This window comes from Nitrospira sp. KM1 (assembly GCF_011405515.1).
GTDB lineage: Bacteria > Nitrospirota > Nitrospiria > Nitrospirales > Nitrospiraceae > Nitrospira_C.
On record NZ_AP022671.1, the window covers coordinates 3,744,229 to 3,800,411 of the forward strand.

Genomic DNA, 56,183 nt, shown 5'->3' on the forward strand with positions numbered 1-56,183 from the left:
CCACGCGTTGTTCCGTGCGGGTGATCGGGGTTCCGAAGACGACCGCGTCGGCGCCCAGTTGCGCGGCCTTGTCGAGCAAATGTTCTTGCAGCTTGTCGAGGTCATCCGATGAAGAGGTCTCGCTGAGTTCTGCGATTTTCTGATACGGCACGTTCGGACGCTCGCTCAGGATTGCAACGTCTTCCACTTCGCGAGGTGGAAATGTCTCCGAGGTCAGCCGCAGGACTTGCACATGGGAGCAGCCGGCAACGCTGAAAGCGAAGAGCAGGGCTATCGCGGCGAGTAATGTTCCCTGTCTCATAGTTAGATCGTACCACCGGCGGAAAGCCTATGTTGGAGGGGCAAGAATAGGTGGGGGAACGAGGCTACAGATTGGATGATTCATCGGTTAAAATGCAGAACAGTCAATTTACGAAGGAAGGTCTCCCATGCCTGCTTCACGATGGTTCTCGATGGTGTTGCTGGTCCTTGCCGTGGCGGCATCCGGAAGCACGAGTCGCGCTGGGGAACACGCGAAGGCGGTATTTGCCGGGGGCTGCTTCTGGTCCATGGAGCTGGCCTTCGAAAAAGTCGAAGGCGTCGTGTCGGCCACGTCGGGTTTCTCGGGCGGGTCTCTACCGAATCCGACCTATGAGGAGGTGTCGGCCGGCAGGACCGGTCACGCTGAATCCGTGGAAGTCGTTTACGATCCGGTCAAGGTCAGTTATCAAACGCTCTTGGACCATTACTGGAAGAACGTGGATCCGTTCACGGCCAACGCGCAGTTCTGCGACCACGGGCCGCAGTACCGCACGGTGATTTTCTACGGCACCGAGGAGGAGAAGCGGCAGGCGGAGGCGTCGAAGCGGTCGATCGAGCAGTCCAAACGGTTCAATAAGCCGATCGTGACTCAGATCGAACGGGCGGCACAGTTTTATCTGGCTGGAGACGAACACCAGGATTTCGCCGCGAGGAATCCCGGGCAGTACAAACGGTACAAAGTCCTCTGCGGCCGCTCCGATCGGCTGGAAGAGTTGTGGGGAAAATCGTAAGAGGGACGCTGCGCTAGTTCTTCAGCAGCCTCCGGCATTCTCCCAAGATATAGACCGGTCGCGTGTGCTTGTCCTTTTTGTCAGGCACATGGCCGATGGCCGCTCCGGTCATGATCATGCCGGGAGGGCATTGCCAGTGGGTGACGCCGATCAGCCCGCCCAGCCCGAACGCATTCGGGACCTTGTCGCTGAAGTTGAAATCCTCCAGCTTGCGGCCTTTCTCTCCGGCCTCGAGAATCGCCGTCGCGCTCGCATGCTCGATGGCGATTTGCAGTAGGTTCTCACGGGGAAGTAGTTGGAGCTGGTTGTACATTTCGAGCATCCCGAACGAGAGATGCTTTGCGAGAACGGTAGTGGTGTAGGGCTTCCCTTCCTTTTCGAAATCAAAGAGAAACGCCATCTTCTCCAATTGCCCGCCGACTGTGCCATCCGGTCTAAGTTCACCACAGGAAAAGCGGAACGACTGCCACGTGCGGTTGTTCACTTCCTTGAGGAAGAACTCCTGAACGACCCCGTTGTCGAACGTGTCGAGGCAGGAAATGAACTTGCTTTCGACCACTCTGTCCGTCGCTTCGTCCAGATCGTTGCAGGCAATCCAGTGAGATCCGATGAAGTAGACCTTCACTTTGTGCGGGACGCAGCCTGCCACGATAAAGGTGCGACCGTCGTTGGAGGTGTACTGCTTGTCCTTTGCGTCGAGCGGTGTCTTGTCGATGGAGAAGCCAGGTGTTTGGGTAATCGTCGCGGTGACATCCGATCCGGTCTTGGCCCAAAACCCGTTGGATAAGACGATGCCGCTGGCATGGTCGTATTTCTTGGACTCACCTGATTGGATGGTGTGGTCGAGCACCATGTCGGATTGACCCTGGGCCTTGGCTTCGGCTTGAACCTGTGCCGAAAGGGCGGTGAAGGCCAGCCAAGCTGCGAAGACCGCGTATATGATGGTTGCATGCATGGTTCCTCTCCCGTCAAATCGGGATCAATTGGTCACGGCTGAGTTGCACGGTTGGCCATGCCGTTCGTGCGCTCCACCTCCGCAAGCTTGTGCTGCAGCGTCTCGATGGCTTTGTGCTGTTCGATCACATACAAGGTCAGCTCCTCGATCTTGAGCAACAGCTTGGACTGCATTTGGCCGAGGCTGATGCCGTCCGTTTCCGCTTCGGCGGCGCTTGGGATGTGCGGTAGATGATGATGGGTGTGAATGAACTGTTCGACCTCCGGGAGGGGTTTGAGAGAGTATTCGCTGTGGAAGACATAGTCCGACCAATCTTTCACCAGCTTGATTCTGACCTCCTCGGCCAGGATCTTACCGCCCACGACCAGCATGTAGTCGCTCGGGATGCGCTCGTTGATATTCACCACGCCGATGGCGGCCTTGCGATGCACGGCAAAATCCAGATCGGCGGGTAGGATGTGGAGCTTGCTTCTGGCCCCGCCGGCGTAGGCGTGCCGCGTGTCGACCTCAAACTTCGGGCTGGCGTCTCCCTTGTAGAGATTGTTGGCGCTAAACAAGCGGTCGTTGCGGTCGTCCGACGCCGCGAGCGGTCTGGTCACTTCCAAGAGCGCTTTGGGACCGCTGCCTGCCGGCACCTGGTCTCCGACCGTCACGTGGCCGGGTCGTGAAATGGTCCCGTTTTGATTGGCGGGGCCATCCCACTGTTGAGCCTGGCCGATGGCCGTCATGGCGAAACAGGAGACCGTGACAACAAACAGAAACGGGATTCGCTCGGTGATAGGCATGTGTCCTCCATTTTCCACCCGTAGGGTGCTGTGGCGGGCAGACGTTGCGGCAAACAATCAAATTGGTTCGCGCGAGCACGATGGACGATGGCACAGAATACGTTTCTCACAATGAGTGGGCAAGTCCAACCTGATGGTCGAGACACCAAGATTGCAAATGCGTTTGGGGTCGAACGTCCCTATAGCGAGTTGATGGTCACGCGATGTCGTTGACAGTGATCGTGAGGATGAGTAGCCTGTGCTCGGTTCGTGATGTCGTCGCACCGAAATACGTGCTTTTTGCGGCCGTGGGGAGTTTCCATGTCTAGAATCGTGCCGGTCCGCTTTCTTTCTCTGATGGTCGTTTTGCTGATGTCTTGTCTCCTTGTGTCCTGCGTGGCCCTCGAGTTCGACCGTATGTCCGGTACATCGTTCCCGCCGTCACACATGGTCAACGGCCAGTCGGTGACGTTAAGAACGATCTATGACGAAGCGGGGATCAAGCTGGATGTGCAGGAAGACGAGACGAACATCCAGCCGCTGAACATTGCGCAGAACGACTGTATCAGCGATGCCGAGCTGGATACCTTGGAATCCAGCCATCGTCAGCTGTCAATCTTTCCGACGTCCATCTGCCCGTTCGACTTTTGCAACACGTACCATCTTTATGGCGTCGTGGTGAATCACTACGGCGAGGTATTGGATGCCTGCTTGCCGGAATTCGTCTTGGGCAAGATGTGGGACGGCCATACGCGTTCCGCCTTCGCCATCTTCTATCGCATGGCCACGATTCAATCCAATGGACCTGAATATCTACGGACAACAGCGCATGAGATGGGCCATGCGTTCAATCTGCATCATAGCGATGGCGACGGCACGTCCATCATGACTCAAACCGACGACCTCGAAGGGACGGCTGTGTTTCGATTCTCGGATCAGAGTCGAGACCACCTGATGAACCATCCGGCCCGATGCAAGTTTCCAGGGGCTCTGGGCGGCGCGCCGTTCACGTGGGTGATCGATGCCCATGCCGTCTGGCCGCATCCTTTGGAAGAGTTAACCGTCACGGACTGCGATTGATGGCTGCCTCGATGAATCAATGTATCAGGGTGCGTCGTTGGTTCTGTGCCATGGCGCTGCTGCCGGCAATGCTGTTTGCCGGTCACGGACAGGCGCAGGAATCCACCGGCAGTGCCTCGCTGGAGCTTCGCTTGGAACTGCAGAAAACCGCGCTGGTATTGGGCGAGCCGGCGTATGCCACGATTCACATCAAGAATGTCGGTGCGAATCCGGCGGAGGTCAACAAAATCCTCGATCCGCAGACGGGCGCCGTGCACATCGAGTTGTCAAGTGCCGGCACGCCGCGATTGTCATTCCTGCCCTTGTTTTATGCCGATACCGTGGACCCCAGGATGGCTCTTGAACCTGGCGAGGAAGTGGCGGCGGCCTTTCCTATCTTCTATGGCGCATTGGGATGGTCGCTCACCCGCCCGGACACCTATCATGTATCGGCCTGGTATGGGGGTAGCCGCAAATCATCCAATCAAATTTTACGATCGAACATGGTGGCTGTAACCGTGTCTGAGGAGGGCGGCATCGGCGCATCCTTGATGGATGATGGACAGTCAAGCCAGGAAGCGGGAAAGTTTCTTCTCTGGCAACGGGGAGATCATCTGCAAGCTGGGCAAAGACTCTTGACCGACCTGATCGCCAAGCATCCCGACTCGCCAGTGTCCGATTATGCGTTGTTGGCGTTCGGCCGCAATCTCAGCCGCGATTTTCGGAATTATGCCGCCGGCCAGGTTCGCCAGGCCGATTGCCGGTCTGCGCTGGAATATTTTCATCGAGTCAAAGCTGATCGCTTGCCGGTGTTCCTACAGATTCAGCTCCAGCTCGACGAAGCGCGCTGCCGCATCAAAATGGATGAACCATCGGAGGCCGGAAAGGCATTCGAGCAGGCTGAACGCCTGAGCGGGAATCGCCGTGAATATAGCCTATTGTTCGATCAAGCCGTGCGGCTGGAGCCGGGATTGAAACAATTTTCCACGGCCTATCCATGAAACAAAGAGACACACATGTCGCAAGTCCTGTTGTGAACAGCCGGTTGGACAGATGCATATCCGGCGAGAAGGGACAGTCGAAAGACTGTCCCTTCTCGCCGGCCCAGGGTTGATCACATCGGGGTTGATCTAGACCCTCCCCAAATCCTTTGCATTGCTCCTCCGAGTTTCCGCCAAGCGCCGAGATATGGCTCCGAGCTGGTCTTCATCGCTCAGTAACCGTGAGAACGATTCATTGTCATCGGAGAGGTCACGATGTCCTTCTTCATCGGGCCAAGCGCGCCGAGGAGTTCGTTCTTCTCCCGTTCGCCGACTTTGAACTTGTTGAGGGTCGCGACCAAGTCGCCGACGAGGGCGTCGAACTCGTCGCCGGTGATCTGCATGCCGGCGTGGGTGCTCTTCATGTCGCGTCCTGCATAGGTGCAGGGTCCTCCGGAGGCCTGGCAGACCTGATCGACCAACATGGTCTTCAGCCGAGGAATGTTGGCATTGGCGAATTTCCCATTGATGCGATTATCCGCCGCCACGCGTCCGACGAAGTCGTCCACGACGGCGGTGATCGCCGGTTTGCCGCCCAGCCGCTCGTAGAGCGATTTGTCGGTCGTCATCTTTGTGTCGGCCGTCATCTTGCGGTCTGATGACTCCATGGTGCTGCACCCGCCGAGGGACAACAACAAGCCTCCGACGACGAAACAGTATGTAAGCTGACTGCTCATAACCGTCCTCCATTATGTGGTGTGAGTTGAACCGATAAATATTTGCCCAGCATTTGCCAAAGTCTACGAGGGGAACTCGCGGGCTGGATCTATGGGGATATCGCAAATCCGAAGAGCGGATTTATTTATATGTTCATGAATCCGCAGCGTGGATTCTCTCGTATACGTATCCCCGGCAAAGAAGTTCTCAAATGACAGGCCAAGTAATGGGACAGGCTTCTTTTCCATGCAGGATGAAGATCGGAATCTCATTGGCCTGTGATCATTGAGCAGTATGGGTTGAGGCGTGCAGGGATGACGGCCGCTATGAATAATATGCGGGCCGATGTATTCTTCACCGCCAGTGACAATCCAGCGCAACCAAAGCAGGCAGCGCTCGCTGTTGAACATTTAATGACTCGAATGAGCGGGGGGAGGATCATGAAGAACGTTGAGATGACGGTCGATGGAACGATGCTGACGATCCGTGTGGATCTCTCGAAGGAGTTTGGGCCTTCTGCCTCGGGAAAGACTATCATCATCGCTTCGACGGAGGGCAATGTGACGATTCCGAATCGCGAGGAAAAGGTTGGCCTCAACGTGTACCGAAAGAAGAGCTGATCGCCGATCGCGTGACACGGATAAGGGAAGGTCTTGAGAAGAATGGCGCAACGGCTTGAAGGCAAAGTCGCGGTGATATCAGGTGGAGGCCGAGGACTGGGATTGGCGACGGCCAGACTCTTTGCGCGCGAGGGCGCATCGGTCGTGATCGGCCAGCGTGATCGCGAGGAAGGGGAACGGGCAGTCGCACTCATTCAACAGGACGGCGGCCGGGCTTGTTTTGTCCATCTCGACGTCACGCAGGAAGACATGTGGCGACACATCGTGAGCACGGCCTCGCAGCGTTTTGGGCGACTCGACATTCTGGTGAACAACGCGGGGGCGATTCAGATGGAAGGCGTGGAGGACTTGACCCAGGAGGTTTGGGACCGCACCATCGCGGTCAATCAGACAGGCACGTGGTTAGGGATGAAGACGGCCATACCCGCCATGCGGAAAGGGGGCGGAGGCTCCATTGTCAACGTGGCGTCAATTGCCGGGCTGATCGGCCATGGTCAAGTGTTTGCGTATCAAGCGAGCAAAGGGGCCGTGGTGATCATGACGAAGAGCGCGGCGATTCAATATGCTCGTGAAAAGATTCGGGTGAACACCGTCATCCCAGGCCCGGCTGATACCGTGATGTTCGGCAGCGTCGAGCCGGTGCTCGCGCAGCAGGTCAAGGAGCAAATCCCCTTAGGGCGTATCGGGAAGCCGGAAGAAGTCGCCTATGGCGTGCTGTATCTGGCGTCTGACGAAGCCGCCTACGTGACCGGGGCTGAGCTGGTCATCGACGGCGGCTTCACGGCGCAATAAATCGCGGGTAAAGAGTGCAGGCTGACCTCCAACAGACCCGTAGCATCCGTAGAGTCTTTCGACCACTGGTCGGAATCCTCATCGCGCTGTCATGGTCTGTTCTTGCCTCCGCCGCCTCGATTGAGGTAGCGGGCGGAAAGGATGTGACGTTCTGTGAAACGGTTGCGAAGCTGTTCGGCGAGCCGCCGGCGCCGCCGGCCGATCTGCTCAAGACCGTGGAATGGAAACCGGTTGAGTTGCACGGGCAGGGGCCGAAGACACGTCATTGCTCGAGTCTCGACCGCGCGGTCTTCGACTTCGACAATGACGGAAAGCTCGATCTGGTCGTCAAGACGACGTTCTGTATGAAGGGTGCGCCGAGTGACAGCTTCTACGTATTTCCTGCCGACAGCGAGGTCCTTGAGCAGACTTCATGGCAGGATATGACGCCGTTGATGGCAACGCCGGATAAGTTCGAACGCACCGGAGGCCGCTATCCGCTGAGTTCGCTTCCGATTGCCGCCGGGTTGGCTGAAAAGGAGCCGGCTCTCCGCGACGCGTTTATGGTTCACCCGTTCATACTGGACCAGAAGGCGTATATCGCATTGACCGACAGCCGCGGAACCTGGACAGTCATCGCGAAGTATCTCCGTGGAGAGCAGTTTGAAGATCAGTGCTATTTGAAAGGTGGAAAGAAGTAGTTTGGACCCGGGCGGGTGGCCCTTGATTTGAATACATGTGCCCGTGACGGGCCGAACCGTTTCATGGAGGATAGCTGTCATGGACGGCGAAGGTTCCACGCACTTCACTCATGAATCGAGAAGGTCAAACCGACTCGGGGACCTCCTGGCCAAAGAGAAGCTCCAGGCAGCCCGAAAGCTGACGCCGGAGCAACGGCTGCTGATGGCACTCGATCTCTCCAACGCTGCTCACTTCTTGCATCGCGCGTGTTCGAAGAAGCCCTAGCAAAAGTCATCGTTCGTCCCGATGCGGCTCGCTCCGAAGGGTCGCTGGATTCTTATGCGCTGATCGGTGGGTTCGCCGTCGCGGCTTGGGGCGTTCCGCGTGCGACTCAGGATATCGATTTAGCCGTTGGAATTTCGATTGAAGTGAAGTAGCCGAGTGTCCCTATGCGGAGTTTGTCATTTGGCAGCGACGTGCGGTAGCGTACTTGTGTTGTGGAACACGCCTTCATCTGTCCATTTTGCGGCGCCGAGATTTCGATGGTCCTGGATCTTTCGGTGCACCATCACACCTACATCGAAGACTGTGAGGTCTGCTGCAATCCTCTCGAGATCAGTTATACGGTCGAGAACGATGTGCTCGTCGATTTCGATGCCAAGACCATGGAATAAGTTGTCGCGGCAGCGAACAGATAGGCAACCTGCCGCTTTGTTCATCCAGACACGGGGCGCGCGGCATCGTGCTGCGTTCTTCGCTCACCAAACGATAGATAGCCTTCCAAACTATGTGTGGTTTGCGATAAGGTGAATGCTTCACCCATGGAGGAGGCAGCATTTCTATGGCAATCGAAACTGGAACAGTCATAACGTTGTATCGGTATCCGGTCAAGTCGATGAGGGGAGAGGAATTGGCGGCGGCTGAACTGACGGCATATGGCGTGCTCGGTGATCGTGCGTATGCGTTGATCGACAGCGCCGATGGCAAGGCGGCCACCGCGAAGAATCCCGGCAAATGGCCGTTGATGTTCGCGTTCCGCGCCGAGTTCTCTCAGCCTCCCAAGAATGGTACGGCCCTGCCGGCCGTCCGGATCACCTTGCCGGACGGATCGACCGTCAGCACGGCGGCGAGTGACTGCGACCAGGTTCTGTCGCGTGTCTTGAAGCGGACCGTGACGGTGGCGAAGGCCGACCGTGGACGCGTGTCGGGCGTGCAGACTGCGTTGCCAGCCTGGAGTGGAAAGTCCGAGGAGTACAAGCTCGACATGGAAGGGATCGATCAACGCAACAGTGTGCAGGAGTTCACGTTACCGACCGGCACGTTTTTCGACGGTGCCATTGTTCATCTGGTGACCACTGCCACGCTGAACCGCCTTCATGAGCTCTATTCGACCGGCCGCTTCGAGGCCCCGCGCTTCCGTCCGAATGTGGTGGTGGATGCAGGAAAGGGGGAGAGGGGTTTCGTGGAGCAGGGTTGGATCGGTTGGACCGTGACGATCGGCGATGTGAAGCTGAAGGTTACAGGCCCCTGTGCCCGCTGTGTCATGACGACACTCCCGCAAGGCGATCTTCCAAAGGATACGGGGATCTTGAAGACCGCCGTCCAGCATAGCCAGGGCTATGTCGGTGTCTATGCTGCCGTGATCAGCGAAGGCACGATCAGGCGGGGAGATGCGGTGACAATCGGCGGATGAGAACGCGCAGACCGTAGAAAGATGAAAATGAGGACACACGATGGCATCTGGCCGTGGGTCTGCGTTTCGAGACACATCCAGTTTTCATGAGTCTGATCGGGGCTTGCTAGGCGGCACGCTCGTTGTCCGACTCGTTCATGTTCCGGTTCGCGAGACAATGATTCAAGGTGGACTGAATGCTCAATAATTCATCCCGGCCGGTCGGGTTTGATTGGATACATCGGCCAAGCGGGATGCCTGCCGATTCGATCTCAAGGGAAAATTTCTCGATCTCGTCGTCGATCCAGAACCACTCGCGGCCGTTCAGCTTCTGGACGGCCTGCTGGACCCAGACGACTTTGTTCTCGTAGTTCGTCCAGTTGGCATGGTGAAAGGGCGGAGACTCTAAATTGTCTCCAAACTTGTCGCAGCAGAGCACTCTCAAGAGCGAGTGGATCCTTTCCGATTCCCACGATGTCAACCAGATGAGTTCGAAGTGCTCGTGCGCCCACGCCAGCCAGGATTTCACGCCGGGCCGGAGCTGGAATTCTCCCGCATAGTGCCCAAACAGCACTCCGTCGATGTCATGAAACAAGATGGGTACATTTGGCATATAGTTCCTCTGAGAGCAATCTAGCAGAATGGTCTTGATAGCCAATCGAATTCGCCCTTTGCTCCCAATCAAGCCATTCTCGTCGGCATGGAACATTTCCAGGATGGCTGGTCCTTGTTCGAATGCTTTACGATACGCGAGCCTCACGTATGGAGAGCGTATCTTTTGATAGAAATGAAAGAATCCACGATTGCGGCAAGAGCCGTATCCGATAAATGCCGGGATGAGGTTCCAAAACGACGGGGAGGACGCACCCATGATCATGCATCTGGACCATGTAACGGTAGTCGTGCGCGATGTGGCCAAGGCCAAGGAGTTTTTCGCCCTGTTGGGGTTTGCGGAAGAAAAGTCCGTCGTGATCTCAGGTGAAGTGTTTGCCCGCTACATGGGCGTGGACGGGATTGAAGCCGAGCATGTGACCTTGGTGGCGACGCGGTCGTCACCGCGCTTCGAAATCCAGCTGCTGAGGTATCGCCACCCTGAAACGATTCCCGAATCGGATGCCGCGAACCTGGCAAGACTCGGCTATAACCACATCTGTTTTGCCGTGAACGATGTGGACGCCGAGGTGAAGCGCCTCACCATCCAGGGTGTCACGCTCCGCAACGACGTGATGACCTTTCATTCCCGCAAATTGGTCTTTCTTTCAGGCCCCGAAGGCATCACAGTCGAGTTGGCCGAATGGCAAAGTTGAGTGGCGTCCTACCAGCCTAACTGCCAGCGATGTCCGTTTCGCTCTACGAGGGCATCAGCTTCCGGCGGTCCCCACATGCCGGCCGTATAAAAATGCACGTCCTGTTTTTCGGCGATCACGCGGTCGTAGAGTCGCCATGCAGTTTCCGTGAAGTCAGCGCTGACAAACAATGTCTGATCGCCGATCATTACGTCTCGAAGCAATGTCTCGTACGATTCCGGTAACGCGCCGAACGCTTCTTCATAATCGAAATGCAGGGCTCGGTCGCTGAACTGAAACGGCCGCCCCGGTCTTTTGACGGAAAAGCACAGGGAAAATCCTTCGCTCGGTTGCAGCGTGATGAGCAGCTGATTGGGCGACGGACCATCCGCACCGAGGGCCCGGAAGATCTGTGCCGGTGCCTCGCGGAAGGTCACGGCGATCTGGGTCATTTTACGCGGCAGACGTTTTCCTGTGCGGAGGTAGAACGGCACTCCTTTCCATCGCCAATTGTGGATTTCCATCTTCAACGCTACGAATGTTTCCGTCATGGAATCGTCGGGCACGCCGGGTTCTTCGCGATAGCCAGGAATGAGGAGGTTGCCGATCTGCCAGGCCGTATACTGGCCGAACACCACGTCCTCCCGAGAGATCGGCGCCACGGACTGGAGCACCTTTCGCTTCTCGCTTCGAATCGCGCCGGCTTCGAACGAGGACGGCACCTCCATGGCCATGACAGTCAGCAACTGCGTGAGATGATTCTGCACCATGTCACGCAATGCGCCGGATTGGTCGTAGTAGGCGCCGCGACGTTCGACGCCAATGTCCTCCGCCACGGTAATCTGTACGTGGTCGACGGTATCTCGTCTCCACAGCGACTCGAAGATCGGATTGGCAAACCGGAACGCCAAGAGGTTCTGCACCGTTTCTTTGCCCAGATAATGGTCGATGCGATAGATCTGGGATTCATCAAGGTAGCGATGCAACCGATCGTTAAGCGCGTGCGCCGACTGGACGTCGTGGCCGAACGGCTTTTCGAAGACGATGCGAATCCAGCCGTCGCTCTTTAAGAGGGCGGCCTCCGCGAGGCGTTGGATTGTGGTCGGGACGGTATCCGGCGGCAGGGCTAAATAGAATACGCGATTGTGCGGTGTGGCCCGGGCTCGTTCCAGTTCACTGATAAAGCCGGCCAAGGCCTCGTAATCCTGCGCGCTGCCGCTCCCGACGCTTTGATAGTACAGGCAGGCGTCGCACCAGGCACGGAGGTTGTTGTCATGGCGCCAGCCGGCCTTTTGCAGCCCCTCATAGGCCCAGAGACGAAAGGCGTCCGTTCCCATCTCCTGGAGAGAGGCTCCCACAATCGAGAGATCCCGACATTCGAGCCCGCGGTTGCTCAATTGGTAAAGCGCCGGGAGCAGTTTTCGTCTCGTCAGGTCCCCCGTGGCTCCCAGGATAATAAATAAATGAGACTCAACGGTCTGTTCTGCCATTCTCCAGGGCCCTCATTTGGTAACAGCTTCTCTTGCCAGCTTAACAATAGTTCCTGCCCGTGTGCAGGTGTTCTGAAGGGCCATCTGTTTCCTTCTCCCTGCAGTGCTTCATTGCCGACCCCTTCTTTTGAACGATTGCCCGACGGACATGACATGCGCAAGTCTCCGAGGAATCCCGTCCGTGGTCCGTTCGTGATCGTCGGCCGGGGCGACCGCGTTGGAGAAAGAACGTGAAGGAATTGTCCGGGCATTCCCTGACCCATTGCCTGCTCGCGTCCACAGGCGCACTTGCTCTCTTGTGCGGGTGTGAGTTCTTGGTCCCTGAAAAGCAGCGGGTGCCGATTGGGTATTCGAGAGATGGAAATGGACGCCCGTGCGCGACGTATGAGATCAAGAAAGACGCCGTGTATGAAACCCTCTGCGATTATGAAAGAGTGCAGCCTGATGTCGTGAGGAATCCCTTATCCAAGCAACAGCCGACGAAATAATGCTCCGCCGTCCGATACATCTCAGATCCTCCAAAGGGTGAAACGACGGGACGGGAGAAGATTGTTCATCCCGCTTTACTCCGCTCGTCGATCGGCTTTATAAATATTCCCGCGCTCTTGACCATCCAAGGGGCCTCACGTGCCGTATCGAATTGATTTCGATCCAACGCATCGGATCCTTCGCGTCAAATTCGAAGGACGGGCGACGGATGACGATCTCAAGACCGTATATCGGTATGGTCAGGAGAACGTCGGACGATTTGATCCGCAAGCCGGCATCACGGATTTTTCAGGGGTAACGGCGGTGGCATTTTCGAGCCAGACGATGCGCGAGCTTGCCAGCTCTAAACCGATCATGCCGGATAAGAGCCGTCCGGTCGTGTTCGTGGCGCCGACTCTCGACTTGTTCGGCATGGCACGCATGTTTGAATTGCAAGGTGGGGATGCACGTCCCAACCTGCATGTCGTGCGAACGGAGGAAGAGGCCTATCAAATATTGAATGTCGATCAGCCTCGATTCGAGCCGGTTGAATAATCGGTCTCACGCCGGATATTCGGCTCGTGCCGATATGACGGCATCAACAGTCTCCTCACGGTGTTCGCTTCCAATGCTGAATCCTCGTAACATTGGCGCACGGGGTGCTGTATTCTTCAGCACTTAGGTGCACAATTCCCCATCGTCCTGCCATTGGCATATTTCATGCGCTCTATCGAGGGTCAAGCAGTCGAGGTCCCAAACACGATTCATCGGCGCGTAGACATATGAAAGGAGAGCAATCATGGCTTCACTCAAAGGAAAGGTCGCAGTCGTCACAGGTGCATCTCGTGGGATCGGGCGAGAGATTGCCCTGAAGCTTGGAAAGCAGGGGGCCAGCGTCGTGGTGAATTATACGAAAAGCGCGGAGGAGGCGAAGAAGATCGTGGCCAGCATCAACGAAGACGGCTCGAAAGCCATTGCAGTTCAAGCCGATCTAGGGAAAGTGGCCGACGTCCGGCGCCTGTTCCAAGAGACAGATAAGGCCTTCGGCCGTCTGGATATCCTCATCAACAATGCGGGCATCTTCTGGACGAAACCGATTCTCGAAGCAACCGAGGAGGAGTATGACCAGATGTTTGCCGTCAATACGAAAGGGCAGTTCTTTGCCTTGCAAGAAGCGGCGAAACGGATGGCGGACGGCGGGAGGATCATCAACCTCTCCACCGGGGCCACAGAACTCTATTTCCCTGCGAGCAGCATCTATGGCGGCAGCAAGTCGGCGCTCGAATATTTTTCAAAGGTGGCGGCCAAGGAGTTGGGCGCACGCAAGATCACGGTGAACACGATCTCGCCAGGATTTACCGACACCGACATGCTGAGCGATCCACAGCTGAAAACCGTGGGCGTGCAATCTTCCCCCCTGGGCCGTCTGGGAACACCGAAGGACATCGCCGATGTGGTGGCCTTCATGGTCAGCGAGGAAGCAGGATGGATTACCGGAGACAAGATTCAGGTTGGCGGCGGCGTCGCGATGTGAGTACAGCATACAGAGAGAGGGCTGAGAGCGAACAGTTCGTTCGGTACGGCCAAAGGTCTCGACAATGGGAATACCACTCGAGCGTCAGGGATTTCAGGTAGGGAGCGGTGCTGTACAAGAGATAAATAAGTGGTAAGAAGGGACCAGGAAGCGAGGTCATGGTGTAGGATGAAGGGGAGTATTGACCAGGAGGTGACTCCATGAAAATGCTCACCATTATCTGCCGGGATAAGTTCGAAAGCGCGGTGGTTCAGATGTTGAACGATGTCGGGGTCAAAGGCTATACGGTCATGTCGGGACTGGGCGGCAAAGGCCAAACGGGGACTGTTTCAAAGTATAGCTGGACGGAGACAAACGTCTCGTTCATGGTCGCGCTCGAAGATCAGCAAGTGGGCGCGGCGGTTAAAGGAATGAAGCAATTGTATATGAATCTCCTTGATGCCAACCAGGGAGAAGAAGTTGCCCTCAAGGTATTTCTGCAGCCTTGCGAGGTAATCCTCTAGCAGAAACGCATCGATTGCTTTCCCCCACCATCTACCGCGCCTGCATGGTCGTTCATGCAGCTTTGCGAATCACGGGCTTCATTGCAGAATGTCCCGCTGATTGCCGGTCCATCGCCTCAGGCTCCGCCCCGAGTATCAACCTCAACGAAACAGTGACGAATATGGCAAAGCCCACGATGATCGACATGATCATCATGACGATGAGTACGCTGCCGCCCATATCGCCGAACATACATCACCTCCGGATGTAGATTGTGGTGATCCATCCGCATTTCTTAATTTATTGTATCGCTGCGAAAATGCCTATTCTGCTGTTCTAATGATGCGCTCTTTCACATTGATTTTACGTCCCATGTCCAGGGTAACCTACCGTCCGCATGAGTGACGATCGCCCGCTCATTCCACCTTCCGTCACGCTTCCTGAAATCACCGTGAAAGCGGTCGTGTTGTCGATAGTCCTGGCGGCGGTCCTAGCCGCGGCCAATGCCTATCTGGGGCTGTTCGCCGGGATGACGGTCTCCGCGTCCATTCCAGCCGCGGTCGCTTCGATGGCCATTCTTCGGCTCTTTCGCCGGTCGAACATACTCGAAAACAATATCGTCCAGACTGCGGCGTCATCCGGCGAGGCTTTGGCCGCCGGCGTGATCTTCACGATTCCGGCACTGCTGTTGGTGGGCTATTGGTCGTCGTTCGATTACTGGCAGACGACCGTGATTGCGACGGTAGGCGGACTCCTCGGCGTGCTTTTTACCATCCCTTTGCGGCGGGCGCTGATTGTCACGGCTCGCTTGCGCTTCCCGGAAGGCGTCGCGACGGCGGAGGTTCTGAAAGTTGCGGCCGCTGACCGTAATGCCGGCAGTCGAGCCGAGGCGGCTGGGGATTTCCGGGCCTTGTTTTCTGCCGCGCTTATCGGTGGAGTGGTGAAGGTCGGGGAGAGTGGTTTGCGGGTATGGGCTGAATCGTTGGAAGGGGCCGCTCACGTGGGCCGGACCGTGCTCTATGGGGGAATCAACCTGTCGCCTGCCCTGCTCGCGGTTGGGTATATCATCGGACTCCACACATCCGTGGTCGTGCTCATTGGCGGCGTCATCGGATGGCTGGTCCTGATGCCGGCCTATGGGGTGCTTAACGGTGTGCCTCCAGATCTGAACGGAGTGACGGCGGCCAGAACGATCTGGAGCGAGCACATCCGCTACGTCGGCATCGGCGCGATGCTGACCGGCGGCCTCTGGACGCTGACAAAAATGCGCGCGCCGGTATGGAAGAGTTTGCAGACCCTGCGTGACAGTTACCGCGCGGCGCGCGCCGTTCGTGCAGATACAGCCGTGGCGAGAACGGAACAGGATGCATCCCTGCCATGGATCGTCGTTCCGTTCTTTCTGTCGATGATTCCGATGGCCTGGATCTATGCCGCGGTGGTGGGCAGCTTCGGGATCGGCATTCTGATGACGATCGTCATGGCGCTCGCGGCCTTTCTCTTTTCCTCGGTCGCAGCCTATATGGCCGGCTTGGTCGGCAGCTCGAGCAATCCGGTATCCGGCGTCACGATCGCCACAATTATGCTGGCCGCCTTGTTGCTCGTCTTGTTCATGGGAGCCGGACATCCGGCCGGACCGGCCGCAGCGCTGGTGATCGGCGCGGTGGTCTGCTGCGCTGCGGCCATGGGGGGAGACAATTTACAAGATTTGAAAACCGGCTATCTTGTCGGCGCGACGCCGTGGAAGCAGCAAATCATGCAGGTGGTTGGCGTGCTGACCGGCGCCGTCGTGTTGGTGCCGGTGCTGTCGCTGCTTCACGCGAAGTATGGGATCGGCGAGCCGACGGTCAGCCACCCCCATGCGCTGAGCGCACCGCAAGCCACCCTCATGGCGAGCCTTACGCGGAGCGTGTTTGGTGCAGGGCTTCCCTGGCGCCTCGTCGGCTTGGGTGCGGTGATCGGCGTGGTGGTGATTCTGTTGGATCGACGCCAGGAAACGCGCGGCAGCGACTTTCGTTTGCCCGTCCTTGCCGTGGCACTGGGCATTTACCTTCCGTTCAAACTCTCTGCCACTGTCTTCCTGGGCGGTGCGATTGCTGCTTTGGCCAAGCGGGCGGCAGGCGGAGGAGAAGACTCGTCGCGTCGCGGACTGCTCTTTTCTGCGGGCCTAATTACCGGCGAAGCGTTAATGGGTATCCTGTTGGCCGTGCCGATCGCGCTGGCCGCGCTGTGGCCTGGTCTGAGCGCCGATCCGTTTACAATATTCAGTCAGCCGCCGTTGGGCGGCTGGCCTGGCTTGCTTATAGTGGGAATAGTGGGATGCCTGCTCTATAGAATCGGATCAGGAGCAAGACGGGACATATGATATATAATGGTATCTCCTTGTCATAAATCCTATGCTGAGACTCGCATTATCGCCGTAATTCCAATTAGTTACCTGTCTCGACATCTCATCACATGGTGCTCTATAAGGGTAAACACCTGAATCGCATCAGGAAGACAATTCATTCGCTCCATAAACCGGCTTATACACAGATCTAGAGGGCAGGCATGGCACGATCGAGGCGACCGGAACTGGAAAAAGACAATCCTTCTGCGCCGCAGACCTATATTGGTCGGCGGAAGAAGGCCAATGGTTCACATTCAAGCGGCCACACTGAGACCATCAAGACACTTGAGACGTTGACCGAGGCGGCTGAGCATTTCGTCAACCGGGTTCCGCGGTTGAAAAAGAATGAAGCAGAGCGGCAGGCATTGCTCAACGCCATCACACAGGCGCAGCTGGTGCTGTCAGTGCGGCACGTGTCCTGATCTCGTTCGCGGAGTCATTCGTCGGATCTTCGGCGCATCACGGTTTATGCGTGAATTCGGGGTCGATCAACGGCCTCGATTCTGTATAATGACGGCTATGCGACCGTTCACTCCTGCCATTTTTTCTCCATCGGCTTTGGAATTGTTCCTGGTTGCGATCTGCTTTCTCCCGGTTTCCTTCTCTGTATCGACCGCACAGGCCGATTCCGATCGGGGCGTCTGGCGCCAGGCTGCTCCCGCGCCGACCAAGCGGACCGAGGTGTCTGCGGCGGCGGTGCACGGTAAAATCTATGTCGTGGGAGGGTTCGAGGAGCCGGGCTTGAGCAACGTGATGAACATGTCGATCACGCCGGTTGTTCAGGAGTACGATCCTGCCACGGACAAGTGGACGGACAAGGCTCCCATGCCGGCCGGGTTGCATCACGTGGGTATTGGCGCGGTGGACGGGAAGTTATATGTCATCGGTGGATACAAGCAGTCGGGACTCAGTGTCTGGCAGCCGGTTGCCACGGTCTATGCCTATGATCCGGCGGCGGATTCTTGGACCGAGCGGACGCCCATGCCGACTGCACGCGGAGCATTGGCTGTCGCCGTGCACGAAGGCAAGTTATACGCCATCGGCGGTTATGACCGGACCGTGAACAGTGCGGCGGTGGAGGTCTACGATCCGGCGCATGATTCCTGGACCTCCCGCGCAATGCTTCCCACGGCGCGAGACCATCTGGCAGCCTCGGCCGCAGGCGGAAAAATCTATGCGGTCGGCGGGCGGATAAAGGGCGACTACCGAAAGAATCTCTCGGTGACCGAGGTCTATGATCCGGGTCGTGATCATTGGACTCGCGGGGCGGAGCTTCCCACCGCGCGAAGCGGTATCACTGCGGCTGAGACCGGTGGCCGAATCTATGTGTTCGGCGGCGAGGGCGGCGACGGCACGTTTCGCGAGAACGAGGCATATAACCCATCACAAGATACATGGCAGACGATGGCCGCGATGCCTGGTGGGCGCCACGGGTTGGGGTCCGCCGTCGTGGACGGGCGAATCTATGTCATCGACGGCGGGCCGGTGCCCGGCGGCTCCTTCAGCAATGCCAACGAAGTGTTCAGTCCGCCGAGGTCAGGCGGCGGGCACTAATTGGACATCAGGCAAGTGGGAGAATTGCTTTAAAACACGGGGCGTAGATTTGAGGGGCGCTCACACTCAGAAAGGCGGGTCACGATGTTCGGACGGCGCACGCAACAGGCTAAGCAGTATCTGAAGGACAAGGACCGGCTCAATCGTCTGCTGAGCGAGTCGCTGGCGATGGCGCGGGCGCGTGGCGGAATGCTCTGGCTGGATATTCAACTGCTGGTCCGGCTGATCAAGGCGTGGATGAGCGGTTCCTACAAGGGAGTATCCGTCCAAACCCTGGTGGCTATCGTGGCCGCGATGATCTATTTCATCAATCCGCTGGATTTGATCCCCGACTTCATTCCCGGGCTTGGCTATGTCGATGATGCGGCACTGATCGCATGGCTGCTGAAGAGTCTGGCAGGAGATCTCCACCAGTTCAGGAACTGGGAGGAAGGGCGTAGTTAGACACTATCGGCTTCCTTTTGGATTGGGCTGGTAATACAGCTGGTCGAAGTACGTGGGCCCGCCCAACGTGAAGTTCGAATAGTTGCCCATCACATTCATGCGCTTTTCCCGCTCCGCGCGTTCTTTATCTTCCCGCTCGGCTTCGTGGACCAGGTAGTCCATCGTGGCCTCGGTACTCATTCTGACCCCGGAATAGCGGCCAAGCGGCTCCACGCCAGCCGCCTTTCCGGCGCCGCTCATGTCAATATGCGACGAATCCACCAGCTGTCCCTCTACCGGCAGGACGGCGCAGGCCAGGACAGACATGCCTAAGGCAATGCCCGTGAACATGCGGTTGGATGATTTCATGATACGCCTCCCTCTCATGGCCGGAGTATAGCGTATTCCTACCAGCTGCGCACGAGTCGGCTCGTGATACAATCCCGCCCGCATGAAACTCGCGACGTGTTCATCGTGGCTGCTCGGTGCGTGCTGCCTTTCAACCGGCATACCCGCCGCTGCCGAAGTACAGAACGTCACCGCGACGGGCGTACATCGAATGGAAAAGCATGATAGTCAGCAGGATTCGGCACGGCTCGCCTTAGTGGCGGCGAAGTCGCTGGTATTGACGCAGGCGGTCGAACGGCTGGAAACAACGGAGCCGGTGAAGCAGCTGGGTCTCAACCGTGACGAGCTTCTGGCCTACAGCATCGGCGTCCTGCAGATCTTCCAATATCCTGTCGAGACGGCGCAGGTCGATGGCGGCATGACCGTGTCGGCTCCGGTCAAAATTATTTTCGACCCAGCCGAGGTGGGCGGACAACTGGATACCTTGATGGAGAATCAGCGCGCCAAGACCGAGTTGATGCGCATCAAGGACACGATTGATGAACGCCAAAAAGAGCTTGGCATCGACGGGAAACGCCTGGCCGCCGCCACCGATAATGGAGAGGTGAAAATGATCCTCCAGCATCGCCGTGACATCCTGTCGGTCATCGATACGGAGGAACAGTTCGCCCACACCTGGGCGCACCTGCTCGGCGCCCGCCATGCGGGAATCGATCCAGGCCAGGCTCAGAACCAGTCAGCACGCACGCCGGACAACGCTGAGGAGCATCGGAAGAAAGGTGTCTCACTGACACAACAAGGCCGCTACGACGAGGCGCTGGCAGAGTTCCAAGTGGCGCTCCGACTCATGCCGAATCTTGAAAAGACTCATTTGGGGATCGGGGCGGCGCTGCAGGGGAAAGGGGATTTCGACGGGGCCATTGCCGAATATCGGATGGTGCTCAAGCAACATCCCGATGACGCGGGAGCTCACAATAACCTGGGCAGTGCGCTTCAACTCAAAGGTGATATGAAGGGAGCCCTGAGCGAATACCGCACGGCCATCGAACTACAACCCAATAATGCCGTGACGCATTTCAACCTCGGAACGGCGCTGGCGACCAACGGCGACGTCAAGGAAGCCATCGAGGAGTACCGGACGGCGATCAAACTCAACCCGGATCTGCTGCAGCCGTATTTCGATCTCGCCATTCTTTTGAGGGACAACGGCAACACTCGTGAGGCGATCCAGGCATTCCGGGAATATCTCCGGCGGGCTCCCGAGATTCCTGCCAATAAGCCCTATATTGAACAGGCGCAGCGCTATTTGAACCAGATCAGAGAACGACAGCTCGACCGCAGCGGCAGGGGGCAATAACACGGAATCGGTTATGCGATTCCGGGATGCCTCATTGCGAGCGGAGTCTCGTCGTCAGGCCCAGACCGCTCTGACTGAGCTTCAGACGGCCTGCGCGCCCCAGGCGGTCGACTTCGTGAAAAACCTCGAACCAGGTCAATTCAGGCATGCTGAGGATGAGTTCGTCGAGAGCGCATCCTGGATGGGCGTTCACCGCATCAAGGATCTTATCAGCAGCAATGTGGTGTTCCATCTGATTCCTCCTTGCTCTGACTGAGCGCCGAAGTTTCAATCTTCCGAATTGCAAATCGCAGTCCCTGGCCGATAGGAAGGGCTCCGCCGCTGAGTAATGGAAACTCAAACGGTTGGAATGCCATTTTTTGTCAGTGACATCTGCATGGGAACGTTCTCACATTTGCGCTCAAGCGGCGTTGAGCGGAAACGCTCACGCGCATTCCTGCACACGGCCAGATTTGGTTCGACGGACGCGTAACCGCGCGACGACAGGAATTCTCGGAAATTGTAAGTTAGGAACACTGGGAGGGTTAACGACGTGCGTGTCTCTAGCGGTTTTCAAGACGATTGTAATCGAGCGTGCCGGCTTCTATCGGGGCGATCGTATGGTACACGTCGTGGACGGCATCGCTGTGCCGCCAGAAGTCCGGGTTCGTACGGCGCACGGCGAAACGTTCGGCGAGTCTGCGGTAATCGTCTTCACCGGTCAGCCCGGCGACCATCGCGACGAATTCAGGGAGGCTCTGCCGATCTACACGATAAAAAGCGTTGGGATATGCTCCGATGAGACCCCGCGAGACGGTCAGTCCGTCCTCATCGGGCAAGCGCCGGGACTGTACGTTGAAGAGTGAGGCGATGTTGCTGAATCCGTTGTCGTGAAGAAGCGAGTAGATCCGGTCGCGATGCACGTCTGTGCCCGACCCGATCGTGACGGTAAGCACCGCGGCTTCCGGCATCCATTGCAAGGCCTTTCCTTTGATCCGCGACAGCGCGAGGAGTTGGCTGCGAATGGCTGCGTCCGGCTCTGCTTGTACGTCGTACTCTCCGGTGAGAGATCCCGCGAGATGCCGGTGCAGCAGTTCGAACAGCTCATGCTTGGGCTGCTCAGTCTTGTATTCGACACCGCTTTCCCGATCGACGTTCATACGCCGTCCGAGGACGTATTCCTTCACGGACTTGTCGGCATCACGGTACCAGAAATCCCGTTCGCGCTCGCGGTCTTTGCTCGGCAAGAGCAGCAGGAAGTTGGATTCGGCTTCCATCCGCAGGAAGTCCATATAGAGCCGGGTGTCGAGCTGGTGTCCGGAGAAGCCGTAGACGTCGAACCCGGCGACGAGCAGGTAATAGATCCGCTCGAACAAATCGTAGGACAGCAGCCAGGACGTTTTCGGATCGTCGCCGATCAACCCCTGTACGACCGAACCGCTATCGGCATGGCGGAATACGGTCAGGGCGGCGTTCTTATTGTTTCCACGGCCGTTCCAAATAAAAGACAGATTGTTTTCTTCGTTCCGCAGATTGAGGGACTCGATGAACGCCTGCTTGGCTTTCAGAAATTCGTCCTGCATGCGTGAATATTTCACCCAGGAGATGAGTCCGAATCGACTCGTTCCCTCTTCAGTCGGCAGGTAGAGGTGCCGGCTGTTCTTGGCCAAAAACTCTTCCTTGTTATCAAGCACGGTGCTGTCGGGATCGACAAAGAAGATCCAGAACCGGTCGTCGATGACGTCCAGCGCGACTTGCCCGCGACAGACAGGGCCTTTGATGAACTGCGTGACAAAAGCGGAGGCGTCGTCGAGCAGAAACTTGTAGCGCGTACGAACCGGCAGATCTCGGAAGGCGATGAACGGGTTGGAGGCGATCTTGGGGTCGTAACCGGGAAGCGCGGTGACGTCGTACGCTGCGTCCAGGAACAATTCCTGATAACGCTGCTTGCGCGTTGCGCTCAGCCCATAGGGGATGTGTGTCTTCGCCAAGAGCGCGGCCTTCACCGGTTGGAGTCGATAGTAGACACGAGGTACGCCGGGATCATCATAGGGCCTGCGTGTGGCGACCAGCTCGATTGGTTGTCCGGGCGCTGATCTGGAACGAACGAGGCGAAACCACTGCCCGGTGAAATCGTCGAAATAGAGTTGGGTGAGATGAAGGTGCTCATAGATGTACCGGCTCATCAGCTGATGCTTGAGCGAATCGACGTTGAGAAACGCTTCCCATTCCTCTATCTGCGTAACGACTGCGGGTGGAATGGGCCGGGACTCCGTATAGGGGGCGCCCAATTCGATCCATCTGATGAGCGTCTGATACTCCTGCTCCGTGACGCCGGGGAGCCCGTACGGCATCCCCCATTGGGGATATTTCCCGGCAAAGCTGTCGAACTGCGCATCTGTCGGACATTGTTGTGAGCGGTCCAACGCCAAGTCGAAGCCGGCGGGAAGCATCGTCTGGGCCGGAAGTGGGTGACTGCGTTTGAGCGCCAGCATGCGCGCGAGCACTCCGGTGCGGCGCATGCTTTCCGTCGCGGTTACATCTTCCTGTAGGACGGGGAAAAAGCTTTTCTTCCGCCATTCGGATACGGAATGAGCGTCGTCGAAGAGACGGGTCGGCTCGGCTGTCAGGAGACGAAGGGCATCATAGACGACTTTCTTATTCGCGCCGCGCGCGACTCCTTCATAGGCGGTGAGGTTCAGTTGACAAGGGGAATCATAGCACCCATGGCAAACGGCGCAACGCCGCTCGAAGATCGGTTGCACGTCCCGCCAGTAATCGATTGTGGCAATGCCGGCTGTACTTGGTGGCGGAATTGACGATTGGTCCGCGCTCGGTTTCGGTTGGGAGCATCCCGACAGGATCAGCAGGATCAGGAAGAAAACGACCCATGTCCATTCACGCCGTCGGTGCAAGCGCGCTCCGGGAAGTGTAACGTCGGGGACCGATTCGCGGGCACCGCTGTGAAGCTGGCTTGCTCTGTTCATATTCCAGAGGAGGATGGTGCCAAGGTATTTCCTCTCGGTGGCGTACTGTACCACGTTTGGACGGTTTCCATCCCGGCCCTGGGCTGCCTGTCAAAATTGCGACTTTGCTACCTCTATTATGTATGCCGATATAAGATTCTCCCTTCTGGCTCGTCACGTCGAAGGAGGAACGTATGTCTCAGCCGATCTCGAACGTTCTGCATCAACCTCGTTATGCTTCTCCAGCGGTTCAGCCGCTGCGCCTGCCCGGACAATCGATCGATGAACAGATTTCCCGGCTTAAAGACGAAATACTCGACCTCCTCCTCATCCCATTATGCCTGGTCGTCCTCGCCGGATATGAGTGGATTCAATATTGGATGGGACGGCCGATCAGTCCGCTCATTCTGACGACTCTGGCACTGATGACGATCGTCTATGCGTGGAAACAGGTTCTTCCTCTGAAAACATCGATCACGCATCTTCGAATCGGACGAGACGGCGAACGCATCGTCGGTCAGATGTTGGAAGAGCTTCGCAGAAAAGACTATCGCGTGTTTCACGACGTACCGGGAAACGGTTTCAATATCGATCATGTCATTATTGGTCCGGCCGGCGTGTTTACGATCGAATCGAAAACACGAAACAAACCTCGAAACCACGCTCCCAAGATCCTTTTTGACGGTAACAGTGTCCGGGTCGCGAACGCGCCGCCGTCCAACGAACCCGTGACGCAGGCTCGATCGCAGGCGAAATGGTTGGCCGGCCTGCTCAATGACGGCCGGAAGCGCATTCCCTGGGTCCGGCCGATCGTGATGTTTCCGGACTGGTGGGTAGAACGAGTCGAGCCGTCAGCGGGTTATGATGTGTGGGTCATCAATCCCAAGGAAGTGTGGACGTTTCTCTACAATGAACGCCAGGTGCTGTCGGCAGAGGCGATCGATACCCTGGCCAGTGCTCTCGCGATGTATTGCCGATGCACTCCTGCAGACTCCGGGTGGGTGAAGGCGGAAGCGGTGTGAGACGGGCGGGTGGTCCGCGACTGTTCAGTCGCGGACGACAAAATGAACGCTTCGGTTTTTCTGCATGCAATCTTCGTCATGCTTGAAACACAGTGGGCGATCTTTTCCGTAGCTGGTGGTCTTGAACCGCATCGTCAGTCCCAAATCCTTCAGATACGACTTCACGCTTTGCGCCCGCTTTTCTCCCAGCACCATATTATAAGCTGCCGTTCCGACTTCATCGCCGCGCCCTTCCAGTAACAGATAGTCCACTCCGTCCTGCTCGAGTCGTTTGGCGTTCGCCTCCAAGCCGGGCAATGCTTCATGCCGGAGGGTGGCTTGATCGAAATCGAACAGCACGTCGTTCAATGACCCGGCCGGAAGGCCGGTGGCGTTGCGGGCCGACAACTCCGCTCGCATCGAGTGGGGTTTGGTTTGTGAGGTAGTGGTTCCGAAGCCGGGAGGCGGAATGTGCTTGATCGCTTGCTCGTCGATCCGCTCTGTTCCCGCCATGTACTCGTCGCCCGAGGTCGATGCGGATTGGCCGGCGCAAGCCTGAATGAGCAAACAGGCGGCCAGGCCTCCCAACGATACGATGGTCCAATGTCTGCGCATAACCCCTCCTTGTCCTATGAGACTGTCCCGTCGAAGGAAGCAAACCGGATGCCATCCATACAGCCTGCATTTTATCGAAACATTGTCATCCTGGCTCCGCCGAGGTGGTTCATAACTCAAACATGTTCGACGGAGGGGAGGCCTTAAACCATTGAGTCTGTTGAAGTCCAGACCAGTGTATGCGGAGTTTGTACGGCGGTCACGCTTTTTGTCATTCCAGGTACTTGCCGGTCATTCCCGTTCATGATGGCGCATCGGTCTTTACGGAAGCATCCTGACGCCGGAGACAGAAGGAATCTGCCTTCACATTGAGTGACCAAGTCGTTGTGTCAAAACACAGTGGCGTGCCTCCTTTTCATCTGTAGTAAGATGCGAACGACGAAGAGACTCGGTCGGGAACCAACACTCATACGAAATGGCGGAGCAATCATGAAAACTTTTCCCATGGTGATCTTGGGCGGCGGGGTGGCGGCCGGATACGCAGCGAAGGAATTCGTATCGCAGAACGGCGGGAAGGGACAACTTGCGATCGTCACGGCTGAACAGGTGCCTCCCTACGAGCGTCCACCGTTGTCCAAAGACTTTCTGGCCGGCGGGAAAAAACCTGACGACATCCTGATTTCCGATCCGTCGTTTTATCGAGAGCATGGCATCACGCTCTTTCGAGGTTTCTCCGTCAGCAAGGTTGATTTCGCCCGCCGCCGTCTTCACGGTCCCTCCGGCCGGATGATTGGGTTCGAGAAACTGCTGATCACCACGGGGTCGGCCGTACGCAGACTCAATGTCCCCGGCGCTGATTTGCCGTGGATCTTCTATCTCCGTCAACTGAAAGATTCTCAGCACATTCACGCGCACATCAAGCGCGGGAAGCGGGCGGTCGTGATCGGATCCGGTTTTATCGGAATGGAAGTCGCCGCCGTCCTCACCAACGAAGGCATGAACACGACGATGGTGTTTCCCGGTGACCGCGTCTGGGAGCATGTCTTCACGCCTCCGGTGTCCGCGTTCTTTGAGAAACAATTTGCGGATCACGGCATCATGCTCATGAAAGATGAAACAGTCGTAGGGTTCGAGGACAAACGGAACGGGAGGCTGGTCGTGCTGGGCTCCGGCGTGCGGATGCCTGTCGATCTTGTCGTCGCAGGAATCGGCGTGACCCCGGCATTAGGCCTCTTCCGCGGGTCGCCGTTGACACATGATCAAGACGGTATACGCGTGAACGAGTATCTCGAAACGAACGTGGACAGCGTGTGGGCTGCCGGCGATATCGCCAATTATCCCGATGCGATCTTTCGCCGCCGTCTGCGGATCGAGCACTGGGACAATGCCGTTGAACAGGGTCGGGTGGCGATGCGCAATATGATGGACAAGTTCCAGCCCTTCGTCCATGTGCCGTATTTCTTCTCGGATGAGTTCGACCTGTCCTACGAATACTGGGGGAATGCCGAGGGACACGACCACGTCGTCTATCGAGGGGTGATGAAGGACAAGCAGCTGAGCGTCTGGTGGTTGAAACAAGGGGTATTGTGCGCGACGCTGCTCATGAACCGACCGGACGAAGAGCGTAGGTATGCACCCCGGTGGATCCTGCGCCGAGCGAAACTTAATCCAGCCCAACTGAAGACAGCCAAGAGTTTACGGTCTTTGGATCGTACCTTTGGCCAAGAATAGTACGCAGTCCGGCCGTCTCGTTTGTCGTACGAGGGGCCGGACCGGTTCGCTGCCGCGCCGCCTGTCTACGCAGCCTGTCTCCGTTCCTCATGATACTGTACCGTCGCCGGTTTGGATCCAGTCTCGCCTGTGAGGGTCGAGAACAATGCCATGATTCCGGCTCCGATCGTAAGGACGGCCACAATGTATGACAGCGCTTCCAATATCGGCAGCTCAAAAAATTTGTTTGCAAATAAAAATTCCATCACGTGCTCCATCTGAACCTCCTTGTTTGGGGTTTTCGTGATGTGCGGAAAGCGGTGCGACAGAAAAAATGTCGCGCCCGCTTTACTTGGCAGTTGTGCAAACCGAGTGCCCTTTTTCAGAGCTCTAAGTGCGCTATTTTGCGTGTTGCATTGTTTACACGGAAGGAAAAGGCTGTCCCTCGCCGGAACAACATGTCTGATGCGGGTCCAACGTGCAGAGATCCGTGGCGATATGCCGGCAGCGCGGGGAAAATGGTTGGCGGTTTAAAGCGGAAGCAGAGAGATTTGGTTCATCTTTTCACGTAGGTCTGTGCAACTTTCCTACGCGGACATCACCGGCCTTGACTGAACCGCGTCCAGCAGTTGATTTGCAGTGGATTGATGGGGCAGGTCGAACAATTGTCCGTCTAATACTGTGTGATGCGAGTCGACTTCATAACGCTCCCTCCTGACCTCGGCTCCGGTCTTTGTTCGGTAGACCAGTTCGTCCGTTTCGAGGTCGTATTCAGGAAGGTCCGTGCTTTCCCATCGCTGCTCGAAATAGTGGGCATACAGGGTGTACAGATTGTGATTCTGACGGTTATGCCGCAAGACATATTCGGGCATCGTTTGAATATCCAGGTCTGCATGATAGTGCTGGAGCCACAGGTAATCCCCCAGGATGACCATCTTGATGAGGGGAGGATCGGTATAGAGCTTCAGCTTCACGGCTTTTCCCATCGCCCTGAGCCGTTTGAGCAAGGCGATGCTTTGCCGAACCTCTTCCCGGAATCGAGTCAGCGTCAACGCCGGATGGTCAATGGCCTGGATCCGTGCGGCCGCCTCCTGGCTATAGGGATCCACGAGAAGAATTTTTGCGCCCAGGCATTTGTCGAGTACCGATGACAGGTCTCCCACTTGATCCACAAGTGTGCTGTAGCCGCTGGAGCCGATGACCATGATGGTCCTTCCCGTGCCTTGCTGTTCTTTGAGCGTCTCGATCTGCTGCTGCGCCCCGCGGGCCCGCCGGGGAGAAAATGACACGAGGCCGGCGCCGGCGGCTGCGCTGGCAAGGGCCCTGTCGCTCAGACTGCGACGGATGTAGTTCAGGCAGAGGATGAGCAGGATGGCGGTCGTCATCTCCAACGCGATCAGCGAAAGCTTGTCATGCTCGACTCGCGACCACAATGCCAGGAACTGTTTGGCGCCGGTCGGAAGCAGAAGCGCGATGCCTGCGCTCAGGATGATCACCAGGACATGATAGAGGGTTCCTGCTGCGTCGCGCAGGAATGCCCGGAGGGTTAACGAAACTTCTTGAATCAATGATGCACCTCTTGAAAGTGTAAGAAACAATCCCCACGATTCGTGGCTGGTCTTGCGAGCGACGGTGGCAACGGGTGTGCTCAGAAGATGCAGGACGGTACTGGGGGTTACGCGATCGCGTCGACTTTCCTACCTCGAAGGAGTTTGCCTATCGGGAGAAACGTCTTCACGATCTCGTGCACGCTATCACGTTCAGGTAGGGGACACAAGCAGGAAGAGAAATTGTGACGCCGTGACGTGTCCGGTCGCGTGCGCCCAATCTCAGTTTCATCAACCGAGTTGGGCACACCACTCGGTCGTTTGACTACTATTGCACTTGCTGAATAGCGGAGAGCAACCACTTTCCGTTCAGATGCCGCATGAATGTCCACGCTTCGGTTGTTTCTGTCGGATGATCCAGACTGCCTTCCACCAGATAGCCAGCCTGTCCGGGCTGTTTGGTTAACGACACGGTATAGTCACGAGCACTCCAATTCAGGCTGACGGTCGCGTACTGTACGGCGTCTTCTGTCCACGACTCGAGTACCTCGGCTCGGAGCAGGGCGATATCTTCCATGTGGTTGGCGAGATCCTGGCTGGCCTGTTCAGCCAGTGCGGTGCTGAAATACGAGAGCATTTCCGGAGTCACGCTTCGCCTGAGGCTTGCCAAATCCTGGCGCCCCCACGCGGTTTGAACATCCTCCAGCAATTGCTGGAACGTGGCCTTGTCGGCGGACGTAATCTCATCTTCTTCAGCGGCAGCCACGGAAATACGTGATGAGCCGGCAGCCATCAGCGATCCGGTCACAGCTTCGCGACGATGGGGGCCGGTCAGGACAGGAATGGGCCGTCGATTTCTCAGGAAGAGATAATAGAGCACGCCTCCTCCCAGCAGCATCAGAAAGAGGATCCCGGTGAAATTCGATCCTCCCGCGGTCTGCGTGGACGCACCGCTCTGGTCCCCTGACTCATCAGTCTTCGCACTGGTCTCGGCTGCCCCGAAAATCATGTGCCCAATCCACGAACCGGCGATTCCCGCGGCAATTCCGGACAACAAGGGATGGCGTTGAAGGAACGAAGGCTGGGCTGCTGGAGCCGGTTGAGGCGCCTGCGGCTGAGCGGCGGATTGTGGAGGTCCAGTGGACGGCTTGGGCGTCGTTGACTGCTCGATCGGCTTCGCGCTGTTGCGATCATAGGTGCGAGAGCCGCGGCTGCCGAAGCTGCCCGCGTTGCCTCCACTCCGCGTTCCACCGCCCGAATATCCTCCTCCGCCTCCTCTGGCCTTCGCAAACGAGATGGTGGGCGCCACCGGCGCCAGGATAAGTGAAAACACAATGCCGGCTGCAATCAGTTTCGTCGTATTCAAGCCACGACTCCTTTCTATATATGATCGTAGTAGAAGTCTTTTCCGGTCGATCGAGAGTCAATCGTCATCATACCAGTAATGACGGGAGCAAAATCGAACATTTTTATCACATGATTATTCCAGATTATTCCAGCTCGCGGACAAGGACTGTCATGGCCGGTTGAGAAGGCCTATACTGTCCATATGCCGTTCCAATCCGAGACTTCGCTCAGCGATTCTTTGCGCAGCGCCTCGCGGAGAAACTTTTACGAGCAACACCAGCGTCTTGCAGTCCTCATGATCCTGATCGTGTTTCTCTCTCCCTTCATTGGGTTGTACGTGACCGGATTGTCCGGAACAGTACTGGGGATGTTGTTCTCGGTCGCTGCGTATTATCTGACGCCATATGCCTGGCACAAGCTGGTTGCGTAGGCGGGTGTCGAGGATGCCATTGCCTGTCTGTGGGGTAAAAGCGAAAGACGGGCGACCGGTTTCCTGCCGGACTTCTTGTCTCATGTGGAATTATCCGAATGTCTCACCAAGAGACTGACATCAGGGTGAGCGGTATCCCTGCTCCTGCCAGTATTGGAACGGATGGCGAGCCGATGGTCCCCCGTTACGATGGACCGGCAATTCTGTCGTACGGCTTTCGCCCGTTTTTTCTTTCTGCGGCGCTCTTTGCCGGCGTGGCGATCCCAATCTGGGTCGTGTTGTTTACGAGCGGAGTAACGCTCGAATTGTTGTATGGCTCGCGTGAATGGCATGTCCACGAAATGCTTTTCGGGTTTCTCCCGGCGGTCATTGCCGGCTTCCTGCTGACGGCTGTGCCCAACTGGACTGGCCGCGCGCCGCTTCGGGGAGTGCCGCTGTTGTTGCTGTGGCTGTTATGGCTGGCGGGGCGTATTTGCCTTGCACTCTCCGGTATGGCGCCCCTCGTGGCCGCCTGTATCGACTCGGCCTTTTTGATCGTGCTGGCCTCGCTGGTGTGGCGAGAACTCGCGGTTTCAGGAAGCTGGGGGCAAGCGCCGATCGGCATGCTGATCACCTTGTATGCCATCACCAATGTTCAATTTCATGTGGGTGCCATGCGCGGAGCACCTACCGAATTTTCCGAGCGCATCGCAGTGTCGCTCGTCATGCTGTTGCTGACGCTCATTGGGGGACGCATTACACCGAACTTTACGCGCGAGTTCATGATTCAAACCGAAGGCGCTCGGCTTCCCCCTGAATTTTCGTGGTTCGACGGGTTGGCGATCCTATTCGTACTTGTCGCCTCGTTCACCTGGATCATGAGCCCTGACAGCGCGGTGAGCGGATGGCTATTCATCATGGCCGGAGTGACGAATCTTGCCCGACTTTGGCGATGGCGGGGTTGGATGGTTCGATCAGAGCCGTTGGTGATGATCCTGCATGCAGGATATGGGTGGCTGGTGCTCTCGCTGCTCGCGTTGGGGGCTGCGCTATTGGGTGCAGGTCTTTCGCAAGTCAATGCGGTGCATGCGCTCACCGCGGGGGCCGTCGGGACCATGACGCTGGCGGTGATGACTCGGGCGAGTTTGGGCCATACGGGACGTCCCAAGCGGGCGGGCGGTCCGACAATCGTGATCTACGTTCTCGTGAGCATCGGCGCCCTGTTGCGCGTGCTTGCTCCAGATGGTGATGGTTCCGCGCCGTTCACGCACCTGATGTTGGCCCTCTCAGCATTCGCCTGGAGCGGCGCGTATGCGGTGTTTTCAGCGGTGTACGGACCATGGCTCGTCAAGCCTGGTGTGGATGAACTGAACGCGTGAGCTGTGGCATCGCTCAGCGAGACGATGCCGTCGGACGGCGCAGGCCATTGCATTGGCCTTTTTGATGGGTTGGTGTGTCGCGCAGTGTCTTCAACGGGGTGCCGGCGGGCCAGGCGCTTTATTTTTCTTCTGGCCGCGCAACGTTTCAACGTCCCTTTTGAGTTGGAGCAATTGACCCTCCTGGTCGCGTACTTGTCGCGTGAGCGATTCGATTTGAGACCGCAGCTGTCGAATTTGCTCACCAGGGTCGCTGGGACCAAGATTGCCGCCATCCTGTGACGATGCAGACAGTGGCAGAAGGTCCGCTTCGGGTGTCGCTGCATTTTCGGTTGCAGCCGGCATGAGATCCTTGACCAATTCCTGAATGTCCTGATTGTTGAGCATGACCTCGCTGGCGGGCTCGTCGCCATGTCCCGCCCAATTCTGCTTGTTCTCTATGACGACCTCGGGAGGATCGAACGTCAACCGGCCGCTGATTTGCCGGACGGGGCGCAAGGGATTCTTGCGCACGAGCTCGATGTCGGCGGCAAATGGGTCGAGTCTCTCGCGTGAGTTGGCTAGTATGATGTGCAGCCGCCTATCTTTGACATAGAGTGCGCCGGAGGTCACGGCCAGTTTGGTGTCCGACGGTATGAGTAATGCGAAGGAGACACGTTCCGCCGGCGTGGCTTGAGTAAATGCCGTACGGAGCACCGGTGCCAATATCGAAACCTCGTCCTCTGAGAAAATCGGTTCAACATCGCGCCGCTGATGGAGAATCCCGGTCTCGCGTTCCAGTAGGAGGCGTGTCAGTATGGCGGTCATCTCCGGCTCGGTCCATTCAAAGGGATGGTTGTACGCCGACAATGCGGCAGACTCAGATGGCCGGCTGCGATCCAACTGGACGAACCAAGTTGATTCCATGCGAATCTGGCGCGTCGAAGACACCGGCGATTGCCCGGTGCATGCGGTGACAAGGAGCAGGCAGGCGCATAGGACGGCTTGATATGAACAATTGGTAGTCCTGATGACCATCATGGAGATTGGTTATATATACCTGGAGCCGGTCGGCCAGACAATGTCTGGAGTCGAAGATCTGTTGCAGCAGCACCTACCACTACCGTGCCGGTCCTGTCCTCATTGTGGCGGTTCTGAGCCACCTTCCGGCTGAATAACATCAATCTCAGCCAGGACGCCATAATGATCTGACGGCCAGAGTGCGGCACCGTCAGGCAGATGGCCCGGATGGTTGAGCACGACTCGGCTAGAACGGACAGCGGCCGTCGTTCTTCCGCCCGGCAGAATGAAGATAAAGTCCACCCTTCTGGATGCTGTCGGCTGTTCGGAGTCGATCCGTTGCCAGACCGTCGGTCCCGGCTCATCGGGATTGGCCATGCGATAGGTGTCGATGAAGCCCGCCTCGTTTCGAAGCGCCGTCAAGACCACCGAGGTTTCCGGTGTATTGAAGTCACCCATGAGGAGCGAGAGGCCGCTGTCCCCCCGCTCGCGCACGATCTTGCCAACCTGCTCCATTTGACACTCGTCTCCACGCGCCGTATGCGTTGAAAAGATTTGTAGGGGGCCCCACTCGGTCGCAACTTTCGCTCGCAGCAGCATACGCGGTTCGATCCAACGCTGACAGCGCGTGAGATCAATCGCCTCTGATGCTGTGATGGGATACCGGCTCAGGATGGCCGGGCCCTCCCTAAAGCCCATGATGCCGACCACGGCTTGGTCCAGCGGCCACAGGCGGAAGACGTGCTCGGTTGCAGCCGCGAAGACAACGTGAAATCCCAGCGCGTGCGCCAGACGCTCCGGCACATTGCCGTGTCGCCGGCTGTCGGAAGCTTCTTGGACGGCGATGATGTCCGCGTCCAGTACCTTCAGTTCACGGATCACCATCTCCAACCGTTCTTCGAGGTTCGTCTCTCCCTTGAAAAATCCCGAGGCGGCTCCATCGTGCAGAAGATTGTATGTCACGACGCGAAGAGGGCGGACAGGCTGCTCGGCATCGACCGGTGTTCGGGCCAGTATGGTGCTTAGGATGATCGACAGGATACTAAGGAGACACGGCACGATACGATCTCGCATCGTGCCATGGATGTGGGTGCTCGTCATGAGTGCTGTCAGTCATGGCCCGTCTTGAAAATAGCGGCGATACCCTTCCGCAACCGACACGCCGGCTTCATCGCGGGAGATCAGTTCCCACACGTCGCCGGCGCCAACCGTGCCTTCCTGCAAGACGGCCAGGTAGAAGCCGCATCGCCGGCTCGCGTGAAAGCGCTTGGGCATGTCAGGACGGTCGAACCGAATTCCTAATTTGTAGCACGGCACGCGCGGCTGCGTCACTTCGACTACGGCATGGCCGATTCGAAATCGGTCTCCGATCCGCACCGACCGCTCGTCGAGTCCCTCAGTCGTGAGATTCTCACCGAACATTCCATACGTCATCGGCCGGTCAGGAAATTCTTGTCGCCAGAACGCATAGTGTTCGGACGGATAGACATAGATCGCCTTGTCCCGCCCGCCATGCACCGTCCGGTCGGCCTGCTCATCGCCCTCGAGGTTGAACCGGCGCGCCATGATGCGTCCGGATACCGGCATTTTGTAGATGCCTGTGGACGCAGTCTTTCCATGCCAACGCACTGTCCGCGGTCGTCCCACTTGGACGGAGATGATTTTCATGACGCGGTCTTGCGACAACGTCTGTGTTTGCATCTGGGTTGCTTCGCACGCCGGTGTCATGCCGGCACCCTACCGGGCCCGAATGCAGCCAAGAAATCGATGATCTTGACGCCGATCTCCGCGCTGTGCGTTTCAAGAGCAAAATGCCCGGTGTCGAGGAGTTCGACCTTGGCATTTGGATTGTCGCGCGTGAAGGCCATTGCACCCGCTGGAAGGAAAAACGGATCGTGCTTGCCCCACAAAGCCAGCGTGGGTGGCCGATGAGTGCGGAAGTATGTCTGAAACTCAGGATACATCTTGACGTTGCTCGCGTAGTCGAGAAAGAGATCGAGTTGAATGTCTTCGTTGCCCGGCCGGGTCAATAAGGCGACATCGAGCGTGTAGGATTCCGGTGCCACCCGGGATTCGTCCGTCCCATGCGTGTACTGCCACATGGTGGATTCCCGTGACAGGAAGGCCGTGAGCGCCTTCCTGTTTTCAATGGATGGATTCGTCCAGTACCGTTGAATGGGATTCCATCCGTCGCTGAGACCTTCTTCATACGCGTTGCCATTTTGAGACACGATTGCGGTGATGCGTTCCGGGTGGCGCAAGGCCAATCTCAAGCCAACCGGCGCACCATAATCGAAAATGTACATGGCAAAGCGGGTAAGACCCAGTGCTTCTGTAAACCGTTCGATGACGTCAGCCAAACGGTTGAAGGTATAGCCGAACGTTTCCCGGTTCGGCGCGTCGGAGAAGCCGAAACCTGGCAGGTCTGGTGCGATCACATGCATATGCCGCGAAAGGAGGGGAATGAGATTGCGGAACATGTGCGACGACGTGGGAAACCCATGCAGAAGCAACAGGGTCGGTGCCGCCGGATCGCCTGATTCCCGATAGAAGATCTTGAGCCCGTCGATATCCTGAGTGTGGTAATGCGGTTCAGTATTTTGGTTAGGCGCCATGGGTCCTCCTTGTATTGCCGGCTGCAAAGGTATAACCATCAAATATTCATATTGACGGTTATACGCGTTTAAGGCTAACCTGTCAAGAGTGCTTTCGAAGGTGAGGTCATCGTTTGAAGATGAAAGTGTATCCCCATGATTGAAACGTCGTCGCGAGTCCCATTTCTATTCGTCGGCAACCATCGTTGCCTGGACTTCATCAACACGGCCATTGTGTTGAATGGACTGCCTCTCGACTTGTTGGGCAGTTTTGACGACCTCGTGGCCTGGCTTGTCCAATCGGAGGCCATACCCGCAGAGGTTGCCAAGAACGTGGAGCGGCGATGGCACGGTCCTGCGAAGGCACGCGCCCTCGATCAGGCTAGAGTATTTCGTGAGATGTTACGAGCGATGGTCGAGCGGATTGCCGGAGGCAAAAGTATTCCCCACACCGTGATTGAGGCTGTAAACGAAGCCTTGCGGTATCGGGCGGGTTACCAGCAGGTGCGGCGCCATGGCGACTCATTTGCCTTGGAACGTCACGCGGAAGTCAATGACGCAGATCAATTGCATGCCATGCTTGCCGAGTCGGCGGCTGACCTACTGTGCGAGCAGGATCTCACACTTGTGAAGAAGTGCCAGAATCCCGCTTGCGTGCTGTTCTTTTACGATACGACTAAAAACCATGCGCGTCACTGGTGCAGCATGAATCTCTGTGGAAACCGCAGCAAGGTTGCCGCACACTATCGCCGTCAGAAGCGGTATTCGTGACGACTACGGCGTTCTACCCCACTCTTCTTTAAACCCTCGTTTGTGCAGGACCCTGGTCTGAGGTTCGTGCCCAGGACGTAGTCCCATTCCGATACCGATGGTCCCTGTCACGTTGACCCCATTGCCCGTTCGCATCGACCCCGGTGTCTTCTTAGGTGCGCGTTGCCTTCTAAACGCCGGCTCGGTCAGTCATGTGTAAGGCTGGGTCGGCCGAAAACAGGAAAGTCTCTGCATTGATGCGTGGCGAGATGTGAACCAACGAGAGCGCCTCGTGACCCGGATAGGCGCAGACGTGATCAGCTCTGCGACGGTTCAGCACCGGCCGGGACATTCGCAGTCAATCTGTCCCGGCGATTGCGCTTAAGGAAGGTAATCGGCACTCACGAACAAGACCGGATCAAATACTTGGCGGATCCTCCTTGTCTTCACCGGTGAGCATATTGACCTCCTTCGATTCCATGTCCTGCATTTCGGTCAGAATAGCGAGCAAGGCCTGACGGCGCTGGTGCAAGGCCGTCTTCGGGAGATCCTTTGCCATGGCTTCTTGTGCCGATTCGGGAAGATTCACCATGGCTTCAGCCTCGGCGACAGTGGCGTACTTGTAGGCCTCGACGTACTTATGAGTTTGGCCATACAAACGGCTGAGCAAGGCTTCGGTTTCGTCGTCGAACGCGACCATGGCCGGCTGGACAGGGACGCGGTGATTCAAGGCTTCGAGCTTGCCGATCTGTGCTTTCAACTCATCGCTCCGCATGCGCGGTGAAAAAGAAGCGTTCGTATTGGGCATGGATGACTCCCTTTTGAAGATGGTTCAGCTCGTCATACTGTCCTCGGTATATTCAACACAGCGCACGGTGTTACCACTTGCAGAGCGGGCTCGGTGCGCGCCTTACTTCTTCGAGAGCAGTTGGTTGCAAGTCTGCGACACCTCCGCTTTGTGCTGCTCCAGACATTGGATGATGCGGCCACCGCCGGGTTTGACGTCATGACAGAATTTTTTGACGTCCGGCCCGCAGGCCTCCCTCATCTTGTGCATATGCTCAGGCGACATTTGACCTTGCGTCGGCGTGTTTGGAGCCGGAGTGGGCGGAGGTTCTCCCGAGGCGCCGGCCGGCATGTTGCTCGGATCCGCCGCGTGAGCCGGCGCGGTCTCGAGATATCCGATGACCGCCGTAACCATCAATACCAGCACACACAGGCCCTTGGCTTGTCGCATCGATATCCTCCTTCGTGAGTTGACCCAACGGACGTGGACAGCCTCGCATGAGCGCCAGCATACCTTAGCGGCCATGGTTGCGCAAAAGCCGGTCGAGGGGTTTTGTGTTACAGAGAGGCTGAGAGTATGATGATGAAGCAACGTGGAGCGCCAATCTCGTTATCTCATCCTAAACTGGAGGAATGAAGACGATGAATCTGTGGAAATCCTGCCTGATGACGGCTATCGGGTCACTACTGCTGGCGGGGTCGCTCATGGCGGCCGAGCCGACCGATGTGGAGAGATTCGTCAAAGCACGCATTGAAATAGGCGAAATGATGACAAATTACTTCAAGGGCGGATCGGGAGAAGCACAGATGCCGTCTCCGGATCGCATGAAGGAAATGCGGGACGATATCAATGCCAAGGTTGCCAAGGTTTTAGAACCCTACGGTTTGACCGTCGAGGAGTATCGGGCACGGGGCAAGGAAGTATTTGCCGATGAAGCGGCTGTGAAAGGTTTCCTGGAGGCGCATCCTGATTTGAAGCAGCGGTATGAAGCGCTGCCGTTGGACCGTATGGGTCGCGGCGGCTCTGGCCGAGGCTATTGAGCATCATCGTGATGAAGACTCGAGTTCCACTCGTGGAGACTGAACCGTGCAGATGGTCCTGATGGTGTTTCGCACATCGCTCGAAACGGAAGTGCTGCCTTTGATCGAACACGAACAACTCCCGTACACCAGGCTTGACGGTGCCCAGGGCAAGGGGTTGACCGGCCATGTTCCCGGTTCGAGCATGTGGGGCGGTGCGAATACGGTGGTGCTGCTGGCCGTATCGGACGACAGGCTGGCCAGCTTTCGTGAGCGTATTCTCAAGTACAATGAAGACTGCAAGTCACGCCCCAAGCCGGTTACCGTGCCGTTTCACGTCTTTATCCTCCCCTGCATCCAGTGGTTTTGACGAACCTCGTTTACTTCTACGCAAAAGTCTGACGCGTCCCCGGCGGATTGCTCCTTCCGGGGACGCCATCTATACTTCATGCGCTCGCTTTTCGGTGTGGGCGCCGAATCGACATTCACCGCCACAGAGTTCAGTGATCGCATCATCTGTTTGATGAGGAGGTATCACGATGCCCGCCATGGAATTCATCAAAGACTATGCCATCAGCTATGGTTTTCAGGTTATCGGTGCACTGGTCGTGCTTGTGGTGGGGATCGTCGTCGCCAGATGGGTGGGCAAATTGACGCAGCAATGGCTCGAACGCCAGGATCTGGAGCCGCCGGTTCGCATGCTGCTCGTCAAAGTCATACAGATTGTCGTCGTGGCCTTCGCCGGACTGGCGGCCTTGGGCCAACTGGGAGTGCAGATTGCGCCGCTCTTGGCCGGCGTCGGTGTGGCCGGCCTGGGCGTCGGCCTTGCATTGCAGGGAGTCCTGAGCAATGTGGTCGCGGGACTCTCGATCATTTTTACGAAACCCTATCGTGTGGGAGAACACATTTCGATCCTCGGCGTTCACGGAGATGTGCAGACCATCAGCATCTTTTCGACGGTGCTCCTGCATCCCGATCGATCGCGCGTGGTCATTCCGAACCGGAAGATCGTGGGCGAGATTCTTCATAACTTTGGTACGATCCGGCAGTTACATCTTCAAGTGGGCGTGGCCTACTCGACGAACCTCACGCAGGCTCTGACGTTGGTGCGCGAGATTCTGACCCGGCATCCCTCGGTGCTCAAGGACCCGATGCCGGTGATCGGGGTCTCGCAACTCGGAGATTCGACCGTCACGATTGCCATCGAACCATGGACGTCGATCTCCAATTATGGTGCGGCACAGGGAGAACTGAATCAGGCCGTCATCGAGCGGTTTCGCGAAGCGCACATCGACATGCCTTTCCCGCAACGGGAGGTTCGGCTACTGTCCATTCCTGAATAAAGAATTCCGAGTCTCGCCTCCATGGCTCGCATAGCGGGCCACGGCCGTTTCCGCGTAGCGCATGCTCAGAGTGCCCTGTTACTCTGGGCGTATGGCTACCCAACAAGGTTTTTCAACTGGAATCGCCGCCTGGCGGCGCCTGCTCAAGAACAAGAACGTGGCATGGTTGTGGGTCGGCCAAGCCGTTTCGCAGATCGGGGACGGTCTCTCGAAGGTCGCCTTGCTGTGGTTCGTCTATGATCTGACGGGTTCGGCGCTGAAGATGACGATGATCGGCATTCTTCAGACCGTGCCTCCGCTCCTGTTCGGGCCATTCGTCGGAGTGCTGTTGGACCGGGTGCCCAAGCGTCTCGCGATGATCGTGATCGATTCTGTGCGGGCCGTCTTCTTATTCGTGATCCCGAGTTTATATTGGATGGGAATGCTGACGCTGCCAGGATTGTACGTACTGGTGTTCGTCACGGCGATGTTTTCGACGGCGTTCGGTCCGGCGCTGAAGGCGATGGAGCCGTTGCTGGTTGAATCAGACCAGTTGACGCAAATTAACGCGCTCGATCAGAGCACGATGACGGTGGGGCAACTGCTAGGCCCGGCGATCAGCGGCATGCTCATTGCCATTATCGGTGCGCAGAACGTCCTGTTCGTCAATGCGGGCACTTTCCTCATCTCGGCGCTTTGCAAGATTCCACTGAAAATTGAGGAGCGTTTACGGCGGACTAAGCGAACGTCACCCATGCACGACGCCTGGATCGATTTGAAGGAAGGCATAGGGTTCGTATTTGGCAGGAAACGGCTGATGGTCTTGCTGATGGGCGTCGCTTCCGTGTTTACGCTCGGGACTACGGCATTTATCTACCTGCTGCCGGTATTGGCCAAAGACCATTTCCATTTGAACTCTGTCGAGCTGGGTTGGTTGTGGGCATCTCTGAGCATCGGACTACTGGTCGTGACTGTCTGGATGATCGGCGCCTCCCCGAAAGGTCTCTGCCTCCGCCTCTGGATGATTGCCGCAGCGGCAGCGCTTGGGGGGATTGCGATGTTTGGGCTCACCATAATGAACTCCTTTCCGTTGGCCGCGCTGCTGATCGTCGTGATCGGGGCCAGCTCCGGGGTTGTGAATCCGTTTGTGTCCGCATCGCTTCAGGAACAGACTCCGAAGTATATGATGGCCAGGGTCTTCAGCGTCTTCAACACCGGGACACTCGTGGCCGCCATGGTCGGCATGACCGTCTGTGGTTATCTGGCCGATTCCATGGGGCCTGCCATCAGCCTCGCGGCCACGGCAGCCGTAAATGTCGCGGCAGCCATCGTCACGGTTGCGGTGATTCCGTTCTGCCAGCGCCTGCAGTCCCATGGGGCTCGTGCACGCGTGGTATACGGGTAGGGCGCATCATTTATACGGTCTGAATGTCCGGGATCCCTCAGCCAGCCCGCCTCAATTTGCCAGACTACAAAGGGGGAAGGTATCGTGAAAGACGGGTACCGTTTAATCATCGTGGACCGAGCCGGTGTTCTCGTATCCGAGTTTCAATTGACTGAGCGTGCATTGGCCGATCCTGCGCGCTTCGTCACAGCGATTAAGCAAGCGATCGAAGATGTGGAAAGCGAAGAGATGTGAGAGAGCAAGAAAATCTGCTTATGCCAGTCGGTCTAAAAAATGTGGAAATGGCACTAAAAACGACCTCAAACCCCAGTAAAACCCTTAGGGCTGTGGATATGTGCTGATTGCGTGGCGCTCTGATCGCCTTATTTATAGCTGATTTTTGAGAGTCAAGAGTTTTAACCTGGGAATGTATAAAAATTCAGTTAGGTTCGTTTACCACCACTACATATAGCGGTGATACCCAAACGGTCCCAATGCCTAAAATGTAGGCATTCTGTTGGAATAGCCCTCGATTCGTGGCGGCCAGGGATCACTTTCGTAACTTTTGCACAGGTTTATCCACAGAAGATGGGGACCGAGAGATTCTGTGCCAAGGATGCCAACTCCACGGATATTTTTCATTCAGTGAGGAAGTTCAACTTTGTGACCAAATTTTCCTGTTCTTGAAAAAATATTTTGACAAATTTCCCCAGCTCAGTACAATGGGCCAACTTTTTTCGAGTTCGGTCCTCGTTCTTTTCCATTCCGTCCTCTTTCCATTTTTCTCGAGTAGGTTTACGTCTTCGCAGAGACCGGCAGGGAGGCGGCTGCTTCAGCCGCTTATTCAATGTCTGAATCATCGACGACGGTTAGACCGACTTGCGTTCTGGGGACGCCACCTTGCCCGACTTGCAAGGACACAGGTATGGAGTCCAACGGCGGATTCCTGACCTGCGCCTCCTGTGGTCTGGCCATTACACGCCAGGCGCTCCTCCAAGATTTGGTCGGATCGACCACTGTCGAACGCGTCTAGAGAACGCCTATAGAAGAGGCGTGGCTACGCAAACGAGGCCAGCCATTTCTGGCGATGTCTCGATTCCGTTTTTCGAAACCATCCGCGCTCACATTCCATCCCATTGTGAATACCACTCATTATTAATAATTCCACCACGTGCATCTTCGGCTCATGGTGCCTTGACTCTGTACGAGGGACAGCCTAGCTTATCCGCCGTGCGACCAGTCTCGTTCCATATTCAGGTCTTCTATAAATGAACAGGGGATGATTATGACGTGGATGGTCCTACTTGCGGCATTCCTCCTTGTCCCACTGCCAGCACGAGGCGCGGACGGAATAAAACACGAGATTCCCACGTTGGCCGTTTCTTCGACGGGAACGATCTCGGTCTCACCCGACACCGCGTTTGTAACCTTTGGAACGGAAACTGCGGGTAAGTCGCTGGCCGACGCCCAGCGCCAGAATTCGGCCATCATGCTCAAGGTGCTCTCACGACTCTTGGACCTGAAAATTGATAAGGAACGCATCCAGACCTCCTCCTTCACGGTCAATCCACAATATCGACAGCCACCCAAGCGTCCCTCCGATGCTCCGCCGGCTCCGCCTGAGATTATGGGGTATACGGTCGGTAACACGATGGTGGTCGAGGTCCGCGATCTCCAACTCGTTGCCACGGTGATTGAGGAATCGTTGGCTGCCGGTGCAAACCACTTTCAGGGTATTCAATGGGGACTTCGGGATGAGCAGCCATCGCGCATCGCCGCGCTGAAGCTGGCGGCGACAAAAGCCCGCGAAAAAGCCGCATCGCTGGGTGAGGCGCTGAACGTCAAGCTGGTCAAGGTGTTTCATGCCACAGAGGGCGTTCACGTGGTCCGCCCTGCGGCGTACATGGGGCGCGCCATGATGGCCATGGACGGCGGAGGGAGCGAGGTGCCCGTTTCTCCCGGGGAAATGAAAGTCGAGGCCACAGTCACGTTGGAATACGAAATCGCTCAATAGCAGAAGGGCTGGTTCACACCGTTTGTAGGCCAGTTCCACGTCTCTTCAGTGCTTGCCACATAACTCCCCGCTGCGCCGATATAATCCACTGTGTTAGCTTCCTGGGAGCTGCGAACGTCTTCGTAGCGGCGCGCCAATACGCGCGGTAAATCCGCCGTGTACCGTAATGAACCTCTTGAGGGGTGTCCTATGCGCGAGGAAGCAACAGCGGAACCGGATGGCATACCGGATGCCTATCGCCGCACGCGAATAGCAGCCACCGGGCTTTTCTTCCTCATGGCCGGGCTGTTTGTCACTACGCTTCTATGGCAAGAGAGCTATCCCGCCCTATCCTGGCTACGGGCCTTTGCCGAAGCGGCGATGGTCGGAGCTCTGGCCGATTGGTATGCAGTGACGGCGCTGTTCAGGCAACCGCTTGGCCTGCCGATTCCCCATACGGAAATCATCCCCCGCAATAAGAACCGCATAGCTCTCAGCATCGGCAGCCTGACTCAACGGAAGCTGGTGACACCCGACGCGATCGGCCGGTTGATTGAATCCTGGCACGTCCCTCAAGAGGTCATGGCCATGTTGATCGATCCCGGCCGCCGGCGAGTGCTCACTCAGGAATGGGCGGGCCTCCTGGCTCGGTTGCTCGAAGCGTCCGAAGATGCCGCCATGCAGCGGTTCTTCCGGCATCTCGCCACGCAGGCGATTCGTCATTCGACCATCGCACCGCTGCTGGGCCGCATGCTGTCGAGTTTTCTGCAGAGCCCGCGTCGTGACCGGCTGGTGGACGATGCATGTGGCGCCGTCACAGAGTATGTCGAAACGCATCGCGATCAATTGGTACGGCTCATCGCTGATAAGTTGCCCTGGTCTCGAATGCTCAGTCTCATCAATCTCGACGAGAAGGTGGCCAACAAGTTCGTCGATTGGTTCGGCAATGTCCTGTACGACATGCAGGCCGACCATGAAGACCCAGTACGCCTGCAGCTGATCGAGCGTCTCGAGATGGGAGCCCAATGGCTCATGCAGTCCGAACAGGCATTGCGCCGCGAGGCGGACGTGAAAGAAAAGATACTCACCTATGAAGCGCTCCTCGACCTGGTCGACGAATCCTGGCATAACCTGAAGCGCTGGCTGCTGATGGATTTGAAGGCTGAGCATTCGGAAGTGCGGGACTATCTCGATGAAGTGCTGAGCGGGCTTGGCAAGATGGTCCAGGACGATCAGGCATTACTGTCCATGCTCCAGCGAGGACTTCAGGACTTGGTCGTGGAGTTGGCGAGCCGACACCGGGACAAAATCGGTGAACTTGTGACCACGACGGTCAGCGACTGGACGGTTGCGCATATGGTCGCAACTATCGAGCGAGAGGTCGGGAAGGACCTTCAATTCATTAGAATCAACGGCACCATCGTCGGAGGGATCGTGGGCCTGCTGCTGCATGCCATTGCGGTCGTCATGGGCAAGTAGCCTCATACCGATGCATTGAGAAAACGCTCGCGGGGTTTTTCACACAACTTCGATGGGTAAATGAAACACCTTGTGATCCACTGGGGTAGACTATCCCAGATACCTTGGAAAATATCCTGGCGCAGTTCTTGATATCTCTGACCATCGGCCTATATAGTTCCTTATAGCTATGTTGGAACGATGGTCATGAGAAGCCTGGCTGCCTTATTTTCAATCGGTCTAAGTCTAATTGGTTCGCTCCTCTCAATTTCTATCAACCCCGCTTCGACATTCGCTGCCGAATTGATAACAACTCCTGCAGGCCAAACATTACCGGTGGGGCCTATGCCCGAACATGAAGCTATGAAACCTGATCAACCCCTGGATCTCGGATCGGCCCAGACCTTTGAACATGAAGACGTGACGACTGACAGCACAACCGTGTGGTCGATGCCCAGCGTGAGTTCACCCTCAACGCTGTATCGCGAGGTCCCATCGATCAACGGTGAATATTCGGTGGGCGGGCAGACATTTCTTCCGTATCTCGGAGCAGGCTTCAACAGTGGCTATTCCTCCCAGTTGGACCGTTCCCTCAATAGCGGCCTTTCCCCGACAGCCGTCCCAGGTGTCGGCAATAATCTCGGGCAATCGCTCTCTCCCAACGAATTCCAAATGGGAGTTCGCATCCCGTTCTAAAAGCTCACTCGCTCCTGGTGCTCCTCGATGCGGGACTACCCCGCCGTCTGTCGCAACTTGCCTCGCTATGATAGGCTCCGCGGAAGACGTGTCATCATCCTTTGCCGACAACCATGAAATATATTCATCTTGGTCGTTCGGGCGTGAAAGTCAGCCGGTTGTGCCTCGGGACCATGAATTTCGGACCTGAGACCGGCGAGGCAGACAGCTTCGCCATCATGGATCGGGCGCTGGAGCGTGGCATCAATTTTTATGACACCGCCAATGTCTACGGATGGAAAGTCGGCGAGGGCGTGACCGAACAGATAGTCGGTCGGTGGTTTGCGCAGGGCGGGGGGCGTCGTGACAAGGTCGTGCTGGCGACGAAAGTGTTCGGCCGGATGGGGGAATGGCCGAATCAATCGCGTCTCTCGGCTCTCCATATTCGCCGGGCCTGTGAGGACAGCCTTCGGCGTCTGAAAACGGAGTATATCGATCTCTATCAAATGCATCACGTGGATCGTGAAACGCCTTGGGAAGAAGTCTGGCAGGCGATGGAACAACTGGTCCGCGAAGGCAAGATTCTCTATGCCGGTAGCAGCAATTTCGCAGGTTGGCATCTGGCTCAAGCCCAGGAGCTGGCCAAGAACCGTCATTTCATGGGCCTTGTCTCCGAGCAAAGCCTCTACAATTTGAACGAGCGGATGATCGAGTTGGAAGTGATTCCCGCATGCCAGGCATACGGCATTGGTCTCATTCCCTGGAGTCCGTTAGCCCGAGGTCTCCTGGCGGGCGCGCTGAAGCCGGTCACGACAGGGAGGCGGGCGGACGAGGATGTCAAAAAGGATATCGAAAAATTCCGTCCGAAGCTCGAAGCCTATGAAGCGCTCTGTCAAACGTTGGGTGAACGGCCGGCGGACGTGGCGCTTGCCTGGCTGTTGCATCAACCTTCCGTGACGTCCCCGATCATCGGCCCGCGCACCATGGACCAACTCAATGGCACGATGCGCGTGCTCGATCTCAGCTTGAGCCGCGAGACGTTGAAACGCTTGGACGAAATTTTCCCCGGGCCAGGCGGACAGGCTCCTGAAGCCTATGCATGGTAGCGTCTCTGTTTGATGATCGGAACGTGACTTTGCCGTTGCCTCATGTCCAAGGGGAGAAAAAAGGCGTTAAAGTTGCACTAAATGCGATTCAAGAGTAGTCTGTGCCCATGTTTCGTCCAGGCTCCATCCGGATTGTATGGTATGGGGTCCTCCTAGGCCAGTTGTTCGCTTCCGTACCTGCGCTTGCCCAAGTCAACTTCGAGGAGAAGTTTCGTCGCGACTACAACGTGTTTCAAGACACGAAACAATACCGTCCCGCAATGCCGCCCAATCCACTCGATGCCCTCGACGCCAAGAATCCGAACAACATCGTCAGTCCACTGGACTCCATCGCTCCGTCCAATGCGGCCGATGCCTATAAGCCCGATCCCAACCTGCGTATGAACAATCCTCTGAATCCGAAAGCGCCACGCACCGGCCAGCAATCCCCCGGGCGCACGCCGTAACGTTTTGCCCCAGAATCATGCATCGACGGCGCCGTGCGATATGCCGGCTATGGCGATTTTTCGCGTGAACGGAAGGAGTTGGCCAGGAAAACTATGTGTATGGCCTGCGAGGTGAGTCATAGCGGCCCAAGTACATGAAATAAGGGAGTTTTCGTTTAGACAGCGAATGTTGGCCGTGGGCCGAGCCGCCCGCCTTCCATCACGACGACAAGATTTAGATTCCGACATGAAGCGGGGTGCTGGCAAGAAGCTGCAGAGAGGTCATCGATGATCATTCTGTTTTGAATCGATAGCAATCCACTCTGTATGTTTTTTCCCTGCGATTCGGACGCCTGATACATATTTTTACACCGGAAAGAATTTCCCATTCGGAAAATCAAAAACTTAAAGGTCCAATTTCCTCAGGAGATTCGGCACGATCATTGCTGTTGTAATTGTTAGCCAGGAGCGTTCATGGAACAGACCGCAATGCAAGATAGTCATGGAAGCCGATGGGGATCATTTTTGACCAAATACGTGTCGATTGAGGAAATCGGGACCGAGCACGGGGGAGGAGCTGGTGGAGAAATCCATACCGCCAGGACCCTCATCAAGAATTGGTGTGCAACTGAGCTCCAGTGGGTCAGCGATCAGACGACCAATGCCCCGAAATTATGGAGGCAAGTCATCCGGCATGTCCGAGGCTACTTGGGTGTGTTGTGGGTAATGGGAGCCCTTCGAGGAGAACGGTCGAAAGAAGCATTCTGCGTGCAATGCGATGAGAGCGTCATGACCGACGCCGACATCCGGGAAGGGCGGATCGTGTGCCAGGTCGGAATCGCGCCACAGAAGCCGTCGGAGTTTGTCTTTTATCGAATCCGCATTCGAATGCAACCGCTCCAAAAATCCCGCGCTGCAGCCTGATCTCTTTACTATAGATCTTTATCCTATCCGTTGCTCTGAATGAGCAGGCGAGTGCATTCGCCATTCCAGAACAGCTGATGACGTGATCACTCAGGCGATCTGCGTCCAATCCAGGGCAATGACCGGTCAGATTGGGTAGTTCGAAATACTGGCCTGGCACAATCTATTTGATGTTCCGGCAGTCAAGCCTCTTCTCTCCTTGATAGATCTAGCAGTCTCCGCGAACTTCCAGCGCATGGTTGCAGTGTTTTAGTTGGCTCCTCACGCAGTTAGGTGCGCCACTTCATTGCGTATGGGCGGGCCAAAAAGTTTGCGCCAATTTGAGGCGCGCCTGATTGATTCATCTGTGTCCAAATGGTTGCTTTAATAGGCGAATACAACCATATCTGGCGCATAAAAATGCTTGCGCGGAGGGGAGGCTTCATGTAGAAGAAGTGAAAATTCGTAATGCTAAATAGTTCTTCTCATCGAGTAACGAAAATTTTAGGAGGACATATGAGTGAGATGAACGAAGCCGACCTACTGAAAATCACCTCGCCGGTTAGCATCAACCTTCGAGCCACAGGGCAACTAGTTCACCCCCATTCCGTCAATTACGTGAACGTCTCTTTGATGCAAAGTATTGCCTATCCGATTTCTTTGACTGGTTGCGAGAGGATGAATAGTCTCCATCGGCAGGTGTGAGTGGGGTGAGGGGCGAAGAATTACCGGGAAAGGAGCAAGCCATGCAGGACGTCACGCCGGAGAACGGGGCCAAGCAGGATCAGTCATCGACTCGAGTCAACGTGAGATTGCGTCCGGTTGAACGGCCGGATCAGCCCACGACAGCCAATTTTTCAACCGTGGCCGTGGCACAAGGGATTGCGTATTTGGATTTCGGATTCATCGAGCCGGCGCTGCTCGGACGAATCGCTCGAACCGTTCAAGATGGGCAATCTGCGCCGAAGAGTATCGACGGTCAGCGTGTCACCCGCATGGCGATGCCACTCGAACAGCTGGTCGGGTTGCATCAACAGATTCAACAGGTGTTGGTCGGCTTGCGTGATGCCAGTCAACTGAAGACCAGCCCTAGCCCACATTGAGCAATAGAAGGGAGTCGGACGCTTCGTCCGCTATGCAGCTCCTCTTCATCCATCCGAACTTCCCCGGACAGTTTGGCCCGCTGCTGTCCCGCCTCGGCAGGCAGCCGGATCTCGACTGCGTTTTTCTCTCGGCCAATGCCAGTGATCTCCGAGCGGGTGTCCGATGCATCAAGTTCACACCGCGCGGCGGAGCCAGACAGACGACGCAGTTCTGTTCGCGGACATTCGAGAACGCCGTCTGGTCCGCGCATGCCGTCTACGAAGCCTGTGAGCACACGCAGCTCAATCCGGATGTGATCATCGGACGCAGTGGTTTCCGCACGACGGTGTTTCTGCAAGAACTGTATGACTGCCCCATCGTCTGCTACGGCAATGATCTCGGACACATCAAGACGAAGACCTTTCGCGAGCATGTGATGCAAACCGGGCAGCCGGATGTGTCGCGGTTCCGATTTCTGAGCACGGTATCGCAAGCCCGGCTGTGGGATCTTTTTCCCCTGAGAGATTTGCATATCTATCCCACCGTGCCGTTCGTGCTCTCCTGGTCGTTGCTCAATGCGCTGGCCTGTGAATGCACCTTGCTCGCGTCGAATGTCGCGCCGGTCCGGGAGGTCATCGAGCATGAGTGCACCGGTTTGTTCGGAGACTTTTGTGATGTGGATGCCTGGCTGAACAAGCATTCCGGGTATTATGCGATCGAACACAACATCGCGAGTTCGGTCAGGCGGGGGGCGCGTTGGTCGAGCGCTCGTACACTCTCGACAAAAACTGCCGCAGTTTCTTGGGCTGCTCGACCGTGTGATGCAAAGGGAACAAACGGTGATGTCTGAGTGATGAATCATCCCGTATACAAGCAGGTCCTCATTCTCAATATCGCGCGCATGGGTGATGTCGTTCAGACGATGCCGCTCATCAATCGACTTCACCATGAATGGCCCGGTGTGGCGATCGATCTGATCGTCGACCGGCGGGTTGCCCCAGCGGCCTCATTGCTTCCAGGACTTCGCCGGGTATTGAGCCGAGACCTCAGCGAACGCACGAGCAAGGGGTCCGAAGACACGAGCGAAGATTTGCAATCGTCTGCCGGCTTGGCGGCATGGCTGCAAGCGTTAAAGGCAAGAGGCTATGACCGTGTAATCAATCTGACCTTCACTCGCCGAAGCGGGCAGCTCGCCTCGCTCGTGGTAGCGCCGGATACACGCGGGGTCATCTCCGTGAACGGAATCTCTGTCCTCAACAATCCCTGGTTTGCCTATTGTGTCGATATGCATCGCAGCCGGCGGCTCAACCGCTTTCATATTGCCGATTTGCTGGCGCTGGGAGGCAGCGGCCCCGGCCCTTGGATGCCGATTCGACTCTCGGTTCCTTTGTGGGCAGAAAGTTGGGCCGACCAATTTTTTGAATCGCTGGGTCACCGCCACACGGTTATCGCGGTCCAGATCGGTGCCAGTCATGGGCGTAAGACCTGGCGACCGGAGAATTTTGGTCGCACGCTGGCAGCGATCAGTCGCCAAGCGGATGCCGCATTCGTGTTGATCGGAACTGCCGGTGAAACGGAGCCGGCCGCCCATGCCCTGGCGGCGTATCACGCAGCAGGAGGGACTCAGCCGTTGCATAACGCAATCGGGCGAACTGACATCCCGCAACTCGCGGCATTGTTACGTCGTAGCCGTTTCCTGCTGACCAACGATACGGGACCAATGCATGTGGCTGCCGGGGTTGGCACGCCCGTGATCAATCTTTCTTTAGGGCACGTGGATTTTCACGAAACCGGTCCTCATGGGCCAGGACATTGGATCATCCAACCGGACATCGCTTGTGCGCCGTGCGACATCGAACAAACCTGTGTGCATCACGTCTGCAAAGACCAGATCATTCCGGAGCAGGTGGCGGCACTGAGCCTCCACGCTCTTGGCCTAAGGTCGTTCCCGCAATCCTGGACGGGTGTACGAATCTATGAATCCGATGTGGATGCCGATGGCCTTGTCCGCTATCGACAAAGAGTCGGCGAACGGGATCTCTCAGTTGATTGGTACGGCGCCTTCTGGCGGCGCTATTGGTACGAACAATTCACTGATTGTGTGAGCAACTTGGAATGCCAGGAGGATGCTCCTGATTTTGTCGAGCAGCACCAGCGTTTCCAGCGTCTTGCTCCGGCACTGAACCGGATCGTCGAGTGTGCCGAGCGCCTTCGTGATATTTCCCGGCATGCGTCCTCTTCCTCTTCGACGGCCATGCTGAAGGCGGCGCAGAACGAGTTGGTCGCAGAACGACAACGAGTCCTGTTCTTTATAAAAGATTCTCCTGTCTTCGGCCCGCTTACGACAGTCTTGCTGCGGGAGCTGTACGATCTCCGTGTGTTGGATCAAGCGGCGAGGGTCGAGCGACAAGTCCAGACGTATCGAATATGGAGGAAACGGATGCATCAGGTCGGCAATCGACTCGGTCAAACACCGGGTGCGCCGGTTGGCGCTCAGCCGGCAGGGCAGTTCAGGGAGGATTGCACGACCGAGGTGGGTAGGGAACAGCGAGCGAATAACTAAAAGGAGCACTCGACTGATGAGCGTGGATAGGAAATGGTCTCGCTCCATATGCATCGGGATCGCCGGTTTGTTCGTGATGTGCTGGGGAGGCAGCGGTCATGCAGAGGACCGCATCGTTCCGATTGAGAAGATTCTCTGGAATCCGAGTGCGTATCACCGTCATGAGGTCGTGTTGAAGGGCGGGCTGACACAGATTGGGCGATGGGACAGCAAAGATATGATGGGCAGGTCCACGTGCGGTCCCATTTTTACGCTGCAAGATGATACGGGAGCAATACCGATCTTCTATTTCGTCCTGTGCGAGCCGAAGGAAGTGGACAGAGTGTCGGCATTCGCTGGAAGCCAGGTGGTGGTCTACGCGACGATCGAATCGGAAACAGTCATGCACTCGGCCGACGGCGCTGAATTTCGGATCAGGGGCATGGCGTCGAAGATTCGGCGCGAAAACCAATAAGAGAAAAATGAGACTGTTAGGTCGGAAGTGTGGAAGACGGAGGCGATTCGTGAACCACAGGGGTTCGTAAGCGCATCGAGCCCAGACTTCATGGTGACCGGCGTGCTCACAGCGAATAAAAACCGCCAGAGCGGACAGTTGGAGATTCAACAAGACGGAAGGAATGAGCAAGTCGGCGGTAGTCAATTACAAAAGGCGGCGTGACATGACCATGTGTGGCCAGAAGCCCATCATGATTTCCCTAGGATTAGGGCTGATCTTCTTGACCAGCAGTGGAGCCTCACCGTTCAAGAAGGACGAAACGCCGGGGGAACGATTTCGCAAGGCGATTGAGCGGGAGGCCGAGTACTGTGTCACGCATAAGATCAAGCCGACAAATCGCCGGTGTGATATCACCAAGCTTCAACCCGCCGATCCGCTTGCTACGGAAGAAGGGCGCTTCGCGCACAGCATCAAAATTCCCAGCCCCGTGCCCGAGGACAGCGGTTACAAGTTGGAGATGACGCCGGAACAATATTTCGATCATCTCTGTAAAACCGAGTCGGGAGAGTTCATCTACAAAACGGTGGAGAATGTCGAAGGTCTCTACATGATGCGGCCGCGGAAGGAAGCCACGGATTATGAGTTGGAACATCTGTATGCGCTGGAGGATCCATATGGATATACGAATCACGAAGCAAAGAGAGCCGAGTATGGTTTTGTTTCGCCGAATCGGTACATCTATTTTGAGCGGGCACCTCAACCGCCAAGATTTGGCCAGGGTACTCATCAATCTGATGGAAGTAGAACCGCTGCGCAGCGGTCCGCAGGGTACGAGCGGTTTACCGGCTATGACGCACGCCATTTAGAATCGATGAAAAGAGAGCCCGTTGAAAGTCGTGAGAGTCGTTATGGCTTCACCTGGCGCGGTATCACGAGACCACACGACCGAGAACTTGGGATTGCTGGTGGAGAATTGATCGTACTGAATCTTGAAACGAATGAAGTATTAGGCGTCCGCCGTGGGTATATCCGCAGCGGAATGGTTCGCAACAATCTGACCGGCATCTGGTGGCTGACTGGACAAACTTGCCCTGCGTACGGTTACCGAAATGGGCGTAACAAGGATTTCGACTTTTCCTATTGGTTTATCGGCAAGGTGCTCAAGCCAAAAAATTATGAACAAAGCTTCAAGGAGCTGACCAATGGCAAATGAAATCTCTACGTGGTTCAAGTTTGCGATCCAGCAGATGGCCGCAGAGAGCTACCTGGACGGCATCAATCTTCAAGATCCAGATGCCGTGATTGAGCGGCTTGTGGATGGGAACAATAATGGCCAGATCATCCCGCCGGATCAGTTTACCGGCAAGACGCGCTTTGTTGATCTCGATGGCGTGCCCAACGCTAATCAAATCACGGGCAGTGCACAGGCTTTTGTGTCTCGTTATCAAATCATCGACCACCATGCGAACGATGCAACCGGGTTCTCGGCGACGCTCATGCGAGACATGACGACAGGAGAGTACGCCCTCTCATTCCGCAGCCTTGAATATCAGGACCAAGCCCAAGGTGGGGACTGGGAGCGCGATGGGCAGGGCGGGGCGGCGGGAGAAATCGCGGGGGCGGGGTTTGCGCTGGGGCAGTTGGTTAGTATGGAACGGTATTACGAAGGACTGAAAAACTCGGGCAAGCTGCCAATGGGAGCGGCATTAAATGTCACCGGGCATTCCCTCGGCGGGCATCTGGCCACGGTGTTCACAGAACTCCACAGTGCCGACATCCAACAAACTACCATCTTCAATGGTGCAGGCCGTGGCTTAATCGGTGGCGTGACGACGGTTGTGACGGAAACGGACCGCATCCGTCAGCTCATCGACGCGATGGATGCGAAGTTTGTCGAGTTTGATCCGACGGGGGCGCTGATGAGCAGTGGGTCGACCGCCAATGTGCAAACCCTGTCCTGGTATCAGCCAGCCGTGATTCAGGTTACCGGACAGTTTCAGACGACAGGAACAGCCAGTCTCCCTGGTGGAGTAATGCGGACTGACGGTGCGTTTGCGAAGATCACCCAACTGTTTGGCCATGCGACCAGCGGTGTCGATACCGAGGTGGTTGCCAATTCGGGGGTCCATGGACCAGTCACCCCAATTCTCATTGAAGGGCAGCCGTTGCTGGAAGGCCTGAATCAGGAGCTTGAGTTGCAATACGGCAACAGCCATAGCATCACGCTCATCGTCGACAGCCTGGCGCTGCAGGACCTGTTTCAGACAGTTGATCTGGCGCTCACCCAGGTGCATATGGAGGGAATCTTTCAGGCTGCCTCAGATGCGACGGCCGCGGTGATTGGCCAGACTCGGGTGGCCGAAGGCGATACACTGGAGCTAGCGCTGGATGGGCTACGGAAGGTCTTTTTGGATGCCGCGACTCCTCCGACCAACTTCAATGAGAATGCCGGCGGCTTCGGTGACCTGACGTTTCGCAATGAGTTCTACACCCATCTTGCAGATGTACAGACACAGTTAGCGACCACCTTTACAGGACAAACCTTCCAGATTGGGTCCTTGGTGGGACGTCCGACCAACGATCTTCGCGCAGCGGCCGAAGCGCCGGGGCCAACAAGCCTCGCCTACCGCTTTGCGCTAAAAGAGCTGACGCCGTTTGTAGTACTCGGCGCTGATCTTGCCACGACCCAGGCGCTGTATGATCGGCAGAACCAGACCGGGGAGCTCTCGCTCGTGAATCCCGAGACGGGAGTGGGCGAACTCACCCCGCAATATCTCACTGATCGCGCGGCGTTCCTGGCGGAGAAAATCCTTGTCAACAGCAATGCGTCTGTACTGTTTAACACCACCCATTTCCACGACAAGGTCAGCGAGTACGAGATTACGCCGCTGCCTGGTTTTACTCGCAGGCAGATGATTTTTGGCGATGGAACAAACGAGACCATCGTTGGTGGAATCGGTGCAGATCATTTCTACGGCGGCAGCGGCGACGACCAGCTCAACGGATTAGCGGGCAATGACTATCTCGAAGGCAACCGCGGAGACGACACGCTAAACGGTGGGAGTGGCGCCGACACGATGCTGGGGGGCTCAGGGAACGATACCTATATTGTGGACCATGCCGGCGATGTGGTGCGCGAGTATGCCAATAGTGGAGTCGACACGGTGCAGAGTTCGGTCACGTTCACGCTGGACTCACAGGTCGAGAATCTCACGTTGACGGGGACCAGCGACATTCATGGCACGGGCAATGAGCTGGCGAATCTCATCGCCGGCAATGACGGAGTGAATCGCCTTGAGGGCAGGGATGGAGCCGATACGCTCCGAGGCGGCCTTGGTAACGACATCCTTGCGGGTGGCATCGGCAACGATCTCCTCGAGGGCGGAGCCGGGTTCGACACGTACATGTACAACAATGGCGACGGACTCGATCAGATTGAAGATTCGGATGCAACGGGCCGGATCGTCTTCAACGGCTCGCTCTTACAGGGCGGAGTGAGCACCGACGGCGGCGCTACCTATCGCAGCCTGGATGGCAGCACTGGCTATGTCCTCTCCGGCGGGCATCTGATCGTCAACGGCGTGCTGACCGTGAACGCCAATTTTCAAAGCGGGCAATTTGGAATTCAACTGCGAGACGCTACTGAGGCGGATTACAACAACGGATTGGAGACGACGTTTTGGACTTTCGGGACTGCGGACGACATTTTGGGCGGGATCGGTAGTGGGAATCACGTCGCCCATATGGGCGGAGGGAATGACCTGGCTATTATGCGGCTCAATGTCGGAGCCGGCAACGACCAATTGTTTGGCGAGGATGGCAACGATCAGCTGTTTGGTGGAGGATTCCATGATCGTCTCTATGGCGGAACCGGGAATGATCTGCTGGTGGGAGATAATGCGGATCCTGGGACGGTCGATGGGAACGACTATCTTGCCGGTGAGGCGGGGAACGATCTCCTAGTCGGAGGATACGGAGACGATCTTCTCTATGGAGGGGATGGGATTGATGTTCTCTGGGGCGACTATGACGCCATTTATCCCGGAAAGATGCCGGACGGGGCGCCTCAGGACGATTTTCTGGACGGCGGGGACGGAGATGACGAGCTGCATGGTGGGGACGGCAATGATGTGCTGCTCGGCGGAACGGGGAATGATTTCCTTTCCGGTGAAGAGGGTGATGATTTCGCGGATGGCGGTGCAGGAGATGATCTCATTCTCGGATACATCGGCAATGATTCATTGGCCGGCGATTCAGGTGTGGATACTCTCTACGGGGATCAAGGCGATGACGTTCTTGACGGCGGTGATGAGAACGACACCCTGCACGGAGGAGATGGGGCAGACGAATTGTATGGAGGAGCAGGGGACGATCAGGTCTTTGGAGATGGCCTGAACAATCCGTCGCAACTGAGCGCGGCCAGCGGCTCAGATTTTCTTGACGGCGGCGCGGGCAACGACCATCTCGAAGGCGGCATCGGCGACGACCTGCTCTTCGGCGGGGAAGGAAACGATGTCCTTTTCGGGCAAGGAGGTGCGGATTCTCTATTCGGAGACGCCGGGGACGACGAGCTGCAAGGTGGAGCGGGAAATGATCTGCTGAGCGGCGACGCCGGAAACGACCGCCTCTTTGGCCAGGACGGAGCAGATCGGCTCTACGGTGGTGGAGGCCATGATGAACTCGCCGGAAACGAGGGGAATGACAACTTGATCGGCGAGGCGGGGAACGATGTGCTTGAAGGCGGGCACGGAGACGACGTGCTGGAGGGTGGATCGGGTGATGACACCTACATCTTCAATCTTGGCGATAGCCACGATACCATCACCGACACGGTGAGGGCCGGCGAGGGCAACCTCATACTATTTGGCCCTGGTATCACCCTCGATAATTTGGTTTTTACTCCCGATCCAACTCAGCACACGCTCACGATTCACGCCGGCGCGGACGATTCCCTGACGCTGCTCGGCTTCGATTTGAACAGCTTCCAGTATGGCGTCGAGACTCTCGCCTTTGACAACGGAAGTCAGGTCCCGTTGGCGGATCAATTGCCGCTCCCCAGCGGATTAATCGAGGGCGATGACTCGGGCAATGTTATTCAGTCCGGATCCGGAGACGATGTCGTTTATGCCGGTGCAGGCGATGATACGGTCGATGCCGGGGCGGGACACGATACGTTGATCGGCGGATGGGGAAACGATGTGCTGACTGGTGGGGCTG

General features: G+C 56.7%; 61 protein-coding genes (2 of these 61 only partly in view). 41 read left to right on the forward strand and 20 right to left on the reverse strand.

The features are described 5' to 3' along the window. Positions 1-301: the 5' portion of a hypothetical protein gene (locus tag W02_RS17680; RefSeq protein WP_173050104.1), read on the reverse strand. Its footprint begins 194 nt before the window's first position; the window shows 301 of its 495 coding nt (coding positions 1-301); the start codon lies at positions 299-301; its stop codon lies off the left edge, out of view. Positions 302-428: 127 nt separating this feature from the next. Here W02_RS17680 and msrA point away from each other — a divergent pair, with 127 nt between their 5' ends. After that, positions 429-1,031 (forward strand): peptide-methionine (S)-S-oxide reductase MsrA, encoded by a 603-nt coding sequence (gene msrA, locus W02_RS17685; protein ID WP_173050106.1) that lies wholly within the window; start codon positions 429-431, stop codon positions 1,029-1,031. A 13-nt stretch (positions 1,032-1,044) separates the two neighbouring features. On the opposite strand, the gene W02_RS17690 is transcribed toward msrA, so the two are convergent. Both W02_RS17690 and W02_RS17695 read right to left on the reverse strand, forming a co-directional pair. Continuing rightward, positions 1,045-1,986, reverse strand: coding sequence for a hypothetical protein (locus W02_RS17690; protein ID WP_173050108.1), 942 nt, complete (start codon positions 1,984-1,986; stop codon positions 1,045-1,047). A gap of 32 nt (positions 1,987-2,018) precedes the next feature. Further along, positions 2,019-2,771 carry a hypothetical protein gene (locus W02_RS17695; RefSeq protein WP_173050110.1) on the reverse strand — a complete coding sequence of 251 codons (753 nt, stop codon included), beginning with the start codon at positions 2,769-2,771 and terminating at the stop codon, positions 2,019-2,021. Positions 2,772-3,071: 300 nt separating this feature from the next. On the opposite strand from W02_RS17695, the gene W02_RS17700 reads away from it, so the two are divergent. Then, on the forward strand, positions 3,072-3,830 hold the full coding sequence (locus W02_RS17700; protein WP_173050112.1) for a hypothetical protein: 759 nt from the start codon (positions 3,072-3,074) through the stop codon (positions 3,828-3,830). Then, the gene (locus W02_RS17705) at positions 3,830-4,810 is read left to right on the forward strand and encodes a hypothetical protein (RefSeq protein WP_173050114.1); all 981 of its coding nucleotides are present in this window, start codon (positions 3,830-3,832) and stop codon (positions 4,808-4,810) included. The genes W02_RS17700 and W02_RS17705 overlap by 1 nt, the downstream gene beginning before the upstream one ends. Before the next feature lie 212 nt (positions 4,811-5,022). Here the strand turns inward: W02_RS17705 and W02_RS17710 are convergent, their stop codons facing one another. Next, entirely contained in the window at positions 5,023-5,526 is a 504-nt protein-coding gene (locus W02_RS17710; RefSeq protein WP_173050116.1) for a group 1 truncated hemoglobin, read from the reverse strand. A 420-nt stretch (positions 5,527-5,946) separates the two neighbouring features. Between W02_RS17710 and W02_RS22250 the strand changes: the two genes are divergently transcribed. The 6 genes from W02_RS22250 (at position 5,947) to W02_RS17740 (ending at position 9,271) form a co-directional block, all read left to right on the forward strand. Further along, positions 5,947-6,126: a hypothetical protein gene (locus W02_RS22250; protein ID WP_173051545.1), complete on the forward strand. Its 180-nt coding sequence runs from the start codon at positions 5,947-5,949 to the stop codon at positions 6,124-6,126. Between the two features lie 42 nt (positions 6,127-6,168). Then, on the forward strand, positions 6,169-6,918 hold the full coding sequence (locus W02_RS17720; RefSeq protein WP_173050118.1) for an SDR family NAD(P)-dependent oxidoreductase: 750 nt from the start codon (positions 6,169-6,171) through the stop codon (positions 6,916-6,918). A gap of 14 nt (positions 6,919-6,932) precedes the next feature. Further along, entirely contained in the window at positions 6,933-7,598 is a 666-nt protein-coding gene (locus W02_RS17725) for a hypothetical protein (protein ID WP_173050120.1), read from the forward strand. 246 nt (positions 7,599-7,844) lie between these two features. Then, complete coding sequence (locus W02_RS17730) at positions 7,845-8,015, forward strand: hypothetical protein (protein ID WP_173050122.1); 171 nt, start codon at positions 7,845-7,847, stop codon at positions 8,013-8,015. 60 nt (positions 8,016-8,075) lie between these two features. Beyond that, positions 8,076-8,252 carry a CPXCG motif-containing cysteine-rich protein gene (locus W02_RS17735; protein ID WP_173050124.1) on the forward strand — a complete coding sequence of 59 codons (177 nt, stop codon included), beginning with the start codon at positions 8,076-8,078 and terminating at the stop codon, positions 8,250-8,252. Positions 8,253-8,419: 167 nt separating this feature from the next. Beyond that, positions 8,420-9,271: an MOSC domain-containing protein gene (locus W02_RS17740; protein ID WP_173050127.1), complete on the forward strand. Its 852-nt coding sequence runs from the start codon at positions 8,420-8,422 to the stop codon at positions 9,269-9,271. A 106-nt stretch (positions 9,272-9,377) separates the two neighbouring features. Here W02_RS17740 and W02_RS17745 read toward each other — a convergent pair whose 3' ends face one another. After that, positions 9,378-9,863, reverse strand: a complete 486-nt coding sequence (locus W02_RS17745) for a hypothetical protein (protein ID WP_173050129.1) — start codon at positions 9,861-9,863, stop codon at positions 9,378-9,380. Between the two features lie 256 nt (positions 9,864-10,119). Here W02_RS17745 and W02_RS17750 point away from each other — a divergent pair, with 256 nt between their 5' ends. Then, a complete protein-coding gene (locus tag W02_RS17750; RefSeq protein WP_173050131.1) occupies positions 10,120-10,557 on the forward strand; it encodes a VOC family protein in 438 nt (145 codons plus the stop codon). 8 nt (positions 10,558-10,565) lie between these two features. Here W02_RS17750 and zwf read toward each other — a convergent pair whose 3' ends face one another. Further along, on the reverse strand, positions 10,566-12,026 hold the full coding sequence (zwf, locus tag W02_RS17755; protein WP_173050133.1) for a glucose-6-phosphate dehydrogenase: 1,461 nt from the start codon (positions 12,024-12,026) through the stop codon (positions 10,566-10,568). 230 nt (positions 12,027-12,256) lie between these two features. On the opposite strand from zwf, the gene W02_RS17760 reads away from it, so the two are divergent. From W02_RS17760 to W02_RS17775, 4 genes are all read left to right on the forward strand, one after another. Next, positions 12,257-12,514 carry a hypothetical protein gene (locus W02_RS17760; protein WP_173050136.1) on the forward strand — a complete coding sequence of 86 codons (258 nt, stop codon included), beginning with the start codon at positions 12,257-12,259 and terminating at the stop codon, positions 12,512-12,514. Positions 12,515-12,653: 139 nt separating this feature from the next. After that, a complete protein-coding gene (locus W02_RS17765) occupies positions 12,654-13,049 on the forward strand; it encodes a hypothetical protein (protein WP_173050138.1) in 396 nt (131 codons plus the stop codon). A gap of 244 nt (positions 13,050-13,293) precedes the next feature. After that, positions 13,294-14,028, forward strand: a complete 735-nt coding sequence (locus W02_RS17770; RefSeq protein ID WP_173050140.1) for an SDR family oxidoreductase — start codon at positions 13,294-13,296, stop codon at positions 14,026-14,028. 200 nt (positions 14,029-14,228) lie between these two features. After that, positions 14,229-14,531 (forward strand): P-II family nitrogen regulator, encoded by a 303-nt coding sequence (locus W02_RS17775; protein WP_173050142.1) that lies wholly within the window; start codon positions 14,229-14,231, stop codon positions 14,529-14,531. A 52-nt stretch (positions 14,532-14,583) separates the two neighbouring features. Here W02_RS17775 and W02_RS17780 read toward each other — a convergent pair whose 3' ends face one another. Beyond that, complete coding sequence (locus W02_RS17780) at positions 14,584-14,763, reverse strand: hypothetical protein (RefSeq protein ID WP_173050144.1); 180 nt, start codon at positions 14,761-14,763, stop codon at positions 14,584-14,586. A 145-nt stretch (positions 14,764-14,908) separates the two neighbouring features. Here W02_RS17780 and W02_RS17785 point away from each other — a divergent pair, with 145 nt between their 5' ends. From W02_RS17785 to W02_RS17800, 4 genes are all read left to right on the forward strand, one after another. Further along, the gene (locus tag W02_RS17785) at positions 14,909-16,873 is read left to right on the forward strand and encodes an OPT family oligopeptide transporter (RefSeq protein ID WP_173050146.1); all 1,965 of its coding nucleotides are present in this window, start codon (positions 14,909-14,911) and stop codon (positions 16,871-16,873) included. A gap of 185 nt (positions 16,874-17,058) precedes the next feature. After that, positions 17,059-17,319: a hypothetical protein gene (locus W02_RS17790; RefSeq protein ID WP_173050148.1), complete on the forward strand. Its 261-nt coding sequence runs from the start codon at positions 17,059-17,061 to the stop codon at positions 17,317-17,319. An 88-nt stretch (positions 17,320-17,407) separates the two neighbouring features. Continuing rightward, on the forward strand, positions 17,408-18,451 hold the full coding sequence (locus tag W02_RS17795; protein ID WP_197742057.1) for a kelch repeat-containing protein: 1,044 nt from the start codon (positions 17,408-17,410) through the stop codon (positions 18,449-18,451). An 84-nt stretch (positions 18,452-18,535) separates the two neighbouring features. Next, on the forward strand, positions 18,536-18,895 hold the full coding sequence (locus tag W02_RS17800; protein ID WP_173050150.1) for a YkvA family protein: 360 nt from the start codon (positions 18,536-18,538) through the stop codon (positions 18,893-18,895). 3 nt (positions 18,896-18,898) lie between these two features. Here W02_RS17800 and W02_RS17805 read toward each other — a convergent pair whose 3' ends face one another. Continuing rightward, positions 18,899-19,243, reverse strand: coding sequence for a hypothetical protein (locus tag W02_RS17805; RefSeq protein WP_173050153.1), 345 nt, complete (start codon positions 19,241-19,243; stop codon positions 18,899-18,901). An 82-nt stretch (positions 19,244-19,325) separates the two neighbouring features. Between W02_RS17805 and W02_RS17810 the strand changes: the two genes are divergently transcribed. Beyond that, the gene (locus W02_RS17810; RefSeq protein ID WP_173050155.1) at positions 19,326-20,579 is read left to right on the forward strand and encodes a tetratricopeptide repeat protein; all 1,254 of its coding nucleotides are present in this window, start codon (positions 19,326-19,328) and stop codon (positions 20,577-20,579) included. Positions 20,580-20,610: 31 nt separating this feature from the next. On the opposite strand, the gene W02_RS17815 is transcribed toward W02_RS17810, so the two are convergent. Both W02_RS17815 and W02_RS17820 read right to left on the reverse strand, forming a co-directional pair. Then, complete coding sequence (locus W02_RS17815) at positions 20,611-20,811, reverse strand: hypothetical protein (RefSeq protein WP_173050157.1); 201 nt, start codon at positions 20,809-20,811, stop codon at positions 20,611-20,613. Positions 20,812-21,121: 310 nt separating this feature from the next. Continuing rightward, complete coding sequence (locus W02_RS17820) at positions 21,122-23,473, reverse strand: fatty acid cis/trans isomerase (RefSeq protein WP_197742058.1); 2,352 nt, start codon at positions 23,471-23,473, stop codon at positions 21,122-21,124. A 245-nt stretch (positions 23,474-23,718) separates the two neighbouring features. On the opposite strand from W02_RS17820, the gene W02_RS17825 reads away from it, so the two are divergent. Next, positions 23,719-24,546 (forward strand): nuclease-related domain-containing protein, encoded by an 828-nt coding sequence (locus tag W02_RS17825; RefSeq protein ID WP_173050161.1) that lies wholly within the window; start codon positions 23,719-23,721, stop codon positions 24,544-24,546. Between the two features lie 24 nt (positions 24,547-24,570). On the opposite strand, the gene W02_RS17830 is transcribed toward W02_RS17825, so the two are convergent. After that, positions 24,571-25,140, reverse strand: coding sequence for an OmpA family protein (locus tag W02_RS17830; RefSeq protein ID WP_173050163.1), 570 nt, complete (start codon positions 25,138-25,140; stop codon positions 24,571-24,573). Between the two features lie 429 nt (positions 25,141-25,569). On the opposite strand from W02_RS17830, the gene W02_RS17835 reads away from it, so the two are divergent. Beyond that, on the forward strand, positions 25,570-26,811 hold the full coding sequence (locus W02_RS17835; protein WP_173050165.1) for an NAD(P)/FAD-dependent oxidoreductase: 1,242 nt from the start codon (positions 25,570-25,572) through the stop codon (positions 26,809-26,811). 65 nt (positions 26,812-26,876) lie between these two features. Here the strand turns inward: W02_RS17835 and W02_RS17840 are convergent, their stop codons facing one another. The 3 genes from W02_RS17840 to W02_RS17850 all read right to left on the reverse strand — a co-directional run bounded on the left by W02_RS17840 (position 26,877) and on the right by W02_RS17850 (position 29,703). Then, a complete protein-coding gene (locus W02_RS17840; protein WP_173050167.1) occupies positions 26,877-27,068 on the reverse strand; it encodes a hypothetical protein in 192 nt (63 codons plus the stop codon). A 309-nt stretch (positions 27,069-27,377) separates the two neighbouring features. Continuing rightward, a complete protein-coding gene (locus W02_RS17845; RefSeq protein ID WP_173050169.1) occupies positions 27,378-28,358 on the reverse strand; it encodes a hypothetical protein in 981 nt (326 codons plus the stop codon). Between the two features lie 307 nt (positions 28,359-28,665). After that, a complete protein-coding gene (locus W02_RS17850; RefSeq protein WP_173050171.1) occupies positions 28,666-29,703 on the reverse strand; it encodes a Tim44 domain-containing protein in 1,038 nt (345 codons plus the stop codon). A gap of 183 nt (positions 29,704-29,886) precedes the next feature. Between W02_RS17850 and W02_RS17855 the strand changes: the two genes are divergently transcribed. Next, on the forward strand, positions 29,887-30,114 hold the full coding sequence (locus W02_RS17855) for a hypothetical protein (RefSeq protein ID WP_173050173.1): 228 nt from the start codon (positions 29,887-29,889) through the stop codon (positions 30,112-30,114). A 98-nt stretch (positions 30,115-30,212) separates the two neighbouring features. Continuing rightward, positions 30,213-31,472: an NnrS family protein gene (locus W02_RS17860; protein ID WP_173050175.1), complete on the forward strand. Its 1,260-nt coding sequence runs from the start codon at positions 30,213-30,215 to the stop codon at positions 31,470-31,472. A gap of 90 nt (positions 31,473-31,562) precedes the next feature. On the opposite strand, the gene W02_RS17865 is transcribed toward W02_RS17860, so the two are convergent. The 4 genes from W02_RS17865 to W02_RS17880 all read right to left on the reverse strand — a co-directional run bounded on the left by W02_RS17865 (position 31,563) and on the right by W02_RS17880 (position 35,083). Then, positions 31,563-32,375: a hypothetical protein gene (locus W02_RS17865; protein ID WP_173050177.1), complete on the reverse strand. Its 813-nt coding sequence runs from the start codon at positions 32,373-32,375 to the stop codon at positions 31,563-31,565. Positions 32,376-32,588: 213 nt separating this feature from the next. Beyond that, positions 32,589-33,569: an endonuclease/exonuclease/phosphatase family protein gene (locus tag W02_RS17870; RefSeq protein WP_173050179.1), complete on the reverse strand. Its 981-nt coding sequence runs from the start codon at positions 33,567-33,569 to the stop codon at positions 32,589-32,591. 12 nt (positions 33,570-33,581) lie between these two features. Further along, entirely contained in the window at positions 33,582-34,169 is a 588-nt protein-coding gene (locus W02_RS17875; protein ID WP_197742059.1) for an MOSC domain-containing protein, read from the reverse strand. Between the two features lie 23 nt (positions 34,170-34,192). After that, positions 34,193-35,083 carry an alpha/beta fold hydrolase gene (locus tag W02_RS17880; protein WP_197742060.1) on the reverse strand — a complete coding sequence of 297 codons (891 nt, stop codon included), beginning with the start codon at positions 35,081-35,083 and terminating at the stop codon, positions 34,193-34,195. A 135-nt stretch (positions 35,084-35,218) separates the two neighbouring features. Between W02_RS17880 and W02_RS17885 the strand changes: the two genes are divergently transcribed. Continuing rightward, a complete protein-coding gene (locus tag W02_RS17885) occupies positions 35,219-35,833 on the forward strand; it encodes an ABATE domain-containing protein (RefSeq protein WP_173050183.1) in 615 nt (204 codons plus the stop codon). A 397-nt stretch (positions 35,834-36,230) separates the two neighbouring features. Here the strand turns inward: W02_RS17885 and W02_RS17890 are convergent, their stop codons facing one another. Both W02_RS17890 and W02_RS17895 read right to left on the reverse strand, forming a co-directional pair. Next, positions 36,231-36,620 (reverse strand): hypothetical protein, encoded by a 390-nt coding sequence (locus W02_RS17890; protein WP_173050185.1) that lies wholly within the window; start codon positions 36,618-36,620, stop codon positions 36,231-36,233. 102 nt (positions 36,621-36,722) lie between these two features. After that, positions 36,723-37,049, reverse strand: coding sequence for a cysteine rich repeat-containing protein (locus tag W02_RS17895; RefSeq protein WP_173050187.1), 327 nt, complete (start codon positions 37,047-37,049; stop codon positions 36,723-36,725). Between the two features lie 191 nt (positions 37,050-37,240). Here W02_RS17895 and W02_RS17900 point away from each other — a divergent pair, with 191 nt between their 5' ends. From W02_RS17900 to W02_RS21645, 17 genes are all read left to right on the forward strand, one after another. Continuing rightward, a complete protein-coding gene (locus W02_RS17900; RefSeq protein WP_173050189.1) occupies positions 37,241-37,639 on the forward strand; it encodes a DUF4168 domain-containing protein in 399 nt (132 codons plus the stop codon). Positions 37,640-37,685: 46 nt separating this feature from the next. After that, the gene (locus tag W02_RS17905) at positions 37,686-37,988 is read left to right on the forward strand and encodes a hypothetical protein (RefSeq protein WP_173050191.1); all 303 of its coding nucleotides are present in this window, start codon (positions 37,686-37,688) and stop codon (positions 37,986-37,988) included. Between the two features lie 169 nt (positions 37,989-38,157). Next, complete coding sequence (locus W02_RS17910) at positions 38,158-38,961, forward strand: mechanosensitive ion channel family protein (RefSeq protein WP_173050193.1); 804 nt, start codon at positions 38,158-38,160, stop codon at positions 38,959-38,961. A gap of 91 nt (positions 38,962-39,052) precedes the next feature. Beyond that, positions 39,053-40,345, forward strand: a complete 1,293-nt coding sequence (locus tag W02_RS17915) for an MFS transporter (RefSeq protein WP_173050196.1) — start codon at positions 39,053-39,055, stop codon at positions 40,343-40,345. A gap of 84 nt (positions 40,346-40,429) precedes the next feature. Beyond that, entirely contained in the window at positions 40,430-40,579 is a 150-nt protein-coding gene (locus W02_RS17920) for a hypothetical protein (RefSeq protein ID WP_173050198.1), read from the forward strand. A gap of 1,024 nt (positions 40,580-41,603) precedes the next feature. Then, positions 41,604-42,338 (forward strand): SIMPL domain-containing protein, encoded by a 735-nt coding sequence (locus W02_RS17925; protein ID WP_173050200.1) that lies wholly within the window; start codon positions 41,604-41,606, stop codon positions 42,336-42,338. A gap of 189 nt (positions 42,339-42,527) precedes the next feature. Next, the gene (locus W02_RS17930; RefSeq protein ID WP_173050203.1) at positions 42,528-43,796 is read left to right on the forward strand and encodes a DUF445 domain-containing protein; all 1,269 of its coding nucleotides are present in this window, start codon (positions 42,528-42,530) and stop codon (positions 43,794-43,796) included. 324 nt (positions 43,797-44,120) lie between these two features. After that, positions 44,121-44,471, forward strand: coding sequence for a hypothetical protein (locus W02_RS17935; RefSeq protein ID WP_173050205.1), 351 nt, complete (start codon positions 44,121-44,123; stop codon positions 44,469-44,471). A gap of 113 nt (positions 44,472-44,584) precedes the next feature. Continuing rightward, positions 44,585-45,556 carry an aldo/keto reductase gene (locus W02_RS17940; RefSeq protein ID WP_173050207.1) on the forward strand — a complete coding sequence of 324 codons (972 nt, stop codon included), beginning with the start codon at positions 44,585-44,587 and terminating at the stop codon, positions 45,554-45,556. A gap of 101 nt (positions 45,557-45,657) precedes the next feature. After that, entirely contained in the window at positions 45,658-46,002 is a 345-nt protein-coding gene (locus tag W02_RS17945; RefSeq protein WP_173050209.1) for a hypothetical protein, read from the forward strand. Between the two features lie 453 nt (positions 46,003-46,455). Beyond that, on the forward strand, positions 46,456-46,905 hold the full coding sequence (locus W02_RS17950) for a hypothetical protein (RefSeq protein WP_173050211.1): 450 nt from the start codon (positions 46,456-46,458) through the stop codon (positions 46,903-46,905). A gap of 725 nt (positions 46,906-47,630) precedes the next feature. Next, positions 47,631-47,987, forward strand: a complete 357-nt coding sequence (locus tag W02_RS17955; protein WP_173050213.1) for a hypothetical protein — start codon at positions 47,631-47,633, stop codon at positions 47,985-47,987. Positions 47,988-48,019: 32 nt separating this feature from the next. Then, the gene (locus tag W02_RS17960) at positions 48,020-48,817 is read left to right on the forward strand and encodes a hypothetical protein (RefSeq protein ID WP_173050215.1); all 798 of its coding nucleotides are present in this window, start codon (positions 48,020-48,022) and stop codon (positions 48,815-48,817) included. 3 nt (positions 48,818-48,820) lie between these two features. Beyond that, the gene (locus W02_RS17965; protein ID WP_173050217.1) at positions 48,821-50,530 is read left to right on the forward strand and encodes a glycosyltransferase family 9 protein; all 1,710 of its coding nucleotides are present in this window, start codon (positions 48,821-48,823) and stop codon (positions 50,528-50,530) included. Positions 50,531-50,546: 16 nt separating this feature from the next. Further along, the gene (locus W02_RS17970) at positions 50,547-50,984 is read left to right on the forward strand and encodes a hypothetical protein (protein WP_173050219.1); all 438 of its coding nucleotides are present in this window, start codon (positions 50,547-50,549) and stop codon (positions 50,982-50,984) included. Positions 50,985-51,216: 232 nt separating this feature from the next. Then, positions 51,217-52,179 carry a hypothetical protein gene (locus W02_RS17975; RefSeq protein WP_173050221.1) on the forward strand — a complete coding sequence of 321 codons (963 nt, stop codon included), beginning with the start codon at positions 51,217-51,219 and terminating at the stop codon, positions 52,177-52,179. Next, positions 52,169-56,183 carry the start of a putative Ig domain-containing protein gene (locus W02_RS21645; RefSeq protein WP_173050224.1) on the forward strand. 5,387 nt of this gene lie beyond the right edge of the window, so the window shows 4,015 of its 9,402 coding nt (coding positions 1-4,015); the start codon lies at positions 52,169-52,171; the stop codon falls past the right edge of the window. Before W02_RS17975 ends, W02_RS21645 begins: the two co-directional genes overlap by 11 nt.

What these genes read in the sequence shown, in the direction of transcription:
- msrA (WP_173050106.1), top strand. Translation starts at nt 429, where the DNA reads ATGCCTGCTTCACGATGGTTCTCGATGGTGTTGCTGGTCCTTGCCGTG.
- W02_RS17690 (WP_173050108.1), bottom strand. Translation starts at nt 1,986, where the DNA reads ATGCATGCAACCATCATATACGCGGTCTTCGCAGCTTGGCTGGCCTTC.
- W02_RS17695 (WP_173050110.1), bottom strand. Translation starts at nt 2,771, where the DNA reads ATGCCTATCACCGAGCGAATCCCGTTTCTGTTTGTTGTCACGGTCTCC.
- W02_RS17700 (WP_173050112.1), top strand. Translation starts at nt 3,072, where the DNA reads ATGTCTAGAATCGTGCCGGTCCGCTTTCTTTCTCTGATGGTCGTTTTG.
- W02_RS17705 (WP_173050114.1), top strand. Translation starts at nt 3,830, where the DNA reads ATGGCTGCCTCGATGAATCAATGTATCAGGGTGCGTCGTTGGTTCTGT.
- W02_RS17710 (WP_173050116.1), bottom strand. Translation starts at nt 5,526, where the DNA reads ATGAGCAGTCAGCTTACATACTGTTTCGTCGTCGGAGGCTTGTTGTTG.
- W02_RS22250 (WP_173051545.1), top strand. Translation starts at nt 5,947, where the DNA reads ATGAAGAACGTTGAGATGACGGTCGATGGAACGATGCTGACGATCCGT.
- W02_RS17720 (WP_173050118.1), top strand. Translation starts at nt 6,169, where the DNA reads ATGGCGCAACGGCTTGAAGGCAAAGTCGCGGTGATATCAGGTGGAGGC.
- W02_RS17740 (WP_173050127.1), top strand. Translation starts at nt 8,420, where the DNA reads ATGGCAATCGAAACTGGAACAGTCATAACGTTGTATCGGTATCCGGTC.
- W02_RS17745 (WP_173050129.1), bottom strand. Translation starts at nt 9,863, where the DNA reads ATGCCAAATGTACCCATCTTGTTTCATGACATCGACGGAGTGCTGTTT.
- W02_RS17750 (WP_173050131.1), top strand. Translation starts at nt 10,120, where the DNA reads ATGATCATGCATCTGGACCATGTAACGGTAGTCGTGCGCGATGTGGCC.
- zwf (WP_173050133.1), bottom strand. Translation starts at nt 12,026, where the DNA reads ATGGCAGAACAGACCGTTGAGTCTCATTTATTTATTATCCTGGGAGCC.
- W02_RS17770 (WP_173050140.1), top strand. Translation starts at nt 13,294, where the DNA reads ATGGCTTCACTCAAAGGAAAGGTCGCAGTCGTCACAGGTGCATCTCGT.
- W02_RS17775 (WP_173050142.1), top strand. Translation starts at nt 14,229, where the DNA reads ATGAAAATGCTCACCATTATCTGCCGGGATAAGTTCGAAAGCGCGGTG.
- W02_RS17780 (WP_173050144.1), bottom strand. Translation starts at nt 14,763, where the DNA reads ATGTTCGGCGATATGGGCGGCAGCGTACTCATCGTCATGATGATCATG.
- W02_RS17785 (WP_173050146.1), top strand. Translation starts at nt 14,909, where the DNA reads ATGAGTGACGATCGCCCGCTCATTCCACCTTCCGTCACGCTTCCTGAA.
- W02_RS17790 (WP_173050148.1), top strand. Translation starts at nt 17,059, where the DNA reads ATGGCACGATCGAGGCGACCGGAACTGGAAAAAGACAATCCTTCTGCG.
- W02_RS17795 (WP_197742057.1), top strand. Translation starts at nt 17,408, where the DNA reads ATGACGGCTATGCGACCGTTCACTCCTGCCATTTTTTCTCCATCGGCT.
- W02_RS17800 (WP_173050150.1), top strand. Translation starts at nt 18,536, where the DNA reads ATGTTCGGACGGCGCACGCAACAGGCTAAGCAGTATCTGAAGGACAAG.
- W02_RS17805 (WP_173050153.1), bottom strand. Translation starts at nt 19,243, where the DNA reads ATGAAATCATCCAACCGCATGTTCACGGGCATTGCCTTAGGCATGTCT.
- W02_RS17810 (WP_173050155.1), top strand. Translation starts at nt 19,326, where the DNA reads ATGAAACTCGCGACGTGTTCATCGTGGCTGCTCGGTGCGTGCTGCCTT.
- W02_RS17815 (WP_173050157.1), bottom strand. Translation starts at nt 20,811, where the DNA reads ATGGAACACCACATTGCTGCTGATAAGATCCTTGATGCGGTGAACGCC.
- W02_RS17825 (WP_173050161.1), top strand. Translation starts at nt 23,719, where the DNA reads ATGTCTCAGCCGATCTCGAACGTTCTGCATCAACCTCGTTATGCTTCT.
- W02_RS17830 (WP_173050163.1), bottom strand. Translation starts at nt 25,140, where the DNA reads ATGCGCAGACATTGGACCATCGTATCGTTGGGAGGCCTGGCCGCCTGT.
- W02_RS17835 (WP_173050165.1), top strand. Translation starts at nt 25,570, where the DNA reads ATGAAAACTTTTCCCATGGTGATCTTGGGCGGCGGGGTGGCGGCCGGA.
- W02_RS17840 (WP_173050167.1), bottom strand. Translation starts at nt 27,068, where the DNA reads ATGGAGCACGTGATGGAATTTTTATTTGCAAACAAATTTTTTGAGCTG.
- W02_RS17855 (WP_173050173.1), top strand. Translation starts at nt 29,887, where the DNA reads ATGCCGTTCCAATCCGAGACTTCGCTCAGCGATTCTTTGCGCAGCGCC.
- W02_RS17860 (WP_173050175.1), top strand. Translation starts at nt 30,213, where the DNA reads ATGTCTCACCAAGAGACTGACATCAGGGTGAGCGGTATCCCTGCTCCT.
- W02_RS17865 (WP_173050177.1), bottom strand. Translation starts at nt 32,375, where the DNA reads ATGGAATCAACTTGGTTCGTCCAGTTGGATCGCAGCCGGCCATCTGAG.
- W02_RS17870 (WP_173050179.1), bottom strand. Translation starts at nt 33,569, where the DNA reads ATGACGAGCACCCACATCCATGGCACGATGCGAGATCGTATCGTGCCG.
- W02_RS17875 (WP_197742059.1), bottom strand. Translation starts at nt 34,169, where the DNA reads ATGCAAACACAGACGTTGTCGCAAGACCGCGTCATGAAAATCATCTCC.
- W02_RS17880 (WP_197742060.1), bottom strand. Translation starts at nt 35,083, where the DNA reads ATGGCGCCTAACCAAAATACTGAACCGCATTACCACACTCAGGATATC.
- W02_RS17885 (WP_173050183.1), top strand. Translation starts at nt 35,219, where the DNA reads ATGATTGAAACGTCGTCGCGAGTCCCATTTCTATTCGTCGGCAACCAT.
- W02_RS17890 (WP_173050185.1), bottom strand. Translation starts at nt 36,620, where the DNA reads ATGCCCAATACGAACGCTTCTTTTTCACCGCGCATGCGGAGCGATGAG.
- W02_RS17895 (WP_173050187.1), bottom strand. Translation starts at nt 37,049, where the DNA reads ATGCGACAAGCCAAGGGCCTGTGTGTGCTGGTATTGATGGTTACGGCG.
- W02_RS17900 (WP_173050189.1), top strand. Translation starts at nt 37,241, where the DNA reads ATGAATCTGTGGAAATCCTGCCTGATGACGGCTATCGGGTCACTACTG.
- W02_RS17910 (WP_173050193.1), top strand. Translation starts at nt 38,158, where the DNA reads ATGCCCGCCATGGAATTCATCAAAGACTATGCCATCAGCTATGGTTTT.
- W02_RS17915 (WP_173050196.1), top strand. Translation starts at nt 39,053, where the DNA reads ATGGCTACCCAACAAGGTTTTTCAACTGGAATCGCCGCCTGGCGGCGC.
- W02_RS17925 (WP_173050200.1), top strand. Translation starts at nt 41,604, where the DNA reads ATGATTATGACGTGGATGGTCCTACTTGCGGCATTCCTCCTTGTCCCA.
- W02_RS17930 (WP_173050203.1), top strand. Translation starts at nt 42,528, where the DNA reads ATGCGCGAGGAAGCAACAGCGGAACCGGATGGCATACCGGATGCCTAT.
- W02_RS17935 (WP_173050205.1), top strand. Translation starts at nt 44,121, where the DNA reads ATGCCCGAACATGAAGCTATGAAACCTGATCAACCCCTGGATCTCGGA.
- W02_RS17940 (WP_173050207.1), top strand. Translation starts at nt 44,585, where the DNA reads ATGAAATATATTCATCTTGGTCGTTCGGGCGTGAAAGTCAGCCGGTTG.
- W02_RS17950 (WP_173050211.1), top strand. Translation starts at nt 46,456, where the DNA reads ATGGAACAGACCGCAATGCAAGATAGTCATGGAAGCCGATGGGGATCA.
- W02_RS17955 (WP_173050213.1), top strand. Translation starts at nt 47,631, where the DNA reads ATGCAGGACGTCACGCCGGAGAACGGGGCCAAGCAGGATCAGTCATCG.
- W02_RS17960 (WP_173050215.1), top strand. Translation starts at nt 48,020, where the DNA reads ATGCAGCTCCTCTTCATCCATCCGAACTTCCCCGGACAGTTTGGCCCG.
- W02_RS17965 (WP_173050217.1), top strand. Translation starts at nt 48,821, where the DNA reads ATGAATCATCCCGTATACAAGCAGGTCCTCATTCTCAATATCGCGCGC.
- W02_RS17970 (WP_173050219.1), top strand. Translation starts at nt 50,547, where the DNA reads ATGAGCGTGGATAGGAAATGGTCTCGCTCCATATGCATCGGGATCGCC.
- W02_RS17975 (WP_173050221.1), top strand. Translation starts at nt 51,217, where the DNA reads ATGATTTCCCTAGGATTAGGGCTGATCTTCTTGACCAGCAGTGGAGCC.